The following is a 57,671-nucleotide window of genomic DNA, read 5'->3' as shown; positions in this document are numbered from 1 at the left end:
GAAATCCTGACGCGGTTATTGATCTATACGAAAGACCACCGCTAAGTAGCTGGTGGTTACTATCATTACAGCATTTATTCTCAATGTTTGGAGCTACAGTCCTAGTACCATTACTAATTGGATTGGATCCTGGTATTGCACTGTTCAGTTCCGGTATTGGTACTATTCTTCATATTTTGATCACCAAAGGTAGAATTCCTGCCTACATGAGTTCAAGTTTTTCTTTCATCGTTCCAAGTATTGCCCTAATGAAAACAGCTGGATATGCCGGTGTCGCTCAAGGTACTATCGCAGTTGGTTTGGTATATCTAGTAGTTGCACTACTGATTGCCTTCATCGGTTCTGACTGGATCGATAAAGCTCTACCACCTATCGTTGTTGGACCTATTATCATCGTTATTGGATTGTCTGTCGCAAGTAATGCTGCCGACAACGCTATGATGAACAATGGCCACTACGACTTGAAATACTTCATTATTTCAATGATCACATTATTCTTAACTGTCTTATTCAATATGTACTTCAAGGGATTCTGGAGCAACATTGCCATCTTGCTTGGTATCGTTTGTGGATACGGAATCTCTGTTGCCTTTGGTATTGTTGACTTCACACAAGTTGCCAACACACCTTGGTTCAAGTTACCTAACTTCGAATTTCCATTCATTAGCTACACGCCTAAGAAAATCTATTGGGATGCCATCTTGAGTTTTGCCCCGATAGCCTTCGTTACAATGGCTGAACATCTAGGCCACATCATGGTTCTTGATGAATTAACACACAGAAACTTCTTCAAGAATCCCGGACTACACAGAACACTTGCCGGTGATGGTACAGCCTCAATCTTTGCCGGATTGATCGGTGGTCCTCCTATTACATCATACGGTGAAAACATTGGTGTTATGGCCGTTAATAAGATCTTCTCAGTTTACGTTATTGTTGGTGCCGCCGTCTTCGCCGCCTTGTTCGGATTCGTTGGTAAATTAAGTGCCCTAATTCAAACAATCCCCGGACCAGTTATCGGTGGTATCAGTTTCGTGCTATTCGGTGTTATCGCATCAAGCGGTTTAAAACTACTAGTCGATAACAAAGTCGATTTCAATAAGAAACACAATTTGATGATTGCTTCAGTTATTCTAGTTATCGGTATTGGAAATGCCTACTTAAAGATAGGAACATTCCAATTTACAGGTATCGGTGTTGCTACAATTGTCGGTATCGTATTGAACCTTATTTTGCCTAAGAAAGCATTATCAGAATAGAGAGTGGAGAAAGGCGGGAGATTCCGAGCATTGCCTAGATTAGTGAAGGTATCACGCAGTGATGCATTTACTAATCGTAGCAAACGCAGGAAGCTGACTTTCGCAACTCGTTTAGAGAGTGGAAGAAATCCGGGAAATGTTGAGCATGACCTAGATAAATGATTGATGTGCTTTATGCATCCATTATTTATCGTAGTCAAGCGGAGACATTTGGTTTCTGCAACTCGTTTAGAGAGTGGAGAAAGGCGGGAGATTCTGAGCATTGCCTAGATTAGTGAAGGTATCACGCAGTGATGCATTTACTGATCGTAGCAAGCACAGGAAGCTGACTTTCGCAACTCGTTTAGAGAGTGGAAGAAACCTGGGAAATGTTGAACATGACTCGGCTTCTGTATCTCATTTACAAACCTAATTCAATCTAGCAGATAGCTCAGCTATCTGCTTTTTTATTTGTCTACCAATATCAGTGTCACCCACCGTTTGACGTTTAACAGACTGTTCAATAACACGCTTAGTCGAAACAACGTCGGTCATATCTTTGATTGCCTTTTGACGAGTAGTAAATGGTTCATGGGTTACTAGTTGTAATCCGTAAGAATTATAGAGCAACGTGTAGCCCCCAATACCAGTAGTCTTGTGATACGGTTTAGACATCCCACCATCAATAACGAATATCTTGCCATTAGCCATAATAGGTGAATGCCCCAGTTTAACTGGTGTATGACCATTAATAATGTGGCCGGTTTTAACGTCCAATCCAAACTCCTGCAATAACTTGTCCGCAAACCATTCTTCTTTTCGCAACGAATAATAGGGATTTTTCTTCTCATGTTGTAATGACTTATCATTAATAAAATAGCGCTCAAAGGTCGTCATATCACCCTTACCAAATAATGGCGAGAGTTTGCCAGTCCAAAGATACCAGAGAATGTCTGAATTATAACAATCTTTAGTTTGAGGATTACTAAACGCTGCTCTCAAAACTTTATCGAAGAAGTCAAATAGTGACTTGCCAGAATACTTTTTACCAGCAAGCTTCAGACTTAACATCTCACCCTGACTATCGACTGGAACACAGCCATGAAGCAATAAGTTACCGTTATAACGAAGGTACATTGACCCATTATCGACCATGTATTTCATATGCTTACATAATTTCTTAGAATTAATGAATTGTTCAATTAAATCATCGATGATTATTGATTCTTCCTTAGTTAATTTATAAGGATCATTTGAATCTACGAGTTGGAAACATCCGTCAACGATATCGTATTTTTTGCCGCCAATATTGATATGTTTTTTACTGTTGGTAAGTTTGCCTAACATCATCCGAGAGCTCATTAAAAAATCCGGGTTACGCTTAATTGCCTGACCCTCTAATTTGAACTGCATAATGGCGATTGCCTGTTGGACACAATTATTGCGTTGTTCTATCTCAGGTGTTATCTGCGTTCCAGTGTCTGACTTGGGACAAAATGACTTCAGTGGTTGATAGTTCTTCAATGCAAATTTCTCTAGTTTATCAAAGTTGATTCCATACGATTCACTAAGAATATCCAAGTTATCATAGCGTGCACTGATCCTGACAAGATTGGCCATGCAGAGCTTTGATCCTGAGACACTGCCGATCCAAAGGATATCATGATTGCCCCACTGAAAATCAAGACTGCCACAATTATTCATCAAGTGATCAATTATCAAGTCAGGATGTGGTCCACGATCATAGACATCCCCAATGATGTGTAGATGATCTACGACCAGCTTTTGAATTGTATGGCAAGTTGAAATAATAAATGAGTCTGCCATTTTAAGTCGAATGATGCTGTCCATGATTTCCGAATAATATAGATGCTTAGTCCCATCACTAGGATCAGCATACAAAAGCTCTTCTGTTATATAAACAAACTCACTATCCATAGCCTTTCTGACTTTTGAACGTGTATATTTGTTGGCAGTATACTGCAACATCTCAATCAAATTGTTGAAAGTCGTCATATACCACTGATTCAAATCATCATTACTTTCAAATTTGTTCTTAGTTTGGCGCAATATTTCTGACGGATAGTAAATTAGAAAAGCCAATTTTTTCTGGCTCTCATCAGTCAAACGACCAGTGAATAATTCACTGACCTTTTGCTTAGTATTTCCTGAACCATTTCGTAATATATGAGCAAATTCATCATATTCGCCATGAATATCGCTGACAAATGTCTCGGTTCCTTTGGGCAAATTCAAGATAGCGGAAAGATTAATAATTTCTGATTTAATTTCATTATCACTTGTGAATGTATTTTTCATAAATTTAACTATACCTTTCGTATATGAACTGGTTATTATAACTGTTACATATAAACAATCCGAACTATACCAAATAGACAGACGATTTACAAGAATCACAAAATGCTTTGCGTTAAAATGTTTATATGGAGGTATTAATATGACTTTAAATTTGGAATCCACAGTTACATTGAACAATGGTGTTCAAATGCCACAAGTAGGATTAGGTGTTTGGAAAGTGAATAATGCCGGTGCATCTCAATCCGTCCAATGGGCGATCAAGCATGGCTACAAGGCTATCGACACAGCCAAACAATACGGCAACGAAGCTGGTGTTGGTGAAGGACTCAAGAAGGCCCTCGCCGACAATAATATGAAACGTGAAGATATCTTCTTAACAACTAAGATCTTCAATGGTGATCAAGGTTACGACTCAACTCTAGAACAATTTGAAGGACAACTGAAACGTCTTCAAACTAGTTATGTTGACTTACTTTTGATTCACTGGCCAGTTGATGGCACATATCTTGAAACATGGCGTGCACTAGAAAAGATTTATCACGATGGCAAAGCTCGTGCAATTGGTATTTCTAACTTCAATATTGCCAAAATGAAGGACATTCTCTTGAACGCATCAGTTAAACCTGCTGTGAACCAAATGGAATTCCATCCACTCTGCCAAGAAGCTGACATCAAAGACTTCTGTGACAAGCACAACATCCATCTAGAAGCTTGGTCACCACTTGGCGGTGGAGCCGTTCTTAGTGATACACGCTTGAAAGCTATCGCTGACAAGTATAACAAGTCAGTAGCCCAAGTTATTTTACGTTGGGATCTACAACGTGGAATCATCACTATTCCTAAGTCAGTCCACGAAGCACGTATTATTCAAAATGCTGATATTTATGACTTTGAATTAAGTGACGCCGATGTTGCCGAAATCAATGGATTCGATATTGACAAACGTAGCCTTTGGTACGGAGACTTCTTATGGCATGGTAATCCAGATGGTTATGATGATTCAGTCGAGGTTTGGGACGACTAGATTCGTTCTCGCCTACGTCTGAAAACAAAAAATACTGTAAGCAGTGTAAAAACATACACCCGCCTACAATATTTTTTTCGATTATTTAACTCTAACTTTTTCTGCATGATTGTTACGATTCAAAATTCCTTCTGCAAAGATAATTGATTCTTCATTATCGATCAACATACCACTAAGGTACGAATTTTCAATCAAATGAGTGAACTTGTGGGTTCCTGCGGCCAATCCGATATTCGCCAAAATATTAGTATCCACAAGATTATCCCCAACAATTGAGATTTCTTGAATAGCATCTAACTTATCCTTTTCAAGGTATTTGGCACGACTGTTACATCTGGCCGTTGAAATCGCACCATATCTCAAATTGTAAGTTTTAAGTGATGTCCCAAGTTTCCATTCAAAATCGGTCGATGGCCTGACCGCAAACTTGGTATCACCACCACCCTTTAATGAAATACCAACAATATCATCATATTCAAAGAGTGGAACTAGAAACTTGTCGAATGATTGTTCAATCGTCCAACTCTTAACCAGTCTGGTCGGATCGCCATTAAAATACACATCAAATGAACCATTAGCGAGTTCTCCAACAATAACAGTTTTTGAATAAACTGATTCAAAGACTTCTGAGTTCAACAGTGGTGCTCTATCCCCACGTTGGAATCTCGAAACTAGGGAATCTTCACGAAATGGTGAAAACTTCAAATCCATTTGTTCTAAGAATCGGTTCATTTCTTCATAAGTATCAATCATAATATTTTCAGCTTCATCATTACTTTGCTTGAGTGCAAGGCGAATGGTAAATGGGATATTCATGCTATTAATTGTTTTGTTCATAAATTCGGTCATAGGCAACTACTCCTTTATTTTGAGTTGTTTATAAGTTTTAATTTTAAGTTTTAGTGGTGAAGTGTACTTCAGCTTCACAACTTTATTGTAAAAGGATTTTATGAACAAAATATGATGGAACTTCGAAAATTAATAAACATTTGTATTACTGAACTATTACTAGCTATAGTTTAACTACGTTCATTTCTATTTTAGAAATATTTTTTTGTTACTAAACGATCCATCTCGGAAATTAATTACACCTAATTTTCCATCAACTAGCATCCCAGTCAAACAATCGGAATTAATTAATTCTGGAAACTTTTCGGTTCCTGCCGAAATACCGGCATTAGCCCACACAACGGAATCAGTCATATCATCACTTAGTATCGTGACTTGTTCCATTCGACCAACTTGACTACGTGGTACTCGTTCAAAATTCAAATTATTCACGGTTGATACCGAGCAATTTTGAATATAGTAAGTGGTCAATATTTTATTTTTATCATCCGGATTTGCAATATTCACACTCCATCGATGATCAGATCCACGTCGAGTAGCCACTTTTACATCATCTCTGCTTCTTAAAGAGACACCTTCAATGTCCAATCGATTCAATAGTGGTTTCAAATAAGCATCAAAAGCTTCTTCCATCGCCCAACCTTTAACTAATCCAGTTGGATCATACTTGCCATTAAAATATGCACTGAAATAGTGATGCGTCATTTGTTCTGCGCCTATTGTTTTGTCATATACCAGCTGAAAAATTTCTGACTTTATCAAAGGTCCTTGGTCGCCATTTTGAAATTTTGAAACTAGTAAATCCTTCTTTTCAATTGAAAAATCGTCATCGATTTGATGCAGATTTATTTCTATATGACGCTTGGCATCATCTAAGCTTTGTTGGATAGAATCATCCGGCTCAGTTGTAGCAATCACAATATTAAACGTTGTATTCATTTGTTTAATAGCCGATGTTAGAAAGTAATATTTAATTTCATCATCCATATTTATTATTCTCCTTAAAGAGTATTTATATCCGATTCGATATATTGTTTTCTTATGATGAGAAGAATTATAAAGTCTGAATGTGAACAATTTGTGATGTGAATTTGTCTATAATACGAAAAATTTGAGACAAAAAATAGGGACCGTAATCCAAAGTCGGATTACAGTCCCTATTAGTTTAATTCTCGAAAGTTGAACATACTTTGTTCCACTCTCTGAAGATATTTATTATTTATTTTGTAGTATCAACAATATTCTTAGGTGTTTCACCATCGATCAAGGCTTTGTTTGAATCAAAAGCAACAGTAATCATATTGTGAACCGCTGTTTCTGTATAGAAAGCATTGTGTGGTGTGATGATAACATTAATACGTTCTGCCAAGTTCTTGATCTTAGGATTTGGAAGATTATCAATACTGCCCCACTTCTTACCGAAGACAGAGTTTTCATTATCCAAAACATCTAAGCCGGCAGCACCAATCTTGCCATCATCCAAACCAGCAATCAAGGCATCTGTATCGATCAATTCACCACGAGCACAGTTGACGATGAAGACGCCATCTTTCATTTGTGCAATGGCATCTTTGTTGATCATGTACTTATTACTATCAAATAATGGCACGTGCAATGTGATGATATCTGATTGTTTGTACAACTCTTCTAGACTATCAACATATAATCCCTGCTTTTCAATGTCATCGTTGTGATAAACATCATACGCAACGACTTTTGCACCGAATCCTTGCAAGATTTGAATAACTACACGTCCAATATGACCGGTACCGATAACACCAACAGTTTGTTCACGGAACTCTCTACCAATAGTAGGTGCCCATGTGAAGTCGCCATTGTCGAATTTAGCATCGACTTCTGGAACACGACGTAGCAATCTTCCTATCAATAGAACTGTATGTTCAGCAATAGCATTTGGTGAATATACTGGGACATTAGTTAATTTCATACCAAAATCATTTAAATCTTTGAAGTCAAAATTATCGAATCCCACGTTACGAATAGAAATAGATTTGATTCCGTAATCTTTCAATTGTTCCAAAGCAGCACGTTCATATGGAGTTGTTTGTAATGTAACAACACCGTTTGAACCTTCAGCTAATTTGGCGGTATCTGGTGTTAATGTATCGCCAGTATAACCAACCTCAATCTCAGGATTTGCGGCTTCCCACTTCTTCAATGATGACAATTCATCGTCACGAATTCCGTAAGCAAAAATTTTCATAATTTGTCATTCTCCTTTGTTATTTTAGTCTCCGTTAGTATCATATCTGTTTAAGATATAGATAGCAAAGACAACGATAACTGCACCGATAATCTCGGGAATATTGACACTATACGATAAGAAAATCACGCTCAGCACAAGGGTTGTAAACGGTTGTACAGCGTCCGTGATACTGATGGTTGCAGCAGTTGTATATTTGGTACTGAATACCATCATTAAAAAGGCAAGAACGTTACTCAAAAGAATAACCGTTATAACGCCAATTAATGACTTAGTTGATAAATGTGGTGGATTCACCCAAACCGGTGTAAAGAAGTTTGAGAAGACACCAGCAATCAGCATTCCCCAACCGGTAACCAATAATCCATTGTGCTTAGCAATCAATCTTTGGGGAATAACAACATATAAAGCAGCTGTTATACCACTTCCAATACCCCAAAGAACTGATTCAAACGGAATAGATAAGTGGGAAATATCCCCACGTGTGATCAACAACACAACTCCGATCAACGCTAATGCAAATGAAATAACATCAATTCTTAGAACTTTTTTATGTGTGAAGACGATGGCACCAACCATAATAAATAGTGGTGATAAATATTGTAGAATTGTGGCAGTTGATGAATTACCTGTTTGAATCGCATAAAAGAATGTATACATATTTGCGAATAAACCAAAGATCGAGAAGGCAACAAGTATCAAAGTATCCTTCCACGATTTAAAAATTGAAAAGAATTCTTTCTTAGGTAGTACAAATAAGGCAATCACTAAAAGGATGACACCAGCAACTAGAGTTCTAGTGCCGACAAACCACATTGCGGGAATATTTGCATCCTTTGCAACGATTTGCTGAACAGCACCTGAAACACCCCAAGTAACTGACGCAAGGAAGGCCAAAAGAAAACCTTTGTGCAAAGTCTTCTTGGTCATTTTCTTACTTTCTTCCATTAATTTTTCCTCCTGAAAATGTAAAAAGCATTAATAGAGATATTATACAGGTTAGTTATTGAAAATGCTTATTAAATACATTATAAAAATTTTCAGAAAAAAGACCTGTGATGAAATTTCATCACAGGTCGATTAATTTTATAGGTTCTTATCCATATCAAATGTAAGTTTTGATAGTGTAATTCCCTTTGTATAAAGTTGTCCAAATAATTTGTGTGTCTTATCTGACATTTCTTTAACAACTTTTTGGTTTCTGTCAGTCAAGAATTCTACAAGCTCATCACCGGAATAATTCTTAGCTAACTTATCAGTTTCAGCAACACTCATACGCAAGTCTTGGCGAACTTCTGTTAGGAAGTCGATGTCAGCTTGAATGAATTCTGAGTAATGTGATTCAACAAGAACTGACAATGCGTTATACATCCAGTAAGCATCTTTGAAATTGAATTCTAGAGATGCATCTTTGTAACTTGCATCTGTGTCATTCATATTTGTGTAGAACGGAATGTATGGTGTGTATGTTGGGAATCCGATACATAACCACATAATAGCGGCGAATTCATCAGGAACATCATTTCTGATTTGGAGAACGTGTGAATTTTGTGTTCTGTTCAAACCAATTGGACGGTAACGATACTTGTCATCATCTGAAGCATCTGTACTGAATGGATCGTAAGGTGTTTCGTTGTAATGTGAACCAAGTACATATTCAATATCATCAACAGAAATCTTGTGTTCTGTCTTCATGATAAATGGCAACTCACCATCTTCTGGATCTTGTTCGATTTCTGGATTGAAGAACTTTTGACCGAACCATACACGTGGTGTGTTGTAGTGGCGATCCTTCATATTATCTGTACCGAAGATATGTCTGAAGTTGAATCCATGTTTGTCTGTATTCAAGTGGTTTGCTTCAACAAATTCTTGGATACCCTCTGACCACATGAATTGTGATGGATCATCGAAGTCAACTTGTTGAATTGAAACACGGTTAGCACAAACTGCATAACTATCATCAGGGATTCTTTGAGCAACCCAGTGATGACCAGTAACAATTTCCATATACCAAACATCGTCTTTATCACTGAACAATACTGAATTACCAGCAGGTGAACCATACTTAGCAATCAAATCACCAGTACGTTTAACAGCAGCTTTTGCTGAATCAACATAAGGTAATACCATACGAACGATGACATCTTCGTCCATACCATCTTTTACTAGTGGATCAAATGCAAGTGCACGTTCGTTACCATATGTACTTTCAGTGGCTGACATAGCAACGTTAGCACCATTAATACCACTTTCGTCATAGTAACCGAACTTCTTGTAGTCTACGTTAGGAACAGCAGGCCATTTGTAGCCATTTTCTGGAACTTCAGCCTCGAAGCCGTTAAGCCATGACTTAACTTTGCGTCCCTTTTCACCCTTAACAGCTGGGTTTAATACAAAACTATGTGGTGCGACTGCAAAAAATGTATCGTCATTTCTGGCAATCATAGTTGAACCGTCCATGCTGGCATTCTTACCAACTAGGATAGTTGTACAAGCATCATCCAAATGATTTTTATTCATTATTGTGAAATCCTCCTAATTAATACTAGTTTATATTTTATCATAATTGAAAACGGTTATCATTCAAGTCTCTCTTCCATTTAATTCCGAATTAGTGATATACTTTTTAAAGTAAAGTTGTAAAATAAATAGCAAATAGCGAACTTTAAATAACTAATAACAAATTAAGTTCGTAAATGATAAACTATTTTTATTAATATATCGGGGAAGGTACAAAATGGACTTAAAAATGCACGATTCTGAAGATTCATTCTTCAAGAATCTACTACTAGGGTTTCAACATTTGCTGGCCATGTATTCCGGGGATATTTTAATTCCTATCTTACTTGGTGCAGCCTTGAACTTCACTGCCACACAAATGACTTACTTAATTTCAGTCGACATCTTCATGTGTGGTGTCGCAACATTGTTGCAAATCAAGCGTACACCATTGACTGGTATTGGATTACCAGTTGTGCTTGGTTCCGCTGTCGAATATGTAACGCCGTTACAAAATATCGGACAGCACTTTGGGATTGGATATATGTACGGTGGAATTATTGCTGCCGGTATTTTCATCCTATTAATATCGAAAGTATTCTCAAAACTCAAAAGGTTCTTCCCACCAATAGTCACTGGTTCATTGATCACATTGATTGGATTCACATTGATTCCTGTTGCCTTCCAGAATATTGGTGGTGGTAATGCTGCCGCAAAGAATTTCGGTGATCCAACTGACTTATTGTTAGGATTTGGTACAGCACTTCTTATTATAGTAATCAATATTTGGGGACGCGGATTTATCAAACAGATCTCGATCCTAATTGGTATCGTTGCCGGTACTATTGCGGCCATTGCCATGGGAACGATGGGATTTGCTAGTGTCCACAATGCTCACTGGTTCCAATTACCACAACCATTCTACTTTTCAACTCCTAAGTTTGAATGGTCATCTATCGTTATCATGTTATTAGCATCATTGACATGTATGATTGAATCAACCGGTGTTTATTACGCCTTGTCAGAAATAACTCATCGTGAACTAGATGAAAAGGACTTGCAACACGGATATGCATCTGAGGGTATCGCCGCTATCTTAGGTGGTATTTTCAACACATTCCCATATTCAACTTTCTCTCAAAATGTTGCCATTGTTGAATTGTCAGGAATCAAAAAGAACAAACCCGTTTACTTCTCAGCCTTTCTACTAATCCTGTTAGGATTAATACCCAAGGTCGGTGCTATCGCTACATTGATTCCAACATCCGTACTTGGAGGCGCTATGCTGATAATGTTTGGTACAGTTGGTGCTGAAGGAATCAAGATGCTTACAAAAGTTGATATGAGTGGCGATAACTTATTAATCATGGCTGTTTCGATTGGTCTTGGATTAGGTGTTACCGTTCAACCTACCCTATTACATTTCTTACCTTCAACGTTACAAACAATCTTGAATAACGGATTAGTTGTTGGTAGTTTCACTGCAATTATTATGAATATCGTTTTGAATCCACGTAGTAAAAATTAAAACAAAAATAACATCCTAGTCAGATGACTAAGATGTTATTTTTTTACCCTTGTTATTTAAATATCACTAATTTGAATAACTAATTAATTGTACTTTGGTAATTATATTGTTTACACATTTTAGTAACGTTATACTTTTATAACACTATGGGAAAGAATGAATCTAAGATTCAGGTTGAGATACTTATGATTAAAAAATTTTTCTATCTAAAAAAGTTACCATCGAATGATTATAACCATTACTTATACATAAGCAATTCAACTAAAATACAAAGTGATCATTTATATAACGATATACTTTCTCGTGCTCTTAAAGAAATTTATTTTATGAATATAGATAAAAATCAGGAAATTGTTGAATTATCACAGAAAGGCTATCTACAAGTGTTTGTCAAAGATAGACTTGGTCAAAATCACTCATTCAAAATACTCAAAAAACTTAGAAAATTTACCCATCATTACGAAATACGGATAGATGACAATTTTAATCACATCCGAGTGACCTTTTTCACCATGAAGTTACAATATTTTGTTAATATGGATAAGGGTATCTGTCTAGCAATTTACCTCAATAAATCAGCATACAAAGGCAATTCTGAATCCTTTTTAAATACATTGATTCAAGAATCTGATATAGTAAGGCAGAATCTAAGTCGAAAGAATATTTCAAATTGGATAAAAGGAGAATAAACTTATGGATTTAAAAGGTATTTTAAAAAGCTCAATTGCAAAGAATGATAAGTACTTACAAAATAAGATGAATTCTCCACAATTTGATTTATCTATGAAAATTATTGAATTAGAAAACAATACTCCATTTGATCAAGAAAACATTGCCAAAAAGCTAGATATTCCCTTTGATTACTTACTTGATTTAGAAGCTGGCAATACTGATATATCTATAAACGATTACAACATAATTATTGAAAAGTTAAAACTCCTAATTACAGAAAATAACGATATTAAAGAGTTAAAACAAAAATAACATCCTAGTCAAACGACTAAGATGTTATTTTTTTACCCTTTTTTGAATACATACTTCATTATCAATGCCCACACAGCTGGAATTATATACAGAGGACTAACGAATCCTGCTAGAAGTAATACAACTGCCCAAGCACCATTACCATCATTTAAGTTATGAATCGAGAATCCAATGATTGCCTGAATCAACATATATCCTACAAACAGAACTAGGCCAATAATTCCCCATATAAGCGTTCGTGGTAAGAAATACACTAATGAATAGTTATTAAAAGTTCGTATAACGTATAAAATAACGGCACTATTGACGACAATCATTATCTGCCATGCCAACAATTGCGGTAAGGTACTTTTATTTTCCATCACATCCACCTCAAGTTCAATTACAGAATATCATACATATCATTTGACTATTTGTATTGAAATTTACCCTTTTATTTTTAAAAATTTGCGTTACACTTATTAACACAGTTTATTAGAGAATAATTAATTTTCTAATCTGATTCAAAGAAAGAGGGACTATTGTTATGAAAATTTACGTATTTGGCGTTCGTGGAGATGAAGAAGCACCACTGAAAAAATGGGCTTCAGAGAATCCAGACGTAGACATAGATTATACAACTGACATCCTTACTCCTGAAACTGCAGATAATGCTAAGGGCTTCGACGGTGTATGTACCGTTCAGCGCACACCATACGCTCGTGAAGCTCTAAAGAAACTGCATGATTTCGGTATTAGTAAGTTATCAGTTAGAAATGTTGGTACAGATGGCTTTGATTATAAGGACCTCAATGATTTTGGCTTTACGCTGACTAATGTTCCTGTCTATTCACCTAACGCTATCGCTGAACACGCATCTTTTCTAGTTGGACGTTTGCTCCGTCGTGTACCAGAATTCGACAAAAAGTTTGAGCATGGAAACTTCCAATGGGCACCCACTATCGGTACTGAGATCAGTGGCAAAGCCGTTGGTGTTATTGGAACTGGACACATTGGTAGCGTCTTTGCCCGTATTATGCAATTTGGATATGGTGCCAAAGTCATTGCTTATGATATTGATCCCAACCCTGCCCTAGAAAATCTTGGTATTTATGTTGATTCATTAGACGAGTTACTCGAACAATCTGACATTATTTCATTGCATACTCCACTTGAACCACAGGACTACCATATGATTGACGCTGATGCTATCAGTAAAATGAAGCAAGGTTCATACATCATCAATTGCGCCCGTGGTGGTCTAGTTGACACTGATGCTTTAATTGACGGACTAGACTCTGGCAAAATTGCTTGTGCCGGACTAGATGTTCTTGATCATGAAAATGGTATTTTCCAAAAGGACTTCGGCAGTATTGATGCAGTACCTAACGAAAAATTCAAGAATCTAGCTAAACGTGACAATGTTATCATCACACCACACACAGCCTTCTATACTAAAAAGGCTGTTCACAATATGATTTATGAAGCCATGGATACACAAGTTGCACTGTTGAGTGGCAAATTAACTAAGAATATCGTGCACACAAAAAAAGTTGCCGAAACTGTTTGACAAAGTTTTGGACTAGGTGTAATTTATTCACCAATTAATAATTAAAACTTGTTTAATTCTATTAGACGTTGAAGAGAAGAGTAAGTTAACGAGTAGTTTGAAGAGTGACCGCTAGATGGTGAAAAGGCGGAACGAAAGTTTAACTGAAGATGAACTTGGAGTCTTACCTAGGTGAAAGCCAAAGGTACGCAAGGATGCGATATCATCCCGGACATGTTAGTGTCGTTGAGGTATTTTGAGTGATCAAAATATGAATTAGGGTGGTACCACGGTAGTCGTCCCTACATCGCAGAGTAATTCTGTGCATGTAGGGACGATTTTTTTTTGGAATTAAATAAGTAAATATACGGAGGAAAATATTATGACAAAAACACAAACTAAAATTGGATTTCAACATGTAGGAAGTTTCTTAAGACCAGATGTACTAAAACAAGCACGTAAAGACTTCGCAGCTGGAAATATTGACCAAGCGGCACTCACAACTATTGAAGATGAAGCTATCAAAGACCTTGTAAACAAAGAAATCAATGCCGGACTAGACTATGTTACTGATGGTGAGTTCCGTCGCTCATACTGGCACCTAGACTTCTTCTGGGGCTTTGAGGGTATCGATCACATTCATTACGGTGAGGGCTATAACTTTGCTCATGAAGAGACACGTGACGACACAGCTATTCTTTCAGGAAAAATCAAGTTTAACAAGGACACTCACCCATTCATTCAACATTTCAAATTCTTAAAATCATTGACTGACGGAACTGATGTTGAAGCTAAACAAACGATTCCCGCTCCTGCTCAACTATATATCGAATTATTCCGTGGAAAGAATGCCGACAAAATCAAGGAATTCTATGATTCAGATGAAGAACTCTACGTTGATATCGAACAAGCCTATCATGATGCAATTCTAGCCTTCTACGACGAAGGAGCACGTACAATCCAACTTGATGACTGTTCATGGGGACTATTTTTAGATGACAAATTTCTAGCAACTCCAGATGGTCAAGCGTACGCCAATTCAGGTATTCAAGATATACTACTAGAATTAAATAACGGTGCTATTAAAGACTTACCCGAGGATTTGACTATCAACACACATATCTGCCGTGGCAATTATCATTCCGACTTTGCCTTCGCCGGTGGTTACGGTCCTGTCGCTGACAAAGTATTTGCCAAAGAAAACGTAAGTACATACTTTCTCGAATACGATTCAACACGTGCTGGTAATTTTGAACCATTAGCTAAAGTTTCTGGAGACAAGCGTGTTGTTCTAGGATTGATCACTTCCAAAAAAGGTGAATTAGAAGATCGTCAAGTAATTATCGATCGTATCAAAGAAGCCAGCCAATATCTTCCATTAGACAGACTATGGCTCTCAACCCAATGTGGATTTGCTTCTACAGAAGAAGGAAATGTTCTAACTGAACAACAAGAATGGGACAAGCTCGCATTAGTTAAATCAATTCAAGAAGAAGTCTGGGGTTAAACCAAATATGTGTTGGCGTTTCCAAAAAAGCGGTATAATGAACTTGTAAAGAAATTCATTTAATATATGTTGGAGGTGTTGATCATGCTAAATATTATTGCTGATATCTTCAATAAAATCGTAGACTATACGATCAACTTCGATTGGTGGGGACTTAAATAACCGACTTTACTCAGCCGATCAGTAACTTACGATTTTGTAAGAAGAATGTAAGTGAAACAGATGTAGAATTTATCAAAAAAACTTTAGTATATTTCTCAGGAGGTAAGGATAAATGAGAAGTCTACTAAAGTTTTTGTTATTATCAGCTACAATTATAGGATTGGCATATGTGGGTGCTTGTGCGTACACTAAAGACCGCACAGACCAGTTTTCACAGGCACTGGGCCAATACAATTTCCTAGTTAAAAAAGAAGCACGCTACGTAAAAATAGACAATGCCAAGGGTAAAGATGAAGATGGCTACGGTAATTATGATTACAACTTAACTAGTTATGATAAGGAAGGTAACGAGCATCCTATTCAATTCACAGGTATGGGTAAATTGAAACAAGATCATTACCTTGAAGTAACTACTAAGGGTGCTTATGTTTATACTTACAAAGAAGTATTCAAAAAAGATATGCCTAGTGATGTTTACAATAAGTTACAGGCTGAATAATGGTCATGACATTTGTCATGGCTTTTTTGCTCTTCTTTTGCCGCTTACAGTCGAAAACAATAAGCAGGCTTTGGGACCATCTTCAGCCACAGTGCGGCCTGAAGATTCGATTTTGAACTCTGCATAACCCCGCAGATTTCAAAAGTCGTCCTGTGCTGTAAGGCCGGTAAAGTTCTACCGCCCTAACACCACTTTCACAGCCTGCTTATTGTTTTCGACTTCCGGCTACTTTAATGGCTAATAATTGAATTCGTTAATAGCCCCCCATCGCTAGTTAACCATGGCCATGTTATCCCACACTACTTAACAATCGTTAGAGAAAAACACCTATTCTTATACAGAATCAAATTAGCTGGAGGTTACGAAATATTTTACCAGCCGTGAGTGTGGCGTCCCGCCACAGGACGAGCTTGGAGATTTGCAAAGCAAAGCTTCAAGTCGAGGATAGAGACCGACTTTTGGCTCAATCCGGTCCCCACGGCAGGTAAAATGTTTCGTAATCGGAAGCGGCAATCAAAAAAAAGTGCATAAAAAAAGAGCCAACAGACAAATGTCCATCGACTCAAACTGCATAATTACTTAGCAGCTTTTTCATCACGACTCTTAAGGAATTCTTTAACGGCTTGAGCTTTTGCCATGCGTTCTTCACCGTTTTTTGAGTTAACGGGACGGCGGTGGCCTGTATAGCCTTTATGTGTATTTTGTGACATCTAAATCCCTCCTCCCTTTACTAGTATTGTCTTATTATTCAACCCTATTATTGTAAAGGAATTGGTCAAATTATTCAACAACTAATTTCCATTATACTAGGATTAATTGTGTTTCTCTACTATCTTTTTTTAAACAAGTTATGATAGCCGAAAAATTACATCTTATTTGATAAAAAAAGGCCAATCGATATATGCTCGATCAGCCACTGAAAACCGTATCAATTGTTTTCATATAATATATAATTCTAACCTAAACTGTTTTCAGTTTCTAGCTTAGTTGTTTTGCTCGCATTCGATTCTTCTTTAGCAACCTTTTCAGCTTCGTATCCTTTTGAATGAACACGGAATGCTAATAGGAATCCTAGGATGGCCAATACTAATGTAAAGGCAAATCCGTAATGTGCACCATTTGTAAATGCTAGAGCAGTTGAATGTCCACCATTAGCAAAGTAACTGCTTTGACCAGCGCTCAACAACAACGTTGCGATACCAGTTGCGACGGCACCGATAACTTGTTGGAAAGTATTGATAATAGCTGAACCATCAGCTGATTGATATTCATTCAATGAATTCAAACCATATGTTTGTGATGGTGACATTGCTAGTGGGACACCAATCATAAGAACGATATGTGCAGCAATGATATAACCTAATGAACTGTTTTGATTACTGAATAGGAACATAACGGCACCAATAGCTGAAACTAAGAAACCCAGGCGTGCCATCCACTTAGCACCAATACTGTCGTATGCACGACCAGCACCAAATGATACAAGTGCGTTAACAACACCACCTGGTAACATAACGGCACCTGTCAAAGCAACCGCTACACCAAGACCATTTTGTAAGTACATTGGTAAGATATACATAGCGGATAAAGTAATACCGAAGTTAAGCATAACAAGTACTGACCCAGTAACGAATTCTGGTCTGCGCAACACGGCAAAGTCCAATGTAGGAATCTTTGCATGCAACTGTTGTCTGATGTAAACAACAAGTATAACTAATCCAGCAATCAGTGCAATAACTGCAACTGGAACATTACTGCTCAAATAGCTGACACCAAAGACGATCAAACCAAAACTAATTGTTGAAAGTCCAATAGCTAACCAATCAACATCTGGTTTAGTAACTTCGAAGACATTTGTTAGATTTTTTTCCATGAATCCTAATCCTATTAATAGGAAGATAATGAATGAAACAAAAATCCATCTCCATGATAATGCACCCAAGATAATACCGGAGATTGTTGGTCCGATAGCTGGGGCAAACATAATAACAAGAGCTGCAGCACCAAGCGCTGCACCTAACTTATTAGGTGGGAAAATTCTCATAGCGATTGAGAACATCAATGGCAAAATAAGGCCTGTAGCGATACCTTGGATCATACGGCCGAATAGCAAGATTGCAAAATTAGGTGCAATTGCGGCAATTATTGATCCAACGATGAAGTCAAGTAGTCCGAAACGAACTAATCCCCTAGTTGAAAAATGTTTCGTTAATAAACTTGAAAGTGGTAGAACAATGGCAATAACAAGCATGTACCCTGTAACAAGCCATTGTGCTGTACCAGTTTCGACAGAAAAAGCTTTCATAATGGATGGAAGAGCAATGTTAAGTGAAGTTTCACTGAACATTCCTACGAATCCACCGATCAAAACACCCATTAAAGCCAAATATGGATGCTCTGGTTTTGTGTTAATTTGAGATTTACTCATAAGTACCTCCGTTTTTGTTGCAACAGTGGATTAATATACCAGAAAAAAAAAGTTTTCGTAAGTTTTTTCTGAAAATAATTTTATTTGTTTACAAAAATGGTTGTATTTTGGAGATAAAAATAGGAAATAACATCATCAAAATTCACAGAGAAAATCTCCAAACAAGACTTTACCTCCATTATGATGTACAATATTAAGTACAATAATAGGTACAGGAGGTACTAATATGACATTTGCAGTCACTCAAAGTGATTTTAGAGAACACTTAAAAGAATATTTGGACAGTGTAAACGACGATAACGAAATTGTTTATATTGCAAGATCCAAGAGTCGTACTGCCGCCGTTATTTCACAAGAAAAATTAAATTGGTACGAAAGTATCGTCAATGCAAAAGAGGATTCTCTGGAATATGCCATTGCTAGAGATCAATTGATCCGTCATAACGCTATCCCTGATGATCAAATAGTAGAATCTGATGATAAGTATTGGGGACAATTCACTCAATGAAAAAACTAAAATTCAAACCACGTGACACTTTTAACCGTGATTTAAAACGATTAGCTAGTTTGGACAAAAGTATTATTCCCGAAATAAGATCAGCTATAGAATTCCTGCTGGAAAATCATGAATTGCCAGAGGAATTCAAAGACCACAAATTAGAGCGAAGAATGGCTGGCTATTATGAATTTCATCTCAGAGACACTCCGTCCGGTAAACAACCTACTGACATTAATAACGTTTTAGTAATATATACTATTGATGAAGATGAATTAATTCTAATTGCAATTAGGGCTGGATCTCATTCGAAACTTTTTCCAGGTCAAAATAGTTCTGTTAGTTATCACAAATAAATCTTGATAAACAAAAATACCGGTTCAGAAGTTTTTACACCTCTGAATCGGTATTTATTTTGTTAAATTTTATCTGTTGATAGAACGAGCCATACGTTGAATGGCATGACGTTCGCCACGAATTGCCTTGCTCAATGCATAGATATTTTCAAATGGTGATTGAATTCCCCATGCAGCATCACCGATGTGTTGAATATCAACACCATCAATTTTGTTTCTGATAGCAATGTTTTCAATGTAACTTGCGCCAGAGCCTTCTTGACTAGTACCAATTGTGCTCATTACCAAAGCGCCCTTGCTGTGAGCTAGTTTGACGATTTCTTTGAGTTCTGCATCGTCTAATTCTGGAACTGTACCAACTGCAGGAACTAAGATTACATCTGCGCCTGCTTCTAGGAAGCTTTCAACAGATTCTTTACTTACAACTGGTTCGTTAACACCGGCACCATGCATCTTACCAGCAATAACCAAACCATTGAAGTTAGCCTTAGCAACTTTAATATTGGCAGCAATTTGAGCATTTGTAACACCTGTACCAGGATTACCAGTTAAGACAACGAAGTTAAATCCAAGCTTGGCAACTTCTTTGAGTGTCTTCTCACTAGCCATACGACCTTCAGGGATAATCAATCTATCCTCTGACATATCAGCATTTGGATCTACAGGTTCAAGGTTGACACCGATAGGTCTGCCGACTAATTTTTGCAATCTCTTGATGCTTTGTCCGTCATGGTGAGCCTTGGCAGTTGCCAAAGTTTCTTCACCTTCATACAAGCCAAGAATTACTGGATTCAAGACATCTAGTCCGTTAAGTAAAATCAAATCAGCACCGAATGCAGCAGCAATTTCTGATGTTGTAAGTCCGTCAGTTGCTTCATGTCCAGTAACGTTTTCACTTAGAACGACACGTCCTTCACTAGCCTTGATACTTTGTTTTAGTTCTTGACCGTCCATGGCCAAAACTTCACTTGTGTTTGCACTAATTAATCTTTTTACCATACTGGTTCTCCTAACCTTTTTTGTTTTTTGAAACGAGTTGCGAGAGCCAGATTTCTGTGCTTGCTACGAATAACAAATGCATCACTCCGTGATACATTCGTTATCCTAGGCAATGCTCAAAATCTCCCGGCTCTCTCCACTCTCTAGTTTAAAACGAGTTGCGCAAATCAGATTCCTGCGCTTACTACGATTAATAATCGCACCAACTTCGTTGGCACCATCATTATCCTAGGTAATGCTCAAAAGTTAACCGCTTTGTTGCACTCTCTAGTTAAAACGAGTTTATGAAAGACAACTTCCTGCGCTTACTACGATTAATAATCGCACCAACTTCGTTGGCACCATCATTAATCTAGGTAATGCTCAGAAGTTCCCGTCTTTCAACACTCTCTATAGTACTCTCTATAGTTGTCCTGCTTCTTCCAACTTCTGTTGTTTGTTCAAAGTATACATGAATGGGAAGTAAATCAAGACGTCAAGTACGACGTTAATTAATTGTAATACTGATCCTGTCCAACTATTTGTTGCTAAGAATCCTGAAATTACTGGAGGCATTGTCCAAGGAACAACGGCACCGGTACATAGAGGAACGATACCTGTCTTCATTGCGAAGTATGTTGTAATTGCGTTAACGATAGGTGCAAGAATGAAGGCAATGATAAGTGTTGTATTCAAAACAACTGGTAAACCGAACATTGTAGGTTCGTTAATATTGAACAAACCTGGTGTGATTGTTAATGGTGCCAAAACTTTAGATTGTTCACTGGCTTGGTGTGTAATTACCAAGATACCAATACATAGAACTAATCCGATTGTGGCACCGCCACCACCCATATAAACAAAGTTATCAATGAATGGTTGTGAGATGATGTGACCACCATGTGCAAGGTCCAAATTGCCGGCCTTGAACAATAGACGGTTAGCATCAGTGTTCATTAACCAAATAGGTGAAATGATAGGGTTGATGATGTTACCACCATGGATACCAACGAACCAGAACAAACTGTTAAGCAAGATAGCAACAATTGTTCCGCCAAGTGTATCACCTAACAAGCCTAATGGTTTAGATAAGATATGCAATAGAAGATCATGGGCATTACCAATACCTGTCCACTCAAGGATTGCGTAAATTAAACCGAATAGCGTAATAATAACAGCACCTGGAATTAAGGCACTAAATGATTTAGAAACTGCAGGTGGAACTGTTTCTGGCATCTTAATTTGAATATTGTGATTAATAAACCATTGGAAAACATAACCTGTAACTAAACCAATAATAAGAGCAATAAATAATCCTTTTGAACCTAAGTAACCATAAGGCATACCTTCTAGAGGAACCTTGTCGCCACTCATAATGCTTGGTGTAAGTACGAAGAATGATGATACAGCGATAACACCGGCTGATTTACCATCTGTCTTGTACTGTTCAGCATAACTAGATGCAATACCAAACGCACCGATCACACCCAATAGTCCGAATGAACCGTTGGTGATCTTGCCAAATACTGCTGCAACTGATACCCCATGGAAAGTAGTAGCAGCTAACCAATCGGTCCAAGGTGTAATTGGCAAACTTCCTAAAATAAGAAATACAGAACCAATAATGATCAATGGCATAGATAGTGCAATACCATCACGAATCGCAATCAATGGTTTGAAACCACCAATTTTAACAGCTACAGGCATTAGTTTTTCTTCAACGAATTTACTAAGGCCTGAATCTTTATCCTTTGACATAAATCTCACTCCCTCAAAAGTAACTTTGTAACCGGTTACAAGACACAGTGTAGCATTGTGGTATAGTCCATTCAAGCAAAAAATATAATTATCTTCATAGATTGGCATAATAGATGTATTAGAATGCCGTCAGACCAACTTAGAATAGATATAAATTATTTTTTAAATTTATTTACTGAACATATAACTTTATCGATATTTAGACTGGCCATTTAATAAAAATTGATAAATATTAAGCTTATGGAAAATTTCAAAACATTGTTCCATTTTGTATATTATTAGAAGTATGCTTCACTTTTTTAATATTTAATTGTATTATTAGAATATTCTTAATAATGAAATTACATTCAAGGAGAAACTATATGGAATATCTTAAATTAATCGGTGTCGTCATTATTATTCTAGGATTTGCTTTCCATCTAGATACTTTGGCAGTTGTTATTGCGGCTGCCTTGGCAACTGGATTAGCTTCTGGTATGTCGATCACACACCTACTATCATTAATTGGACAAGGATTCATGGATAATCGCATGGTTTCCCTATTCTTGATCACACTACCAATGATCGGAGTTGTCGAGCGTCATGGATTGAAACAAGCCGCGGTTAGTGGCATATCTCGACTCAAGAATCTTTCACCAGGTAAAATATTGAATCTATATTTGGCTATCAGAGAGATAACTTGTGCCTTTGGTATCTCATTATCTGGTCAAGTTCAATTTATCAGACCATTGATCAATCCGATGGCTCAAGCATCTGCCAGTGTTAAAAATACCCTTTCACCCAAAGAAGTCGATTTGATCAAAGGACGTTCGGCTGCAATCGATAATATTGGTAACTTCTATTCACAAAACCTCTTCATCGCATCAAGTGGTGTCTTATTGATGTCTAGTACCATGAAGTCATTAGGGCATCCCGTTGCACCGACTGAGATTGCCTTATACTCGATTCCCGTTGCCATAATCGCCTTTGCATTAACGTTCTATTACAATACAAGATTCGACAAACAGCTACAAAAATAATCATGAAAGGAACCATTTATAATGAACGCAAATAATATATTAGAGTTTTTTTATGTTTTGATGGGCCTGATCATGCTGTTCGCTAGTATCGAATCATTCCGTGATAAAGAAAATCCCGCTAGAATCGGAACTGGATTATTCTGGTTGATATTGGCCGTTATCTTCGCAGCTGGAAAACTATTACCAAGCTTTGTAATTGGTATCTTAGTCGTATTAATGGGACTGCTTTCCCTATTCAAACAGATCAAGGTCGGTCGTATTAAGGAAGTTGACGTCAAAGTTGCCGAGAAATCAGCTAAACGATTAGGTGGCTGGCTCTTCTTCCCAAGTATTATCTTGGCTATATTATCAGTACTAATTGGACAATTCACCTCACTTGGTGGACAAGTTGGTATCGGTATTGCTTCTGTTGTTTCATTGATTATTGCAATGATAATGACCAAGTCGAGCGCAAAAACCACTTATCATGACAGTGAAAGAATGGTTAGATCCGTTGGTACTGCTGGTGTTTTACCGCAATTATTAGCCACTTTAGGAGTTGTCTTCACAGCTTCAGGAATTGGTAACCTAATTTCCAAGTCAATTTCAGGAGTATTCCCAGTTGGTAATCACCTCTTGGGAGTTATCCTATATTGCGTTTCCATGGCAATCTTTACTATGATCATGGGAAATGCCTTTGCAGCCTTCGCCGTTATAACGGCAGGAATCGGGATTCCATTCGTTGTTATGCAAGGTGGTTCTCCGATAGTTGTCGCCGCACTTGGTATGACTTGTGGATACTGTGGAACCCTATTGACACCAATGGCAGCCAACTTCAATTCACTGCCAGTCGCATTAATGGAGATGAAAGATAATCTGGGGGTTATCAAACAACAGGTTCCAATTGCACTATCGTTGTTGGTTATTCAAATAGCCATCATGTATGTATTAGCATTCTAGAAAATAAACTTTGAGGAGAAAATTATGAAAATTTTAGTTACAGGTTTCGATCCATTCGGTTCAGACAAAATCAATCCCGCTATCGAGGCAGTCAAAAAGTTACCTGATGAAATAGCTGGAGCAGAAATCATCAAGTTAGAGATCCCAACTATTTTTAACAAATGTGCTGAAGTTGTCCATGCAAAAATTGAAGAAGTTAAACCAGACTATGTCCTAGATATCGGACAAGCTGGCGGACGTTTTGCTTTAACGCCAGAACGTGTTGCCATTAACTTTGACGACGGACGCATTAAAGATAATGCCGGTTATCAACCACGCAACACTCCGATTCATGAAGATGGTCAGAATGCTTACTTTACACAATTGCCAGTTAAAGCAATGGCAACAGCCATTCAAAACGCTGGATTACCAAGCTATGTTTCAACAACCGCTGGAACATACGTCTGCAACCACATCATGTATCAAGTTCAATACTTCATTGATAAGGACTTCCCAGATTTGAAAGCTGGATTCATGCACATCCCATTCTTACCTGATCAAGTTGTTAACCGTCCTGAAACAGCTTGCTTGTCATTAGATGATGACGTTCGCGGTATTACTGCTGCGATTGAAGCTATTGTCGAACGTGACGGCAAAGGTGATTTGGATGTTATTGGCGGTAATATTGCCTAGGTTTTTATTTTGGGTAAATTAAAAGACTAGATGTTTGGCTGTTGTGCCGGGTATCTAGTCTTTTCGTTTAAAGGTTTGAATAATACTTTTTTATTTTATCTGAAATTAAATGTCGTCTTTGTTCGAGGAATTTATTGTAATCATGAAAATCATAATTAATTAAACTCTTCGGTATCGCATTCTGTTCAAAAGAGTTATCATTCATGAATTCAGTGACCCTACTATCATGAAGATATTTATTCGGCGCTTTATCACTAATTAATAAATTGCGTGGCTGTGTTAACCAAGTATAATTTGCAACTTGATTATATTGCTGCTGTGCAAAACCATTGTTTTTTAAATATGCCTTTGGAAAAATATGATGTACATTTCCCTGATTCTCCAATAAGCTGGACACTCGGTGATCTTTCTCCAGCCAAGCAATATCATTTCCGTGTACTTGTGACATTTGAAAAACCCTCCAAACATTAGCAGCGGTTGAAGAAGTTTCAAGCTTAGTTGGTAAAGTTACATTCCAAAAATCGTCAGATAGCACCTGTTTAGTAACTCTATCTATTATTTCTTTAGGATTTCCATTTATGAACAATTTTATGTCCATTTCACTCTTGGATTCTGATGATCCACTATAACGATTAGTTAATGCGGACATAACAATCCATCTTTTAACAATCGATTCTATTTCACTCTCTGAAAAATCATTATTATTTTTCAGAAGCAAAAATAATGAATATCCAAAGTTAATAACCCCCATACCATTTAACACTAGAACCCCGTTATCACACATACCTAAACTTTTTAATATCATAATGTAACGTTCAAAATTAGATTCATTAACAATTTGTTCTACACCATGTCTCAACTTTGTATACGCATCAGACATGGCATCTTCTGTATATGTTCTACTCTTGAACTCACGTCCAGAAATCAAGCTAACCAAGTCTGAATGCTTGCCACGTCCGAACTCAAATCCTAGAACAACATGAAATAAATCCCCAAATCTTGGATTATATAAATTTGAATTTTCATTTTTGGCCCATTTAATCAATGAAAAGTATTTAGTGTCTAAAAATGCTTTATCATTATTAGTTATGGAATTAATAGATAATGGATCAGCCAATAATCTAGAGAAATATTCAACACACTTACGGATATTATTCCCATCATGATCTGTATCGGAAGAAAGCTTTGACATTATAAAATCAGCCGTAGATAGTTCTGTTCCTTTAGAATTAATTCTATTAAATATTTCTGTGACAGATTCTATTGGCAAACTAGCATCAAGTTCAATATTCCCAATATCATTATTTACCAGATTTAAAATTTTTTTGATTGCTTCGGCAATAACATTTGGGTCCGTTTCACTTTTTTTAGCGAATGACGGTATAAAATCCCATTCATGAAATTCACTGCTAAATAAAACTGAAATATCTGAAATCCATTGTGGATCCTTTGCTATTGCACCATTGAATGTTTGAAACTTTTCTTCAATTGGATTAAATGAAATTCGTATGCGCTTATATTCAAACTTAGAATTCATTACTTCTTCGCCAGCAATTGCCGCACGTAATGCAGTCACACGTTGCTGCCCATCAATCATAATTTTCTTGCCAGTAGCGATACTACCATCTTTCAAATGAACACTTGGATTATTCCAAGTAATAATATATCCAACCGGAAATCCATTATATAGAGAATCAATAAAATCACGAACTTTTACAGAACTCCAAACAAATGGTCTTTGTAATTCTGGTAATCCAATTTCTCCACTACTTATCCAATTTAACAATGTTCCAACTGACGTATTTTGAACCCTATATTTGCCCGGCTGTATATTATTCATTTAAATTCCCCCAAAATATAAATATCACTCCTTAATTCTATAACAAATCACAAAAAAATACCGTTGCAGCTACGCAACGGCACAAGTATAGTCATTATAAAAATAATTAAATCAATTTTTATCTACAATTAGACTTTCTATAGATTCTATATTTGAGAAGACTAGATCCTTTGCAATTTTATTAGTATACCCACCCTTAGATTGATATAAATATGATTTATATCCCAGCGGAGGGAAAACTTTCTTTATTTAAATTACCCTCTAGATTCAAATATCATCCTCTATTCTTCTGATGAATGATAACTTGGATATTTTTTTATATTTTTAGTCAAAAAAACCTCCATTATTCAGGACGTACCTGACACAAAAGTGGAAATGGAGGGATTGGCTTCTATACAGAATAGAATCATGTAGCCTGCGTTGAATCAAATTTATTTAACCCCACATACCACTTATTCTAAACATAATTATATAGTATGGCCTACTGCAATCCAAATGCCTTAAAAGCTGCATCCTCAACTGTGTCATAAAAAATCAACGTAAATGCACCCATAAGTTTTGCAGGAACACTTGATAGATCTGCGGCTGAAGTATTAGGTAATAATACCTTTTTCGCACCACTATCTAATGAAACTTGCAACGTATCTGCTAAATTATCAGGTTTCTTAATGGATCCGCCTATTGTATGCTCACCCAATACTACAAGGCTATCTACAGTTGCTCTACCAATGGAAATAGAAACTAATGCAATATATGTTGACAAAGATAATCGATCAGTCATCTCGGCATTATTTAAATTAACTGCATTAACAACATAATCATGTGTATTCAAACTGATTTTGGAACTAATTGAATGTGAATTAGCTTTTAAATATTTATATGCTGTATCCATCGATTCTCCAGCTTGACGATTTCCCGAAATACCAGTTTTCTCAAACTTCCCATTACCTGAAATTATCTGCGATTCAATTTCGAATAAGCTCAATCGTTCATTTTTATCATACGTAACTGTATAAATCTGACCTGGTTTCTCAGTACCTTCAGGTATAAGACTCTGAGATCCCTTTTCTGGTACTGAAACAAAATGCTCCTCGAATGTATCATTATCGATATAGGAAAAATTAACATCGAAAAATTCCATACCACCAATTTTCTTCAACTGTTCTTTAACACGCCTACGCAATTCCATTGCAAATTGAAGAACTTGTTCTACATCCTTCTTCTCATATTGTTCATTAGGATAAATTAGCTTTAGCATACCTGAAACTGTCTTACGAACAGCAATTGTGTCACGCTGGTTCAACTGACCACCTAATTTAAAATATTTATCGATGGCATCCCCAAATGACTGTTTTCGAAGTTCTCGCATAACTTCCGCAAAATAATCAGTAATTAATCCATATCCATTAGTAAAGAAAGATGGTTTGTACTTAGGAATTTCCCATCCAGGAATATAGGCATGTATACGATCTAAAAAAGCAGAATCGTTTGCCATAACAGTGGGAAATGGTTCGAATAAATGCGAAGTTCTCATCACTACATCAATACTCTGATTAATATTACCTTCAAAAACCATCGAAGCACTAGCTTGAATCTCATCCTTACCACGAGAGAAGGATCCTGAAGCCATATAGTCTTTCATAATTTGTACACCATCGTTATCTTTGAAGTTAATTCCAGCAACTTCATCAAAAGCAACAATATCCCACATGCCAACAAGTCCAACCTGATGTCGACTCATATTGTAAAACAGATTAGCAACTGTTGTTTGACCACCAGAAACCAAAATAGAGTTCGGTGAAAGCTCTTTATACACGTGTGACTTACCCGTACCACGTGGACCAAGCTCAACTAGGTTGAAGTTGTTCTCCACAAACGGAATCAATCTGGCTAAAAACAACCATTTTTCACGTTCCGAGAAAAGTGTCGGCTCCATACCGATTGTACGAAGAATAAGATCAACCCATTCTTCAGTCGTAAAATGTTCTCTGGCATTATATATTTCCTTCATATCCAAGCCAGCAACCTGTATTGGCGTTAACGTATCAATTGTAAAAGGAGACTTATCATGTGAATTTTCATCATATTCATAATTCAATCTAACAATTGACCAGATTCCACCACCAAGAAGTCTTTCGAAGTCTTCAGGATAACGACTATCGACAACAACGTGATCAATCCCCAAGTTACTAAAAACTGCCTCATAACGATCCGCTCTTTCATTTAACTTAACTGTTAATTTATCAATAACTGTGTAAGATCCTAACTCACGAATCCTAGACTTTACTTTTTCAGACTCATCGGGCCGCACATAATTATTTGCTAATGTCTTTTTAACATTTTCAACGCCACGCTCAATCTGCTCTTCATCGGTACTATTGGCGTACAAGCCTAGCAAGTATTCCAGAACATAGGTCGGTACATTAGCCCCCTCTTTGATTCGATTGGTCAAATCCTTACGAACAAATCGACCTGGAAGAAATTCTAATAGCTTATCCAATAAATCATCATTTTGATTGGTCTTATCAACATTCAAATCAGTCATGTGTTCTCCATCCGATCAGATATCGAATCCAAAACCACCTTGGATTGCAATATCCATAATGTATTCAATCTTATTTCTAGTATTATTATTCGTATTTTCAATGACTAGGTAATATTTCTTTGACTTATCATATTTTTGATCTGCTAAAGTAACACGGATTTTTATAAACCTATCCTTAACATCTTTCGAACTAATATTGGCATTAACTGAAACTGGACCAGAGATAGCTTGTCCATCTTCATCTTCAAAGTAAATTCGATATTCTACAGGATTAATTGTCGAACTTATCGCTTCAACCTGATTGAGATTAATTGGAACCTCGAGAGATGTGATCCTGTTGGTTGTATTGGTTAACCGCAGCTCCACATCATGTGCAGCCGATCTACTTGTGGTGGTTTTAACATCTAGCACAGGCACAATCATTTCTTGCATAGAAGATCCCCCGTGAACATAATTGAACGATCCCGAGGATTTAAAAATATTTTCTGCTTTAGGATAATAAATATAACGACTATCATCATTATTCAAAACATCAGACATTTTCTGCCTACCAACACCAAGTTCATCTATTTCACGATCAGTTATCAAATATCTTTGGGACTTAATTTCATCGGCTGATGTCGGAATTTCAATTTTATCTCCCGAAACCACCTTATCATCACGATAAATATATCCGTGATCAGCGGTAACGATAATGTGAGCAACATTGCTAGTACGTAATCTAGTTATCAATCTTCGTATCTCATTAATTGCATCACTAGTAGCCTTAAAGGTATCATCCTCAGTTTTTTTATTATCCGAAATGGCATCAATCTGATTATGATAAATATAAATGACTTCTTTACCTGCAATTTTTTCTTTAATTTCCTTAGTCGACGCACCCTTTAAATCATCAAACTGATAAGCTGCACTCTTTTCATTCCTATTACGTAAAATTTGATCACGCATATTTAAATTTACAGCTTCATTGCCATCGACCAATAATTTTTTGTCTTCAAAATCTAGCTTATCATTTGGTAATAGCGATGGCATCCCCATATAAGTGACTGAAGGTAATCCAGTAATCATATAATCCATGGTCTGACTAATAATTTGATCATCACGACTCAATTGCTTTTGTAAATCTTTAGCAGCTTCAAATCTGAACGCATCCGAAATAATTACAACAACACGATTTGTTTCTGGTTCAATATGGTTCTTATAGAAATTACGTTGTAATTGATGAGAATTAACTTCAGAATAATCAAATTTATCATTCCAAGCATTAATATACTTATTCAAATAGTCATTGATATAAATATTCTCAACCAAATTCTTTGTATCATTAAAGTTCTCGGGCATATTTGCCATTTGATAAGAATAAATGAATTTACGATAATCCGTATCCTCTTTATACCCATCGTTATTAACATAATCATTAATCATACCGTCCAATGAAGTGGAAGGCATATTTTTGTCACGTTGTACCAAGTACCAGGCCTTGCGCATCATATGATATAGCAACATATATTTATGTCCATAATGCATATTGCTGCGTTGTTTAGATACTTTCCCGATATCCAAACCATTTATTTCTGCATTTAAATCTTCTAACTTCAATCTATCTTGGATCCATAACAAGATTTTCTGATCAAACTGTTCAAAGACATCAGACTTCTCTAAGTCATCAATCTTAATACGATCAAATACAGAATCACCATTAATCAGAGTCCAAACGTTTGCAGCTATCTTAGCAAATTCATCGTTATCTTCATCATGATACAAATCACTAAATTGTTGCATAAATGTCTGAACATTGGCCCACCTTAAGCTCAAATCGTACTCTTTATATTTGGTTGGTACGGCCAATTCCATTTGTTGAAAAGACATGGTCAAATATAATCCTGCAGCAAGCTTAATTATTTGTGGACTATCATCACTGTATCCAAACTGTTCTGAAACATTACTCCAAAAATCTTCTAATACACCGTATTTTTCAAATTCTGGGAGATATTTGTTTTCATTTAACGAATTGATTAGTACTTCCTGAAGAATATCAAAGAATGAAATAATTGTTTTTTTAGACCTTACGATCGAGGCCATAATTGCTAATTCAGGTTTAGTTTGATAACTATCTAAGTCATACTTTAGAAATTGTTTTTGTCGTTCCTTACTCCCGAAAAATGATTTGTGATCTCTTAAGAAACCACGCAAATTGTTCGGCAAGTTAAGATCCTTACGTAGAATTTCGATGGCATCAGCTTTGAACGACTCAGAATACGAAATCATATCCTTGAGGTGATTTTGCTCCAAATCTGGTTGTGGATATGGAGCATAAACTAAGACCTTCTGTCTATTATCTAAATCTAATAGATCGAGTTTTGTTTTAACCTGTTGACCCGGCTCCATAACTCTTACCTGAGCAATCCCATCCAAGGCAGAACTTATGTCGTCAATGCTATCAGAAAACTCACCGTCATCATCAAACCAGAAAATAAATTGATTGTTTCCGGAAAACTTATCCTTTAGCGTCACTACAACTTGATTAATATCCACATCAGCCATACTTGTGCCCCTTTTCAATAAAATAGCTATTTATATTATAACCGAAACAAACCTTTTTATACCTGTATCTTATTCCTCTAACCAAGCGAACTTTAGTAAAATTCCGGGAATGCCAATTGCTTATTGGGCTAGCGCAAATTTGCTTCACGATTTTGTAGAAGGTATGAAAATGGATTCTATAGTAAGTCCTAAAGTAGGTTTACAAACGGGAGATAACAATAAATTTCTACGTCAATGGTTTGAAGTAAATAATTCAAAGATAAGTTATCATTCGAAATCCATAGCTGATTCGCTCTTATCGGGCAAAAAATGGTTTCCTTTAAATAAAGGTGGATCATACAGAAAATGGTATGGTAATTACGATTATGTGGTTAATTGGGAAAATGATGGATACGAAATGAAGCACTTTTGCTGGCCAAACGGTAAACAAAGATCAGTTATTCGAAATCCTAATTATTACTTTCGTGAAGCGATAACTTGGTCAGATATTACAAGTGGTGATTTTAGTATAAGATACAGAAAAAATGGTAGTATACATGAAACTTCAGGAATGTCAGCATTCGACATTCCTGAGCAAAGTAATTTAATATATATTCTGGGACTGATGAATTCAAAAGTTTCAAATTATGTTCTTAAAATAATTAATCCAACAATACATTTAAAAACAGGAAACTTTGCACAATTCCCAGTACTTAAATCTGATTTATTGAACATTGATAGTACTGTCAAAAGGGCAATTGAAATTGCCAAAATTGATTGGGACTCACAAGAGATATCATGGAATTTTTGTGAAAACGACTTGATAAGAAACAAATTAAGTACAATAGAATCTTCAGTTATCGCTGAAAACAATATATTATTTTTCACATTTAGAGGCCCTCCATATATAATTTGTAACAAATATGTGCCAAATTATTCAAACGGAAGGATTTAAATAATGGTTAGCTATCGAAAAAGAGGAAGTTCATGGCAATATGAAATTTCATACAAAGATATTGATGGGAAATACAAGAAATTAAGGCAATCAGGTTTCAATCTTAAATCTGAAGCAATAACTGCGGCAAATAAGATCCAAATAGACCACCCACTATTACATACCGTAAGATCTAGCAGTGAAACACTCGACGCATATTTTGCCCGTTGGATAACAGTTTATAAAAAGGGTGTTGTAAGCAAAATAACCTATGATAAATATTTGAATACATCAAATCACATACATGAAATATTCGGGAATTTGAAATTAAAGGATATATCTAGGCGAACATACCAAGAAAGAATGAATCTATTTGCTCTGAAACATGCTAAAAGAACTGTTTCATGTTTCCATAAACAAATCAGGGCAAGCATTCTCGATGCATTGGACGAACAAATAATAGTTCTAGATTTTACAAGAAAAGTAGTAATAAAAGGAAACGACCACTTAAAAAAATCTAAGATTTCATTGAATTACGATCAATGGAAAATGCTTATCAAAAATCTAGATCCACATTGTTCTAGCGATGTAATTATTTATATAGCTGCAGTAACTGGTATGCGCTATGGTGAGGTTTTGGGACTTACTATAAAAGACATAGACTTAAGTAATAATGAAATAAATGTTAATAAAACATGGGACTATAAGTACGGAACTGGTTTTAAAAAAACCAAAACAAAAACATCAATGAGAGTAATTCCCATTGATGCTCACAGTAGTCGATTTCTAAAAATATACATAGATGGTTTCACAAATGAATCCAACACTACTTTATTCATGAATGATTCAGGAAGGACTTATGTAAGTGCTGAAATAAATAAATACTTAACAAAAAAGCTTAATTACTTGAATTTACCACGAATAACTTTCCACGGATTGAGACATACTCATGCTTCAATACTGTTATATCAAGGGGTAACAGTATTATCCGTTTCCAAGAGATTGGGACACAGTAATATAACAACAACACAATCAACTTACCTACATATAATCAAAGAACTAGAAGAAAAGGACGAAGATATCATCAAAAAAGTTATAGATAAAGCATTAGAATAGTTGGCACATTTTTTGGCACCTCAATCTCATTTCTGTAAAATGAAATGAGATTTTTTAGTTATTTTATCTTAGAAAATACACTTTCAATTGACTGAATTTTATCAAAATTAGCTAATACACCATCATCTAAGTCTAATGATATTTTCTGATTAGCCACATGTTGCATTACGATGTCATATTTCTTGATTTCATCCAGTTGTTTACTTAGATGCTTAATAGATTTATCAAGTTGTTTTTTAGTTTTGATGGACTCTTCTACATCTATTAATTTTTGAAGTTGATTAAGTCGTAATTCATAAACTCCTTGTAATGGATGTATATAATCTGTTCTAACCATTGCAAACTCATCTTCGTCATATCTATGGAGATAGATTAATGCTTTAAATCCATCATTTTTACCACTCGACAATTCCCAGTAAATGGGACGTTTCTTATACATTTGTTTGTGATCCTTAAAAAATTCCTCTACGAAATATTTTCTAATGGAATCTTCAGGAGTATCTGCTTTCTTTCCCACTATCGAAGCAATATATTCCATATTTTCTTTTACCGTATTCTCATCAAAAGCAACAGACAAGAATTCTTTAAGTCTATTTATTATATCTCGATCATCATCAAAATATTTATCATCATTCAGTAAAATAATATTATCCTTATTTGGTTTGAAACTTACATAATTGGAATCATGCCAGTTATCACCTGAATAAATTAGCCCATCCTTATCCAATGAATATCTACCAAACACAAGACCAACAAAGTATGACAAAAGTCCCTTAATATCACGAGTAATATCGATATTCACAAGGGTAACCTCATCAGGATCAACGTGATAATCTAATTCATCATCTAATTTATATAAATTTATGAATTCCTTATTCAGCCCTGTTTCAATTGACGCCATCTCTTCACGTGCTTCAGTAATTCGTTTGTTTTCAGCGATAACTGAAGATTCTATTGCTTTTATATTATTATTAATCAAGTTATTTTTACAGAAATTCCATGATACTTCTTGTGCGTCCCAATCCAATTTTGAAATACTAATTAAATGTTTTACTTTTGTAGGAATATCCTTTGTCTTAAATGGAGATTCAATAACTGGAAAGTTTTTAAAGTCACCTATTTCTAAATGAATAGTTGGATTTAATAATTTAAAAAGATCATTACCAATAGGAGTATTCATAAGCCCTAATATAATTAATAGGTTTTCATGGGTTGAAAATGCAGACATTCCAACATTATTGTGAATACTTCCGAATTCTCGATATCTCATACTGAATCCACCACTTGTAATATCCGACCAAGTTATTGCTTCACGAAAGTAATAATTTGTATTTTGTGGTCTTGATCGTACCTTTCCGCTGCTATCTTTAAAATTCTTGATCTCCATTCCATCATTTTCCCAATTAACCACATAATCGTAATTACCATACCATTTTCTGTATGATCCACCTTTATTTAAAGGAAACCATTTTTTGCCCGATAAGAGCGAATCAGCTATGGATTTCGAATGATAACTTATCTTTGAATTATTTACTTCAAACCATTGACGCAGAAATCTATTATTGTCAGCAGTGGCAAGTCCCTGCCTAGGATCTACAATTTTATCCATACGAGTACCGATTTCAAAATCGTGAAGCAAATTTGCGCTAGCCCAATAAGCAATTGGCATTCCCGGAATTTTACTAAAGTTCGCTTGGTTAGTTCGATAAAGGTAGTTGACATCAGTATTATAAATAGCCTCTAACACTTTATCTTTTTGTACTTCCATGCCGCCTTTAAAATCAGAAAGCTTGATATATGTACCCTTTTCTTCGTTCTTAAAGTTCTTCAAAACAAATGTATTAATTGGCACAGTAGCTTCCTCAAAAGCTGAATACTCCATTTGAATCAAACTAGATATCTCTTTGTGATTTACAATATAATTTCTTAGTTCTTCATAGCGTTTAATAAACATCCAAACGAACGGTGTCATATAAGCGGAATATCCGCCTTCTTTAACAAGATTGATATTATTGTAAATAAAAATTGAAAACATATCTCCCGAATAATTTGGATAGTGTTTCTTAACATATTTTTTTAATTCTTTATCAAATTTATTCATATACGGTGGATTAGTCACTGCAATATCATATTTGGCACACATGACTTCTACAATATCTAAAATCCGTAGTAATTTATTACGAGCATCAGTTGTTCCAAAGACATCTAAGGCGTCCATTTGTAAACTATTTAGTAATTCTCGAATTGCTTTAAAATCGTAGTCTTTATTTGGCAGATCAATGATTGATCCCAATTCACGAGCATTACTATATAAATCAATAATTTCTTTTAATTCTGAGCCAGTCTCTCCAGTTAATTGGTCAATCAACTCATCAGGCATATCATCAGTATCTTCAAATACATATACGTTTGGAGTCAATCCTTCAGTCCTTAATGCTCGACGATTGTACTGTCTTACTTTCATCATTAGAGCAAAGTATGAGAGTTGATAAGCACGTGTATCAATTTCCAAACCATATAAGTTTTTGGTTAAAATCAAAACAGCAGCATCCCTGGCAGAATAACCTTCTTCCAGATAGATATCCATTAGAACATCGAAGGCATAGACAAGAATATGTCCTGATCCCATAGCATTATCGATAACTTTAATATCTTCAATATTTTCATTATCGTTAATTAATTTTATATCACCTGGTAATAGGTATTTTAATTTATCAGATAAACCACTATCTTGATGACGTTCCAACCAATACTTCCCTAATGAGTTGTCAACCATATAACGGACAACCCAATCAGTTGTAAATAATTGAGTAGCTGCTGGAATGTCACTTTTTTTAACGGCACCTCCAGAAATATTTACGACTTCATCATGTGGTTCTGTATTGTAATACTGATAAAGCCAACCAATAATCTCAACTTGTCCACCTTTTGAAACGTCAAAATCATCAACATTTACATCATCGATTAAGTGCTTAATCACGCCATTATGATAGTTTGGAGTGAACAATAATTCCGCATAATTATTAGTTTTTTCGAATAGATATGGCAGATTCTTGTTCAGAGCATTCGCTTGTTTGATAAATAACATATGATACAAATCATCCATGTCATTAGGATTCAATGTGTCGCTAGCTTTTTCAATCAATGCTTTTTCCGATTCGCTAAACCCACCTAAATCACTTTCAATACTCAGTGGATCGATCATAATATCAGGCTCATTACGATTCTGTGTACTTGATAATACATTAGTCCTACTTGGTAGATAGTCATTAACTTCCATGAATCTAATCGCAATAATTCGATTGAACCAAGTATAAGCAACTTCTTCTACTAAATCTTTAAAAGCAGTTGGAAAGTCATTTTTCTTGGTCCTTCTACTCAATTCTTTAACTAATTGCTGTCTTTTACTAATATCAGAACCAGTAATAGGATGTGTATCGTCGATATAATACTCAACCTCTGGTGTCGAAATATCCAATTTATTACTAACACCATCAGCAGTGATACCTAATATTTCGGCTTTTAATTTAATTTCATTAATTAGTTTTTTGCGAGACTCAATCGCAAATTTCTTTATGGCTGTTTTATCCATCGTCTTACCTTTCTCACAAAAAAGTCATCCAATTACGGATGACTCTTTTATTTTACAATTCGATATCCACACTATCGTTATTTTGTAACTGTTTTAATAATTCCTTTTTCAATAACTCCAGTTTAACATCAATATCCTCTTCATTCTGAATTCTCCATGAACGAGAAATTGATAGATCGTTAATATTAATATGTTTAACTTGCTTCGGAGTCACAGTTGGAACTGGATCTTTGACAGTGACCTTTGTGGTATCAACCGAGCTACTAGTTCCTTTTTCTTCACTAACGTCCTTGTTGTCTACCTTTACTTCCAGCCGTTGGATATTATCAGCTTCGCGTTTTGCAACAAATGCATCAATTTGATCCAGCATAACGGATTTACGAGTACCAGCTGCCGCTGGAAAAATAGCCACTACATCATTCAGCGTATTGGAATCTTCAGCATTCTTAATCAACTGATCAAAAATACCATTAATCTTATCATCAAAATCATCACTTGCATCATTCTTTGCGGCATATTCTAAAGCATCATTTCGGTTGGCATTAATAATTCCCTTAGTGTCATGTAAACTTGCCTCAAATTCTACCATGAATGCATTGTTGAAGTCGGTGACCAAAGTATTCAATTCCTGAACCTTACCTTGTGGTCTATTAGAATTGATAATATTACTTATTTTATCAACAATTTGTTTTACTTCATTGTGCTTAAAGAATTCTTTTGAATTATCATATATATTCAACTTACCTTGAGCATTTTTCCAAATTGCCTTTTGATTGGTACTCTTGTAAAATTCACGAATTCCATATTCATCCATATCATCAGACCAATCAAGAAGCTGATCCTTCTTGTCACTGATATATTTGAAATATGCATCAGAATCTAATCCACCTTGTCTAGATCTATTCAATGGTTGAATTAAATCTCGACCGGTTTGTAAAATATCTTGACCTGGATAATAGGAATCCTCTCTCAAATAGGAATCAACTGTATCTAATTCATTTTTAACATTATCTTTTAAATCATCTACTAGAGCATCATCATCTTCATTAATGAATGTTCTCTTATTGAAAACCTCATCTGCGACTTCAAGAAAATCTTTTTTGACCTTAGGATCTATGGCATTTCTAGGTTCCATCTGGACTTTATCTATATAGGATTTTTTTGTAAAGTAATCGGCAAGTTTAACTGGTTCGACAGCTGTGCTCAAACTTAGGACTGTTCCTTGAACATACACCTTGATCTTCGCATCAATGAATAACTTTGCAACCAACCATTTAATATCAATATCACGATAACCAAATGGTATACCAGTAAATTTATCCAAAATAGACTTGAGAGAAACTCTATTATGTCCAGAAACCATTCGTGTGATTTGATCATCAACCGCTTGTAATGCCTGTCCATTCTCGCCTGTATCTAATTTCATTCCATCCGTTTTTTTAAACAAGTTAATAATGGATCTATCATCTTCTGGAACATCAATATAACTGAGATTACGATAAACTTCATCGACCAATAAGGTCTGAGCATCTTCTAGGCGTTTATTAAAATCTTTTCCTGAAACTTCATATTTCTCACCTTGGACATAGATATCAGTATCCTTTAGAGCATCACGAATCTCATCACGGGCTTTATCATTAAGTGTATTACGTTCAATACTCTTCAAATCAATAATACGTTTTGATCGTTCATCCGTTGGCTGATTATTAATATCCATTAGATATTTTTGGATTTTTAAAGCTTGTCTAAGATCATCAACATACTGTCCTTCTGCAGGGAAATCAACAATTACCTGAGGTTGATCTGGTGATGATGAAATTCTTCTCAACTGAATCTCATCCCTATTGAAGTCACCCTCCATGGTATTCAACTTAATGCTCAATGCACTATTAACTTGTCCGATAGGTTGCTCATCGACGAAACGATCGAAATTAAATGTATAGTTTTTATTGAGCTTAGGATATACAAAATTCCTACTAATGTCTTTGGTCAAATACTCACCAATTGCTTTGGAAATTTCACTGTAGTCAACATTCTTACGACTAATTTGTTTACTAATATCTTGCTCTGCATCAGTTAAGAACTCATATCCATGCGTTGTCTTTTCAACTAATTCTTGATTCATTAATACACGTAAGGCATCTTTGACCTTGCTTTCTAATTCCGTTCTATCAGTATTAATGGAATCAATCATTAGAGTAACGACGTTATTCAATGTAGCATCAAAATTTGAAACATACTTGACCATAAATAATGTTTCTAGAACTTGAACAGCAAATGGATTATCTTCGTGGTTAGGATTAATAACATCATTATCAATTGCGTGTTTAATAACAATTAAGTGAGTATGATCAAGGAACTGATCCAAACCATTAAAGAAAATACTGAATGGAACAATCGTATCTAATTCACGGTTTTCTAACAATTGTGCTGATTCTTGGAAAACAGCTAGCATTGAACGTTCTCCATTAGCTAAATGTTTACCATCTGACCCATTCTCACGAATGGCAGTCAAAGTATCTTGTAAAAGATTGAATTGATAAGGTACAAATGGGTAAACATCAGCAAAGGTCTCTGGGCTATCATAACGTTTACGTTCTACATCCCCATCAAACGTCAAAATATTATTGATACTGTGTTGATCTTTAACATAAACTTGTTCCAATTCTGTCTTACTATCTTCAGTCTTAGCCAATAAACGTTTTTTAATAACTTCATCTACATTGGCTGAAGACATAGCGATACGTGTGTTAAAGCGTCCTTGAATCTTAGAGAAGTCTTGTCCCTTCAAATTATCAGTAACTTCATCAATGGCTTGTTGACTGGTAACAACAACCCAGGCCTTACCGTGTGTATAAGTACCAAGATCTTCAACAATGCTTTGCAAATTCAACATTCTATTAGGGCTGTCACCAACATATTGACCAACTTCATCAACTAAAAATACCATATGATAATCATCGGCCTGCTTCTCTATATGCTTATTAATCATCTTGGCAAAACTCTCGACACTGATAGGATATACAGTTTTAACTTGATCAATTAATCCTGAGGCATCTTCTTCATTCATATAGCCAATTTCAATAAGTGTCTTTTTAATTGCACCAAGATTAAAGGCAAAACTATTTCTAGCTTCAATCCAGTCTGTCCCCTTTATTTCCTTGAACTTACTCTTGAATGCCTCATATTCTTCAGGGCTATCTTCAAGTAACTTACGTTCCATATCCGCAATCCAAAAGTTAGTTCCAGTAAATCCTTGTTGCTCATTAAACACTTGTAAAAATACATTTAAAATTGCTTCTTTTTCGGATTTATTTCTATCCTTAGCTTTTGAATCAATATTAAATAGCATGACGTCATTAGGAACTGTCGTAGCTAATTCCATATCATTAATCGTCATTTGATCTTTAATCTTGCTATCATCCAAGAAATAATCAATCGCACGTTTACCATCAACTTCTCGATTCTCTAGTAGATAAGACAGAATCTTCAAGAAGTGAGACTTACCAGATCCAAAGAAACCTGAAATCCAAACTCCCATATTAGTAGTGTCATTATTGATACTCTTGGAATATGCACCAAAAAACTTTCTAAAATGTGTTTCCAATTCTCTGGTAACAACATATTCTTCAAGTTCCTGTTTGATGTTAGCATCTTGATCATCACCAATTGTAATAACACCTTTGATATTACGATTAATCGGTTTCGAAAATACGTCTTTAATTTGCATTGCTAATTCCTCTATATTTAGTTAATTTGAAATGCACGATAATAATTATCTTCTTTTGCTTCGCCAAACATGCTTAAGCTGAGGCCGTCGTACTTACCCGGATAAAATAGTACCACCGGAATATCACTTATAATCTGATGCATAGTATTCAAAATTTTATGTGCTCTAATCAATGGATAGATTTGGCCAATTCCTGTTACAAAAACTACGACATCGGTTTTACCATTTAATTTAGCTTCCATATATTTTACAAATTTGTTGTCAGAATTAGTCATTTCAAAAGCATTATTCAATTGCTCAGCCAAATAATCAATTCCATCTTCAGATTCCATATCAATGACTGCATCATGAATTCCCATATCATCAATAAGTTCCCACATGATCTTATAAACATTGAATTCAATAATATCAACGCCCACCGTTTCTTTGTTTAATTGATCCTTCATATTAATTATATCTTCAGAAACAGTTGGTTCATCTTTAGGATCATATGCCAATATATAATAAGAAACTTCATTAGATAATCCTCTACTATGTTGGAAGTCACTATTTTTAATCTTATCTCTTAAATGTTCTAATTTTGTATTAGTATCAGTCATCTTATCTCCCCAATAATGATGCTAGAGCTACATTTGCATTTTGATCTCTCATAACATCCTGTAATCTAATATCTATTAAAGGCCGTATCACATCGTCGTACTCACCCTTGTCTTCAAGAAGCCCAGCCTCTCTTAAAAAGGATAAATATGATCCTGCAAGCCTTAATACTGTTTCATCTGTCCAACCAGCAACTTGATCACTTTCTGCCTGCTTGCGATCAAAGAATGATTGAACTTCATAATCATAAAGTTTAGAGTCTCCTAATAGTAATTCATCTCTGAACGATTCATACATAAACTCACTGAATAGCTTGTCCATGTTCATTATTGAAACTAAATTAACTATCTTTTGATTCGACATATTTAAAGATGGAAATAATTCAAGATAACTCTTATCTAAAGTATCTATCCTCATTTTAATAGTTTGATACATACGTATAGATCTGTCCTTAGAGCTTTGTTTAAAATAATTATCCTCTACAGACATAGCTTTAATATCATCAAAACTTTTACCACTATTTATCAAATCAATATATTGAGAAAATTCATTATACCAAAAGGATCTTGAGACTAATCCTGCACTATATTTTGCCATTAAATTGTCACCTCTAAAGTCATTTTCTGTCATCTATAATTATATCAATCCATTGAGTCGAAATTTTAAATTTTTTAAGGTATTTAATTTAATCTAGCCAAATAAGTATAACAATTGTAAATAGTATTTTGTTTAAACATTTTAAAAAAGAGTATTATTTTAAATGGGCTTACAAAATAAAAAAACTCGTAATTTACGATACAGAGAAATAATACAAAAATAAAAGCAGTTGTCGAAAAAAATTCCGACAACTGCTTTTATTAACTTACAATATTAATCAAATGTTATATCTTCACTTAAACTATTATATAGCTTGATTTGCGTATCAATTTGAATTTGATTAACCAACCAACCTCTCAATTGAGCTTGATTTATAAAATCATCAATTCTATTGACGCCATTTAGTTCCTTTAGAGTAACCACAACCCCAAATCTTACTCCTTGACCATCTCTTTTTTTCAAACGCTCTATCGTTTTGACACTCATCCCCCACTGTGGATTTGATTTATTCACAATGGGTTTGGATCTTTTTCTTGGTGTAAACGTCTCTGCAATATGTTTAACGTTATCCCATTTTCTATATATCGCACGAGCAGAATTTTCCCTTATGTAACCGGGAGCATCATCATCATTTTGCTTGTCCTTGTTTATTGGTTCAATCCCGTCCTCTTTTAATCTACCAAATGTTAAATTTAGTTCAGTATTAGTATAGTCGACTCCCTGATTCCTAGAACATTTGGGAAAATAGCACATTGTGGCTTTTGCAACATATGGAAATTCATTTTTAAATATCGGTACAGGGAAATCATAGTTATATGAATCATATTTTTCGGATATATCTGTCACAATAAATTTTATTTCGTCATCCTTGGTTGATAAAATATCATTAATTTTTATTGGAACAATACCGTTACCCAGTAATGTTTGTTCCTCAAAACTTTTTTTATCATTCCAACCAATAGCTGAATCAATTATTAAAGCCTTCGCAGCCTCTTTACTTAAACCCATAATATAAATTAAATAAGCTAGTTTTCTACTAATAAAGGGTGCAGCAAAACTTGTTCCGGCTACCTGTTCAGCTCCCAAAGGCTTACAAACATTAATAAAATCGCCATTACCTCCTCCATAATATGAGACATCTGGTTTTATGAAAAACGATAAGACGATTCCTTTTCTTGAAAAATCTACCGGATTATTATTAAAATCAACAGAGTTAACTATTATTGAATTCAACGAATCTGCTGGAGCTCCAATTTTCTTCCTGTGATTATTTACCATCTTAAAATTAGTACCAGCTATAACAAATATTACATCATATTCAAACTGAATATCATCTAGAACTGCAGCTTCTGCTGAAATAAAGTTTGATCTAACCTCATCGGAAGAACCCAACGATAAATTCCATACTTTAATATCAGTATTCTGAGATACAATTTCTTGAATTTGTTTAATAATTGAAAATGAATTGAATCCTGAATGTAAAGAAACTCCAAAATGGCGTACTCTAAATCTCCCACATCCATCATCCAAATTCTTATTTAAATTGGGGCCATCAACAATCAAGGATGTGACTGCCGTCCCATGTTCGTAATCGCTAGATTCTTTGGGAATATTCTCAGATATCATATCGTGATAATCCACCCATTCTCCAAAGTACACATTTTGTTCAAAAAGTGTATCAATAACACCAACAATTGGCTCATTGGTAGGAGATGGTATAGCAGTATTTATATCTTCTATAGATTTTTCAAAATCATCATGTGATAGTTTTGAAAAATCCTCAACCGCCATAGAAATCAAATATGGAGCTCTACCCAAAAGCAAGTTTACATTCCTGTCATCCAGTAATACAGTCGTACTATTTAAGATACTTTCCGTAGTAATATTGATACCAATTTTACTCAACAGTTTGCTTACATCCACACCAATATCATAAAAAGTAATAATGGAATTTTGAATATTCTTAATATCAATTTTTTCTATTCCAAAGTTATCAACAAAACAAGCATCCCGAATATATTGTTTAAATGTAGTTTTAGAAATGTCGTATTTTTCATATGGAATAGAGTCAAAAGTAGCAGTAGTATCAAACAATTCTTTATTTATTACTACATCTGAAAAAAATAACTTGAATACTTTTAAAACATTTTCAGAATTCTTTATTGTATTTTCTAAGGTATTTTTGGCTACGTAATGTGTAATTATATGTTGATTTTTATCTTTATTGAACTTTGCCCCTACAATTGAATCATTTGATGTATTTTTACTATCGATTTTCAAATATCCATTAATTCTATTACTCTTCGCTACTATTCTATTGTAGTAAGCACTAATTAATACACCATCGATAAGATTATTGTCGTTCCAAAAATTCTGAACCTTCAATAATGAATTATGTATATTAACTAACTTTGAATAATTAACTTTCGCATCCCTAGGCACTGACATTGACATACGATTCGCAGTTCTGTTTCGCTGCATGAATCTTTTCCCATTTAGTGTTAGTACATTATTCATGATTTACCCTCACTCAATTCTCTGGAAACACTGCTTTTTGAAATTCCCGTTAAAACCTCTATTTCTCTAACCGTAAATCCCAACTTATATAATTCTTCAATGTTTAGTGATTTTCCGCTATGAATCCCCTTCAATAAACGTTTTAAATAGTCATTGGGATCATCAGGATCACTAAAGGCCAATGAAGTTCTTATTAGATTTTTTAAATCTCCTGGAAGTAATTTACTAGTATTACTCTTCATTATTTTTTTAAATAACCTCGTATCTCTAGTCACACCTTTAAACTGTTTCAAATAATCATTTAAAATACTTTCAGAGACCTCTAACAGATCTTGATCAGTATATCTATCAAAATTTATAGTTGCATCAAATCGACGAACTAATGCTTTATCCAACTCATCAAATAAATTAGTAGTTGCAATCATTACTACCTCAGGATTAAGGGTGTCTAATGATTTCAAAAAAGTAGAAGTAACTCGTCCCATTTCTCTAATATCATTTTGATTTATCCTATCTAATGCTATTGCATCAATTTCATCAAATAAAAATACATACTGATTCAAAAAGGGCATACCATTAATTGATTTAAATAATGAATTTAAATTTTTAGACGTTTGGCCTAATTTGCTATCCACCAAATCACTAAAATTAACCATCAATAGCTTTCGACCCAATAATCTTGTTATCTGTTTTGCACTTTCTGTTTTCCCAGTTCCTGGAGATCCAGCAAACAAAAATTTATTAATACCAATATTATGATTAACTGCATTTATTATTCCCTTTAGATCATTAGATATTGTCGTAGGAAGTGGTAGTGCATCAGTATTTGTTTCAATAAGTGTAAGGTTTTCACTAATATCATTAATCTGAGGAACAAATCTATCTGATTGTGACAACAAACCCATAATATATTGTGCAAGTTGTGACTCACCTGATCTATCAAAATCTCTAGCAATAGTTATAGCTTGATCTTTAAATTCTCGATTTTTATCTTCATAGTGATATTTGATTAAATTGAGTACATCTTCTTTTTTCATACCAATTCCTCCTTACATTGGTCACATTATATCACGTTTGGGACAGTATTAGTTATAATGGGACAATAAGCTGCAATTAAAAAAAGCACATCCAAAAGGACATGCTTCAATCAAACTTCTACATCAACTAATACCAAGCAGGTTTATCCCCATCAGTACCAGGTTTATCAACACCAATTGACTCGCGGTTAAACTTGTCAGGTGCTTGTGTAATATCAACAACTAATTGAGCAACAGACTTACGTGAAACTTCTGTACCCTTGAAGGCTTCACCTTTTTGAGTAGTCTCATAATCCACTTCGTCCTTATCAGTTAACCAAGCTGGACGAATAATTGTGTATTCCAAATCTGAATCTTCAATAACTTTTGCGGCTGAAGCATAGTTTGTAATGTAGCTGCCAAGTGTCTTATTATTCCATTCACCGAACTTGCCAGGTACTTCATCATAAATACCTAATGTTGAAATCCAGATCAAGCGTTTCAATCCGGTTGCATGCATTGCTTCAACGATTGTTTCGGCTTGTTCTTTGATATTGCTACCAGCTAAGTTGGCATAAACAACATCAACGTCTTTCATTGACTCGACCAATGTATCCTCATCAGTAGTATCTCCACCAACAATTTCAACCAATCTATTATCAATATCACGTAATCTTGCGGGATTTCTCAAATACAATCTCAAGCTATTATTAGTTGAATCCAAATATATTTGTGTTGCTCGACGGGCAATCTTTCCGTTAGCACCAAGTACCAATACTCTTGTCATTCTCTGTATCCCCCTACTTTTTCTTTACGTTCTCACTATAGTTTAGAACACTATTTATTACAAAAATAGCTTCTCGTAAAAATTAAGGTAGACATAAAAGTGATAATTATATTTATGGTGTCATTTATTGGTTCTAATCCACAGATATGTTTTTTAGCCACTGCTCAATTAAAGGTTCATATTCACCAATCAGCTGTTCCTGTTCAACAAATCTTTTAAACACATAAATCGATGTCATTTCTTCTTTTAAAATCTTATTTTCAACAAGTGCTCCTTCAGTTCTATGGATATCTTCCTTACCAAACCTCATAAGCCAGTCAACAACTCGTTCTGGTGTTTGAATAGAAAACAAATCCTGATCTACTATTTTAGATACTCTGTCAGCAATGCGAATTCCCTCACTGTCTAAATCTCCCAAATAAGTCATTTTCAAATTTTTATCAGCTAAATATTTCAATAACTTATTGTATGATTCATTGAAGTCGTTCCCTGATTGGTTAATCAGTGGCCATTGAGGATGAAGTTTATGCAGCCAAATAAATACTCCATTATTTTCTACAATAATAGCTTTTTGATTCATAAAAGGAATATTCGACATAAAGTCAACTTGCCAAGGATTCAGTGTCACTGGCTGTGGAAGATTCGTTTGAAAAATATTAGCACTAATAAATGATGTTCCTATCAATTGCGAAGTTAATTCATCAATTCTTTTATCATCAAAAAAATGTTTCAAGATCCACTGATAATACTTATAAATTACTGGATTCTCTTTAGAATCGTTCAGAGTATGTGCTGTGAATCCCAGATCCACTGCTTGTTGTCCACGAGGTGGCAACTGAATACCAGCATTGATCTTGTCAAATAGAACATCTAACTTTTCAGCATTTTCAGGTAATTTATTACCTGATTCATTCTTGTACATTTCAGTATAGCGACTCATCTTATTCCTCTCGCCAGATCATGGCTTCACGAACAGTATTGTTATGGAACTTACCATCATTTCTATTCTTTGGAGCAATTACATCATATGCAATGTTTTCAACTCCGTCTGCCAAAATTTTATTTTGTGCGCCACTTGGCATTGTTGCAATAAAGCTAAATCCAAAGTTATCAATTGTTCTAGCAAATGATTTAGCTGTATCAGGATCCAATTTATCAGCGAATTCGTCAAACATCACCATGTGTGGTGAATCAACTTTCTTTGATCTCTGTAAAAACATCTTAGGAACCAACAATAATGGCAAAACCATAGCTTGTGCCTTCTCTGCTCCAGATCCACCAGATTGAACAAAGTTATCATCAACTAATTCAAATTCACCATCTGCGGCTTGTTTACGATGTATCCACACTTGGAATTATGACCACTGACGGATATCTAACAACTGGTGTGCCGCTTCCATAAACTGATCATCATCTTCAGCAATATTGATATCATTTGCCAATCTCTCCAAACGCTTCTGAACCTCTTTCAATAATGCTGGTCTTTTAGTCAAGTCGCTGTTCCGTGCTTCCTCAATAACCTGTTCATCAACATTCACTGGATGCAAAGATACCTTTAATTGAATACCCTGCGATTGACGAACTCCATGAGCCAAAATTTGATTGTATTCGTCGACCAAATCATATTGTTCTGAAATCTGATGCGTTGCGGCTCCCATATAAGTTAACTGTGCTGCCTCATTACCGGTATTAAGTTGTTCCAATGATTTGGAAACAGCTTCTTTGTCCTCTGATATTAATTTCTGAGCTTCGTTTATATCAAATGACACAACTCTTAAATCGTTTTTATCGATTGAGCGTTGTTGCCTCATTGAACTGGCGATCATGGCATGTCCACGCTCCTCAAAAATTGCATCTAACGCATAACGATCAGGCTTGCCGTCTACATCACTATGACGAATATTGTAGCCAATCTTATCAGATAAATCACCAAAGCTATGATTTTTGATTTGATTACGATTTTGATCCACGAATTTCAATGTTTCAGTAATCTTATCAAGCTCATAACCTTTGATCATATATGGAGCTAAGGTTTTAAGATTGCTTTCCGTCCGTGTAGCTAACTCTTCTAAGGTCAAATGCAGTTCTGCAATCTTTTGATTCAAATTATTGATATCAGTTTGTGTTTCTATTTTATCCTTATTAAATTCATCTTCAGAGCGTTGGTACTGCGCTTGTTTATTATTGGCCTCAGTTATTTTCTTTTCTAGTTCATTATCAATTACTAACTCGTTGATTTGTTTTTGCAATTCATTAATTTTCTTCTTCTGATCAGCTACTTCAAAGTCTTGATAATCATCTTGCAGTTTGCGTCCTGACTCATCTTTAGCATTCTTAGCAAATTGAAATTTATCAGTTACTCGAACTGTTTTAGATTGAATATCATTCATGATCCCTTGCAATTGTCTTAATTTATCCAACGTATCTGACAAATCTGCCAATAAATCTTTTCTATCCAGGAAACTCTGAAGATCCGAATGTGTTGCTAACAAATTCAATCTCTTCTGTTCTAATTCCGTATAATGAATGTTCATCTTTGCCGCACCAGCATTATGGACGTCCATATTGTCTTGATGCAAGCCTGCTCTGACTTTACCAGACATCAAACTAGTTACACGTAAATCAATCTTTCCATCCATGTTTTCACGGATTTCAGAGACTATCTCGATATCAGCAGTCAATCGGCTTTGACTTTTTTCGATATTTTTATATTTTGTAATCAGCGTTTTTGTTTTTCGTAAATAGTCTTCCATAGATGAAATCAATTCTGATGTTTCTTTGTCTTTAATAAGTTCCTTTAAACTACTCAAATCAGCTGCAGCTGCACTAACACTATCTTTTAACGGAATAATTTGTCGATTAACGTTTTCAGCATTCTTATTTAATTGATCAAGTTCCTGTTGAACATTTTGCAACTCCACTTGTTGCTGTTTATATTCCGCCTCTAAGTTTTCATAATTAGCTAGTTGTTTCGTTAGGAAAGCCACCATATCCTGCTTAATATTGCGCTGATCCTCAATATTTCGCTGTCTAGCCATCTTTTCCTGAAGATTTTGAACATCCATTTTTGCCTGTTCTAACAATGGATGAATTTTTTCAAGCTGCTCAATTTGTTCAGATAATTTACGCTGATTATTATCTCTAAGACTCTCTTGAGAACTTAATTCGCGATTCTTTTTTGAATATGGTTCAAGAGTTATATCATTCAAATGATTCAAGTTTCTCCAAAATATTTCTGTCTTAATTCTATTTAATCGTTCTTCTGCTCGAGACAAGCGCTCAAAAGTCAAATTTTTCTTGTTAACCTCTCGTTGTGAGAAGGCAACTGAATCGATCATCTGGTTATCAATACCTTCTTGAGCGTTCTTCATTGCCTCAAGAATTGGCGTGATACTTGCATTACCAGCAGTTAGTATTGGTGATGCCAGAAGTCTATAGGTGATTGCCAACTGATTCAAATTTTTCGTATCAACGAATCCATAAACTTTTTCAGATACACAGTTTTGAAACTCACTTACGTTTGAAAAAACTTCAAAATCAGCATTGATGTTCTCATTTGCTTCAATGAATTCGTCCTTTTCGAGACTTATTCCCGACTTATCGGTTGTTTTTATATTTAACTTATCTTTCGTATTCTTGCTAATTGCCACAAACCACCATGTTGGCTTCTTATTTTCACCAGCAGCTCGATGTGCACCTATTCCTACAATGACTTGCCTAGATGGTGAGCTCATCAACATGTAGCTATAACCAGTTCTAACTTTCATAGAACCACTGCCCCAACCAAGCAACATCCCTTCAAACGTACGAGAATCATTAGAACTGTTACGAGTAGTGGATTTACCCAACCCTTTTGTTCCTTTAGCCGGATTAAACGATGGCGTAGCAATGGATCCATCTATCAACATTGGGAAGAAGCAATTGGCTAATGTCGTCTTACCGGCTGTATTCTCACCGATTAACGTCAAATTACCATTTGTTGACGCCGGCATATCCAAGCTTTGATAATTATTAAAATTTCTTAAATGAAAACTAACTGGTGTTAATATATCTCTATCCATACTTAATGCTCCTCAACTGACTGTTTTTTGGATACAAACCGTGCAATTATTGGTGTCGGAAAAACAAAACCATTCCTGATATTAATTAACCCAAAATCATTTAATGCGTCTTTAACAAGACTCAAACCAATATTACTATTCGGAAAGAACTCTTTTGAAATTACTTTGATTTCCTGATTCAATTCTGATTCTGAAATACCTGAATGAATTCTATGAGCCACTTCAATTGCCACTACCGCAGGCTTTGATTTGACCTGCTGTCTCTTCTTATCTAGCAACAAAGCATAACCATCACCACATTCCAAATAAAATCGATCTAAATTATCCCATTGCTCAGCAATCTTATCCTTTTTATTCAACAAGATATCCCACAAATATGGCGATCTTTTGGCGCTGATATATCTATGTATTAGTAGAGCACGATTAACTCTTTGTGTGTCGTTCAGGACAATATTGTTCTTGCTAGTCAACTGGTCGACAATTCCTTGTGCAATCAAATTAAAATTAGGATCAACATTCCAGTATTCTGAAATTTCTTGATTATGTTCACTATCAATGAATTCTGGGTGATCTACGGTAAACAATTTGAATCTATCTACAAATAATGTAGTGATCAATCTATGAATTTCCCTTTCATCCAAATCTGTAACCTCACTATGAACCTGTCTAACGATTGTCTGGGTCAAAACATCCCGATCAGTTCTTTCATCTTGCAATTCTGGCAGGTTGATCACAGCCTTCAAAGTTGCCAACAATACATGAACCGTTTCGGGAGATTCAAACTCTGAACCAATCAGCAATAACAAATTCTCTTGGATACTCTCCGGATAGATTCCTATTAGACCATGTAGATAATTATTAACTTTTTGTTGGACAACGGTCTTTTTTAAAGATTCAGTTGCCTCAGCCATTTCTTTTGAGATACTTTTCATACTATTTGCGAATATACCTGTATCAATTAATTGATTAATAATTAAACGTTCGCTATTAAATAACTTCGTTGCCATTTTTGACCTCATTTCTTAAATACAAAATTGAATCCACTTGGTAAACGAACACTATATTCTTCCGTTTGACAGTGTAACCAAATTGGCCCCGTAGTAGGAATTGCTGTTACTTCTTGAATTGGTCTACCAAAGGGGGCAAAACTCTTGTAATTATTATATCCAGTAGCACTATACAAACGCATGATTTCATCACGTGCAATAATTGAAGTCAATTTCAGATCATGGTCAACACGACCGGTACTTGAATTAACCATTGTTAATTGCTTAAATTCCTTCAATGCATCACGTCCATTCTCCTTAACAACATCGTTATCAGCAATAATTGGATTATCCGCCGAAGTGGCAACACGTCTATTCACAGCATCAGCTTGATAGACTGCTGGTCCCAATTTATCAGCCTCTAATAAATCCGCGGGATTAGCCACCAATCGATCCTGAGCTAAATGTCTTGGAATCTGTTTGGGTACCGAGATATCTTGATAATGTGTCAACAGTTGATCAATCTGTGTTGTTAACTCCTTAATATCTACAGTTTGCCGATTTATGTGATCATATTCAGTGCTCAATAACTGAATGGCACTCATCACTGTGGTATAAATAAGAAAAATTGAATCATAACTACTATCGATTGCCGTAGTGGTTGGATCAAAACTAGCTGCTAATATTTGTAACTGATTATAAACATACTTTTTATCTCTTTGCGTATTCAGCGCTAGCTTCATCTGATTATTAACAGCCTGATCTACTTCTAGACTATCAGAACCATACCTACTTCTTGCAACTTGATCCGGAAGGCTTTTGCTCTTACTTAGTTTTTGAATAAGAGACATTTGAGATAATAATTGCTTATACGCTGGCATTGCTCTTTGTTGAAGCATCTCATTAAGGTGCTCTGCCAATTCTCCACCGTGATTAAACGCTAAGTCATTAGCAACTTCATCCAGATCCTGACTGAGTTTATGCATACCCTTCATCACATCAGAGTACGCCGAAACCATATTATTGAAATCATTGAACAATTGAGTATTAGATGTGTCAGGATATGGCTGATTCAGCTTTGAAATCAATTCTTGGAATTCCTTGATTCGAGCCGTATTGGCGGTCACGGTACTTTCAGCGTCTAGTATTTTGGGAATCATGGCTAAGTATTCAATCCCTCTACTGGTAATTCGATATACTGAAGCCTGTTGCATATGGTAATTTCCACTAGCCATACGAACACGTACCTTACGAGGTAAAACTTCGATAAACTTGGCCTCTTCGACCAATATACCTAAAACATTTTTCAAAACTGCATCAGTTATCTGATTCTCCTCTATTTTGTTATCTAAATAATCGGCATTATATCTTTCAACAATGAAGCCAAGTGTTTGAGGGATATTTATGCTATCCCGATTACTGTACAAAATATTCAAGATATTCCACCCAGCAAATGGATGATCTCGACTTCGACCTAAATTAGCTGCTAACAATAGACCTCTTAAATCATCATTAATATTTAAAACCAATTGACCGACCTCCCCAGAACTACCTATTAGTAAATTACGCATCAAAAAAGAACTACCTCTCTATTCTAATAAACAAACAAAGAAGTAGCTCTCTTTTTCAAAACAAATCTAATACTCAATCCCCTTACGCATAGCACCTTCCAAACTAGTACCGTATCCTTCACCAAACAAATTCAAATGTGCCAACAAATAATAAGTCTGGTACCAAGGTATCCGTTTCTCCCAACCAAGTTCAAGTGGATACTCCTTAGCGTATTCTTCATAGAATTCACGACCAAAGCCACCAAATAACAATGTCATGGCAATATCCATTTCACGATTACCATAGAACACATCTGGGTCGAACAGAATTGGTGATCCATCTGCTTCATAACCAACATTTCCGTTCCACAAATCACCGTGCAATAGGCTTGGCTCAACTTTGTGTTGTGAATAGAAATCCAAAATTTTCTCTTCCAATTGCACCATCAAATCTTCGCGGTACTGATTCCAATAGCGCTTATGTTTAACTTCATTGACCAACACTTCTAGACGTTGCTTGACGAAGAATACTCCCCAATCGTCTTGCCACGTGTTGATTTTGGGATTCTTAGCATTCAAAATATTATGATCTAACCCGAACTTATCATTATGTTTCTTATGCATCTTGGCGACCATCTTACCAAGATCACCATCATATCCTTCACCAAATTCAAGATAATTAGTTAGCAAATAACCATTTCCATCAACGGTTCCGGATTTAACTGGCTTAGGAGTATTAACGACGGATCCGATAAGCTCCAGTCCTTCAACTTCGTGATTGAAGAAGCTGCCGTCATTATCTGGTTGTACTTTCAAAAAATACTTGGAATCTTCAGTCGTGAGTTCAAAACTCTGATTGATATCTCCTCCGGAAACACTCTTCCAATCTACGACATTCCCTATGTCTAGTTGCTTGAACCATTCATCATTTAATTCCATCTTTGTCCGTCCTTTCCACAATTCATCATTTCCACATGCTATAATTTGAATGTAATACATTGTCTCAAGGGAGGCTTATCATGACAAGTAATGTGGCCCATCTGATCAAGGTCGCTTCAAATGAAATATCACGCAGTATCAATGATTTCGCGTCTAAATATAATCTAACTGGTACGCAAGTGCAAATAATAGACTTTTTGACTAGTTTGCCAGAAAAAAAAGATATTTTTCAAAAGGACGTTGAGGCTGAATTCAACATTCGCCGTTCGACCGCAACTAATATTCTCAAGAATATGGAAAAGAAAGATCTCATTAAACGTGTACAAGTTTCTAGTGATTCACGACTAAAGAAAATCATTCTCCTTCCCAAATCAACGGAATTAAAAGGTGCTATTGATCAATTTATGAAAGAAAATGACCAAAAGATCCTTTCAAGTTTAGGGGCATTCGAACGATTAGGATTCACTCGTGCCCTACAGAAACTACCTGAAAAACTCAAAACAGACAAAAAGTGAGGTACTTATTTAATGACTAAAGTAATTATGGATTGTGATCCTGGAATCGATGACGCAATTGCTTTGACAGTTCTATTGGCACATCCTGAAAAGGCTGATTTGATTGGTGTAACAACTGTTGGTGGTAATGTTCGACTCGAAAAAGTTACCGCTAATGCTAAAAAACTACTAACATTTCTAGATGCCAACACCGAATTAGCATCTGGACAAGCTGAACCATTAGTTAAAGAAATCGAAACTGCCGGTGAAATTCACGGTAAAACCGGTATGGACGGTTACGACTTCCCTGAAGAGAGTTCTGAATATCCTTTGGCAAGCCATAACGCCGTTACATTCATGTACAACAAGATTTCTAATTGTGACGAAAAAGTGAACATTGTCGCAACTGCCCCATTAACTAATATTGCATTGTTACTGAAGACTTTTCCTGAAGTAATGGGAAACATCGAACACATCTACATCATGGGTGGTTCAACATTGCAAGGTAACATCACAACTGCCGCAGAATTCAACGCTTACGTCGATCCTGAAGCTATGAAAATTGTTTTCGATTCTGGATTACCAATCACCTTATCTGGCTTGAATCTAACTGAGGACAAAGCTTATATGAAGATGGACGAGATCAAACATATTAAAGATCTCGGCAAAGTCGGCGTCATGGCAAGTTCAATCCTTGGATTCTATTCATCCGCTGAACTTGCTAAAGGTATGACAAAGATTCCCGTTCATGATGCATGTGCCGTTATGAGCTTGATCGCACCAGAATTATTTACTAAGAGTACTAATTATTCCATTGATGTCTCACTATCTGATGATCAATTCCGTGGCATGACTTATCCTGACCGTAGGATTTATGCGGAAGAACATAACAACATCAAAGTATTGGAAGATGTTGACCGTGAGGCATTTGTTAAGTATTTGTTTGATTCAATTGCTTCTTATGAAAAGTAGAATGAACTGTGACGTAACTATAGAATTCAGTTAACTTGCAGCGTAAACGCGTGAAAAAACACAACTTTTTCCGCTTAAATCAAATAGGGGCTGTAATCCAAAATCGGATTACAGCCCCTATTTGCCTTAATGCTCGAAAGTTAAACGTGTTTTATCACGCTCTCTTATTCCTCTTCAACCTCAAAATGATCATAACCACTTTCAGAAGTAACCTTAACCTTCGGAAAGTTCAAAAAGACAAACAACAAACTCATTATAATCATCAAGTAACAGTACCAAACCCATGGAACAACAGCTATCGGTGAAACTTTAGCCATCCCACCGGCAACCAGTAATTGTCCAGCGTAGGGAATAAGCCCTTGAACATGTGTCGCAAACATCGACAACAGTGTCGAAACTCGTGCACGAGATAATTTGAATTTACGACCTATTTCAGTTGCCAAAGGGGCAACGGTGATAATTGCAATTGTATTATTGGTCGTGGCAACACACAGCAAGGTTACTAATGCACCAATCGAGAACTCAGCGCCATGTTTGGACTTAGTTTGTTTACCCAAAGTATCCATCAACCACTGGATTCCACCGAGATACTTCATAATTTCAACCAAACCACCAACTACAATCGAAATCATAGCAATATCTTCCATGCCGGCCATCCCATCTTGAATGTACAGCATCGAACCAATCAGATCAAAGTCCTGGTGAATCACACCAATAACTACCCCCGACAAAATACCGACTAGCATAACTGGCATAACGTTCAATCCAACTAAGGATAATACAATAACCAAAATATACGGTATCAAATCAACAAAATTCCAATTGTATGAGCCGGTCAAAACAACTGTTTTAATAGGATATAACGCCAACAATATTACGTTGATTATAAGTGCTGGAATATAAGTAATGATATTTAGTCGAAATTTTTCTATCTGTTCAACCCCTTGAGTTTGAACGGAAGCAATGGCTGTCGCTGAAATAAACGACATATTATCTCCAAACATCGCACTTCCAACAACAATTCCTGCCATCAAAGCAGGATTAACGCCGGTCTTGGTCGCAACACCAACAGCAACCGGCATCAACGCTGTAATCGTCCCCATCGAGGTCCCCATCGCAAAGCTCAAGATACAACCGATAACAAAGATTCCCGGTAAAATCATATTTGATGGCAAAATACTTAATCCTAAGTTAGTAACTGAAGATACAGCATGCATCTTAGAGGCCACACCTTGAAAGGCTCCCGCTAAGATAAAAATCACGACCATCATAATCAGAGTTGGTTCACCGCCACCCTTACAAAAAGTCATGACTTTATTCGCAAATGATAGTTTCTTAGTACCTTTCGGCGGAGAAATCATGAATGAAACGATTGACGCAATAATCATTCCCACCAACAATGGCATACTATCAAATTTACCTGAAACAATTCCCGTCCAGGCATACAAGATCAAAAATACAACTAGCGGTAGCAAGCCCTTAATGCTACCTTTTTTTGTTTCCTTCATACAAAACTCCAACGTAATTTATTGTAAACACACTGTTAAAAATATTAAACCACGTCTATTAATTTAACAAGCGCAAATTGCAAGAACAAGTTAGCCACTTTTTAAAATACTGATACCAAGGGGATTTCAGTTAATGGAGTTAAGTAATTAAGCACATTCTTCATTGAATAGCTCAGCCGGTGTCTGATACCCAGTATTTTTACGAGGCATATTGTTTAGTTTATCTTCTGTTTGTGCAACCTCCGAAGGGGTTGCCAAATCGAGAGAGATTCCCTTTGGAAAATCTCTTCGTACCATGCGGTTGTGAACCTCATTGGTTCCTCGCTCACTGGATGTATATGGATGAGTGAAGTAGAC

47 protein-coding genes (1 of these 47 running past the window's edge) are annotated in these 57,671 nt (G+C 35.6%); 18 read left to right on the top strand and 29 right to left on the bottom strand.

The annotated features are described in order from the left end of the window. Together EKM66_RS06425 and EKM66_RS12540 are read left to right on the top strand one after the other, a co-directional pair. Nucleotides 1–1,259 carry the 3' portion of a solute carrier family 23 protein gene (locus EKM66_RS06425; protein ID WP_125762779.1) on the top strand. 40 nt of this gene lie to the left of the window's left edge, so only the last 1,259 of its 1,299 coding nucleotides appear in the window; the start codon falls outside the window, past its left edge; its stop codon occupies nucleotides 1,257–1,259. Between the two features lie 262 nt (nucleotides 1,260–1,521). Next, nucleotides 1,522–1,671 (top strand): hypothetical protein, encoded by a 150-nt coding sequence (locus EKM66_RS12540; protein WP_164505068.1) that lies wholly within the window; start codon nucleotides 1,522–1,524, stop codon nucleotides 1,669–1,671. On the opposite strand, the gene EKM66_RS06420 is transcribed toward EKM66_RS12540, so the two are convergent. Next, nucleotides 1,668–3,557 carry a fructose-1,6-bisphosphatase gene (locus EKM66_RS06420; RefSeq protein ID WP_125762777.1) on the bottom strand — a complete coding sequence of 630 codons (1,890 nt, stop codon included), beginning with the start codon at nucleotides 3,555–3,557 and terminating at the stop codon, nucleotides 1,668–1,670. The genes EKM66_RS12540 and EKM66_RS06420 overlap by 4 nt on opposite strands. 139 nt (nucleotides 3,558–3,696) lie before the next feature. Here EKM66_RS06420 and EKM66_RS06415 point away from each other — a divergent pair, with 139 nt between their 5' ends. Next, nucleotides 3,697–4,581 carry an aldo/keto reductase gene (locus tag EKM66_RS06415; RefSeq protein WP_125762775.1) on the top strand — a complete coding sequence of 295 codons (885 nt, stop codon included), beginning with the start codon at nucleotides 3,697–3,699 and terminating at the stop codon, nucleotides 4,579–4,581. 81 nt (nucleotides 4,582–4,662) lie between these two features. Here the strand turns inward: EKM66_RS06415 and EKM66_RS06410 are convergent, their stop codons facing one another. The 5 genes from EKM66_RS06410 to EKM66_RS06390 all read right to left on the bottom strand — a co-directional run bounded on the left by EKM66_RS06410 (nucleotide 4,663) and on the right by EKM66_RS06390 (nucleotide 10,177). After that, nucleotides 4,663–5,430, bottom strand: a complete 768-nt coding sequence (locus EKM66_RS06410) for an FAD:protein FMN transferase (RefSeq protein ID WP_125762773.1) — start codon at nucleotides 5,428–5,430, stop codon at nucleotides 4,663–4,665. A 186-nt stretch (nucleotides 5,431–5,616) separates the two neighbouring features. Next, entirely contained in the window at nucleotides 5,617–6,417 is an 801-nt protein-coding gene (locus tag EKM66_RS06405; protein WP_125762771.1) for an FAD:protein FMN transferase, read from the bottom strand. 232 nt (nucleotides 6,418–6,649) lie between these two features. Continuing rightward, nucleotides 6,650–7,654 (bottom strand): D-2-hydroxyacid dehydrogenase, encoded by a 1,005-nt coding sequence (locus EKM66_RS06400; RefSeq protein WP_125762769.1) that lies wholly within the window; start codon nucleotides 7,652–7,654, stop codon nucleotides 6,650–6,652. Between the two features lie 24 nt (nucleotides 7,655–7,678). After that, complete coding sequence (locus tag EKM66_RS06395; protein ID WP_125762767.1) at nucleotides 7,679–8,602, bottom strand: DMT family transporter; 924 nt, start codon at nucleotides 8,600–8,602, stop codon at nucleotides 7,679–7,681. A 138-nt stretch (nucleotides 8,603–8,740) separates the two neighbouring features. Next, nucleotides 8,741–10,177 carry a C69 family dipeptidase gene (locus EKM66_RS06390; RefSeq protein WP_125762765.1) on the bottom strand — a complete coding sequence of 479 codons (1,437 nt, stop codon included), beginning with the start codon at nucleotides 10,175–10,177 and terminating at the stop codon, nucleotides 8,741–8,743. A 217-nt stretch (nucleotides 10,178–10,394) separates the two neighbouring features. Between EKM66_RS06390 and EKM66_RS06385 the strand changes: the two genes are divergently transcribed. From EKM66_RS06385 to EKM66_RS06375, 3 genes are all read left to right on the top strand, one after another. Continuing rightward, nucleotides 10,395–11,684 (top strand): nucleobase:cation symporter-2 family protein, encoded by a 1,290-nt coding sequence (locus EKM66_RS06385; protein ID WP_125762763.1) that lies wholly within the window; start codon nucleotides 10,395–10,397, stop codon nucleotides 11,682–11,684. A 185-nt stretch (nucleotides 11,685–11,869) separates the two neighbouring features. Beyond that, on the top strand, nucleotides 11,870–12,373 hold the full coding sequence (locus tag EKM66_RS06380; protein ID WP_164505067.1) for a hypothetical protein: 504 nt from the start codon (nucleotides 11,870–11,872) through the stop codon (nucleotides 12,371–12,373). A gap of 4 nt (nucleotides 12,374–12,377) precedes the next feature. After that, the gene (locus EKM66_RS06375) at nucleotides 12,378–12,668 is read left to right on the top strand and encodes a hypothetical protein (RefSeq protein WP_125762759.1); all 291 of its coding nucleotides are present in this window, start codon (nucleotides 12,378–12,380) and stop codon (nucleotides 12,666–12,668) included. Nucleotides 12,669–12,700: 32 nt separating this feature from the next. Here EKM66_RS06375 and EKM66_RS06370 read toward each other — a convergent pair whose 3' ends face one another. Continuing rightward, nucleotides 12,701–13,030 (bottom strand): hypothetical protein, encoded by a 330-nt coding sequence (locus EKM66_RS06370; RefSeq protein WP_125762757.1) that lies wholly within the window; start codon nucleotides 13,028–13,030, stop codon nucleotides 12,701–12,703. Between the two features lie 164 nt (nucleotides 13,031–13,194). Between EKM66_RS06370 and EKM66_RS06365 the strand changes: the two genes are divergently transcribed. The 3 genes from EKM66_RS06365 to EKM66_RS06355 all read left to right on the top strand — a co-directional run bounded on the left by EKM66_RS06365 (nucleotide 13,195) and on the right by EKM66_RS06355 (nucleotide 16,364). Then, nucleotides 13,195–14,217, top strand: a complete 1,023-nt coding sequence (locus EKM66_RS06365) for a D-2-hydroxyacid dehydrogenase (protein ID WP_125762755.1) — start codon at nucleotides 13,195–13,197, stop codon at nucleotides 14,215–14,217. A 361-nt stretch (nucleotides 14,218–14,578) separates the two neighbouring features. Further along, entirely contained in the window at nucleotides 14,579–15,703 is a 1,125-nt protein-coding gene (locus EKM66_RS06360; RefSeq protein ID WP_125762753.1) for a 5-methyltetrahydropteroyltriglutamate--homocysteine S-methyltransferase, read from the top strand. 274 nt (nucleotides 15,704–15,977) lie between these two features. After that, the gene (locus EKM66_RS06355; protein ID WP_125762751.1) at nucleotides 15,978–16,364 is read left to right on the top strand and encodes a YxeA family protein; all 387 of its coding nucleotides are present in this window, start codon (nucleotides 15,978–15,980) and stop codon (nucleotides 16,362–16,364) included. Between the two features lie 575 nt (nucleotides 16,365–16,939). Here EKM66_RS06355 and EKM66_RS12855 read toward each other — a convergent pair. Together EKM66_RS12855 and EKM66_RS06350 are read right to left on the bottom strand one after the other, a co-directional pair. Further along, entirely contained in the window at nucleotides 16,940–17,074 is a 135-nt protein-coding gene (locus EKM66_RS12855) for a hypothetical protein (RefSeq protein ID WP_263854127.1), read from the bottom strand. A gap of 245 nt (nucleotides 17,075–17,319) precedes the next feature. Further along, the gene (locus tag EKM66_RS06350) at nucleotides 17,320–18,792 is read right to left on the bottom strand and encodes an MFS transporter (RefSeq protein WP_125762749.1); all 1,473 of its coding nucleotides are present in this window, start codon (nucleotides 18,790–18,792) and stop codon (nucleotides 17,320–17,322) included. A 226-nt stretch (nucleotides 18,793–19,018) separates the two neighbouring features. Between EKM66_RS06350 and EKM66_RS06345 the strand changes: the two genes are divergently transcribed. Beyond that, the gene (locus EKM66_RS06345) at nucleotides 19,019–19,300 is read left to right on the top strand and encodes a type II toxin-antitoxin system Phd/YefM family antitoxin (protein ID WP_125762747.1); all 282 of its coding nucleotides are present in this window, start codon (nucleotides 19,019–19,021) and stop codon (nucleotides 19,298–19,300) included. After that, nucleotides 19,297–19,644: a type II toxin-antitoxin system YafQ family toxin gene (locus EKM66_RS06340; protein ID WP_125762745.1), complete on the top strand. Its 348-nt coding sequence runs from the start codon at nucleotides 19,297–19,299 to the stop codon at nucleotides 19,642–19,644. Before EKM66_RS06345 ends, EKM66_RS06340 begins: the two co-directional genes overlap by 4 nt. 69 nt (nucleotides 19,645–19,713) lie before the next feature. On the opposite strand, the gene EKM66_RS06335 is transcribed toward EKM66_RS06340, so the two are convergent. Together EKM66_RS06335 and EKM66_RS06330 are read right to left on the bottom strand one after the other, a co-directional pair. Beyond that, complete coding sequence (locus EKM66_RS06335) at nucleotides 19,714–20,643, bottom strand: DUF7916 family protein (protein WP_125762743.1); 930 nt, start codon at nucleotides 20,641–20,643, stop codon at nucleotides 19,714–19,716. Between the two features lie 402 nt (nucleotides 20,644–21,045). Then, nucleotides 21,046–22,380: a PTS sugar transporter subunit IIC gene (locus EKM66_RS06330; RefSeq protein WP_125762741.1), complete on the bottom strand. Its 1,335-nt coding sequence runs from the start codon at nucleotides 22,378–22,380 to the stop codon at nucleotides 21,046–21,048. Nucleotides 22,381–22,742: 362 nt separating this feature from the next. On the opposite strand from EKM66_RS06330, the gene EKM66_RS06325 reads away from it, so the two are divergent. The 3 genes from EKM66_RS06325 to pcp are packed head-to-tail and all read left to right on the top strand — an operon-like array spanning nucleotide 22,743 to nucleotide 25,010. Next, complete coding sequence (locus EKM66_RS06325) at nucleotides 22,743–23,399, top strand: DUF969 domain-containing protein (protein WP_125762739.1); 657 nt, start codon at nucleotides 22,743–22,745, stop codon at nucleotides 23,397–23,399. Nucleotides 23,400–23,420: 21 nt separating this feature from the next. Next, nucleotides 23,421–24,338 (top strand): DUF979 domain-containing protein, encoded by a 918-nt coding sequence (locus tag EKM66_RS06320; RefSeq protein WP_125762737.1) that lies wholly within the window; start codon nucleotides 23,421–23,423, stop codon nucleotides 24,336–24,338. A 24-nt stretch (nucleotides 24,339–24,362) separates the two neighbouring features. Next, on the top strand, nucleotides 24,363–25,010 hold the full coding sequence (pcp, locus tag EKM66_RS06315) for a pyroglutamyl-peptidase I (protein ID WP_125762735.1): 648 nt from the start codon (nucleotides 24,363–24,365) through the stop codon (nucleotides 25,008–25,010). Between the two features lie 67 nt (nucleotides 25,011–25,077). On the opposite strand, the gene EKM66_RS06310 is transcribed toward pcp, so the two are convergent. From EKM66_RS06310 to pglZ, 3 genes are all read right to left on the bottom strand, one after another. Further along, nucleotides 25,078–26,850 carry a GmrSD restriction endonuclease domain-containing protein gene (locus tag EKM66_RS06310; protein ID WP_225426568.1) on the bottom strand — a complete coding sequence of 591 codons (1,773 nt, stop codon included), beginning with the start codon at nucleotides 26,848–26,850 and terminating at the stop codon, nucleotides 25,078–25,080. 481 nt (nucleotides 26,851–27,331) lie between these two features. Continuing rightward, nucleotides 27,332–29,395, bottom strand: a complete 2,064-nt coding sequence (gene brxL, locus EKM66_RS06305; RefSeq protein WP_125762733.1) for a protease Lon-related BREX system protein BrxL — start codon at nucleotides 29,393–29,395, stop codon at nucleotides 27,332–27,334. A gap of 15 nt (nucleotides 29,396–29,410) precedes the next feature. Then, entirely contained in the window at nucleotides 29,411–31,939 is a 2,529-nt protein-coding gene (gene pglZ / locus EKM66_RS06300) for a BREX-1 system phosphatase PglZ type A (protein WP_125762731.1), read from the bottom strand. Nucleotides 31,940–32,108: 169 nt separating this feature from the next. Between pglZ and EKM66_RS06295 the strand changes: the two genes are divergently transcribed. Continuing rightward, entirely contained in the window at nucleotides 32,109–32,873 is a 765-nt protein-coding gene (locus tag EKM66_RS06295) for a hypothetical protein (protein WP_125762729.1), read from the top strand. Between the two features lie 3 nt (nucleotides 32,874–32,876). After that, complete coding sequence (locus EKM66_RS06290) at nucleotides 32,877–33,968, top strand: site-specific integrase (protein WP_125762727.1); 1,092 nt, start codon at nucleotides 32,877–32,879, stop codon at nucleotides 33,966–33,968. Between the two features lie 58 nt (nucleotides 33,969–34,026). Here EKM66_RS06290 and pglX read toward each other — a convergent pair whose 3' ends face one another. From pglX to EKM66_RS06225, 13 genes are all read right to left on the bottom strand, one after another. Beyond that, nucleotides 34,027–37,560 (bottom strand): BREX-1 system adenine-specific DNA-methyltransferase PglX, encoded by a 3,534-nt coding sequence (pglX, locus tag EKM66_RS06285; protein ID WP_125762725.1) that lies wholly within the window; start codon nucleotides 37,558–37,560, stop codon nucleotides 34,027–34,029. 52 nt (nucleotides 37,561–37,612) lie between these two features. Further along, complete coding sequence (brxC, locus tag EKM66_RS06280) at nucleotides 37,613–41,290, bottom strand: BREX system P-loop protein BrxC (protein ID WP_125762723.1); 3,678 nt, start codon at nucleotides 41,288–41,290, stop codon at nucleotides 37,613–37,615. A 17-nt stretch (nucleotides 41,291–41,307) separates the two neighbouring features. Further along, entirely contained in the window at nucleotides 41,308–41,889 is a 582-nt protein-coding gene (locus EKM66_RS06275) for a DUF1788 domain-containing protein (protein ID WP_125762721.1), read from the bottom strand. Between the two features lies 1 nt (nucleotide 41,890). Continuing rightward, entirely contained in the window at nucleotides 41,891–42,484 is a 594-nt protein-coding gene (locus EKM66_RS06270) for a DUF1819 family protein (protein ID WP_164505066.1), read from the bottom strand. A 273-nt stretch (nucleotides 42,485–42,757) separates the two neighbouring features. Beyond that, nucleotides 42,758–45,001 (bottom strand): S8 family peptidase, encoded by a 2,244-nt coding sequence (locus EKM66_RS06265; protein WP_125762717.1) that lies wholly within the window; start codon nucleotides 44,999–45,001, stop codon nucleotides 42,758–42,760. Then, the gene (locus EKM66_RS06260; RefSeq protein ID WP_125762715.1) at nucleotides 44,998–46,038 is read right to left on the bottom strand and encodes an ATP-binding protein; all 1,041 of its coding nucleotides are present in this window, start codon (nucleotides 46,036–46,038) and stop codon (nucleotides 44,998–45,000) included. The genes EKM66_RS06265 and EKM66_RS06260 overlap by 4 nt, the downstream gene beginning before the upstream one ends. Nucleotides 46,039–46,165: 127 nt before the next feature. Next, a complete protein-coding gene (locus EKM66_RS06255) occupies nucleotides 46,166–46,804 on the bottom strand; it encodes an SDR family oxidoreductase (protein ID WP_125762712.1) in 639 nt (212 codons plus the stop codon). Between the two features lie 133 nt (nucleotides 46,805–46,937). Continuing rightward, nucleotides 46,938–47,744: a DUF2399 domain-containing protein gene (locus tag EKM66_RS06250; RefSeq protein WP_125762710.1), complete on the bottom strand. Its 807-nt coding sequence runs from the start codon at nucleotides 47,742–47,744 to the stop codon at nucleotides 46,938–46,940. 1 nt (nucleotide 47,745) lies between these two features. Beyond that, nucleotides 47,746–48,153, bottom strand: coding sequence for a hypothetical protein (locus tag EKM66_RS06245; protein ID WP_125762708.1), 408 nt, complete (start codon nucleotides 48,151–48,153; stop codon nucleotides 47,746–47,748). Between the two features lie 6 nt (nucleotides 48,154–48,159). Then, the gene (locus EKM66_RS06240) at nucleotides 48,160–50,865 is read right to left on the bottom strand and encodes an ATP-binding protein (protein ID WP_125762706.1); all 2,706 of its coding nucleotides are present in this window, start codon (nucleotides 50,863–50,865) and stop codon (nucleotides 48,160–48,162) included. Between the two features lie 2 nt (nucleotides 50,866–50,867). Then, nucleotides 50,868–51,872, bottom strand: a complete 1,005-nt coding sequence (locus EKM66_RS06235) for a hypothetical protein (RefSeq protein WP_125762704.1) — start codon at nucleotides 51,870–51,872, stop codon at nucleotides 50,868–50,870. A gap of 8 nt (nucleotides 51,873–51,880) precedes the next feature. Next, a complete protein-coding gene (locus EKM66_RS06230) occupies nucleotides 51,881–53,380 on the bottom strand; it encodes a hypothetical protein (protein ID WP_125762703.1) in 1,500 nt (499 codons plus the stop codon). A 108-nt stretch (nucleotides 53,381–53,488) separates the two neighbouring features. Further along, the gene (locus tag EKM66_RS06225; RefSeq protein WP_125762700.1) at nucleotides 53,489–54,340 is read right to left on the bottom strand and encodes a fructosamine kinase family protein; all 852 of its coding nucleotides are present in this window, start codon (nucleotides 54,338–54,340) and stop codon (nucleotides 53,489–53,491) included. An 80-nt stretch (nucleotides 54,341–54,420) separates the two neighbouring features. Between EKM66_RS06225 and EKM66_RS06220 the strand changes: the two genes are divergently transcribed. Together EKM66_RS06220 and EKM66_RS06215 are read left to right on the top strand one after the other, a co-directional pair. After that, nucleotides 54,421–54,855: a MarR family winged helix-turn-helix transcriptional regulator gene (locus tag EKM66_RS06220; protein WP_125762698.1), complete on the top strand. Its 435-nt coding sequence runs from the start codon at nucleotides 54,421–54,423 to the stop codon at nucleotides 54,853–54,855. Between the two features lie 12 nt (nucleotides 54,856–54,867). Then, nucleotides 54,868–55,806, top strand: coding sequence for a nucleoside hydrolase (locus EKM66_RS06215; RefSeq protein ID WP_125762696.1), 939 nt, complete (start codon nucleotides 54,868–54,870; stop codon nucleotides 55,804–55,806). Between the two features lie 164 nt (nucleotides 55,807–55,970). Here EKM66_RS06215 and EKM66_RS06210 read toward each other — a convergent pair whose 3' ends face one another. Further along, nucleotides 55,971–57,314, bottom strand: a complete 1,344-nt coding sequence (locus EKM66_RS06210; protein WP_125762694.1) for a Na+/H+ antiporter NhaC family protein — start codon at nucleotides 57,312–57,314, stop codon at nucleotides 55,971–55,973. Between the two features lie 147 nt (nucleotides 57,315–57,461). After that, nucleotides 57,462–57,671: transposase (locus EKM66_RS12535; RefSeq protein WP_404811460.1), on the bottom strand; the 210-nt coding region annotated here is incomplete at its 5' end.

The organism is Companilactobacillus hulinensis (assembly GCF_003946555.1).
Taxonomy (GTDB): Bacteria; Bacillota; Bacilli; order Lactobacillales; family Lactobacillaceae; genus Companilactobacillus; species Companilactobacillus hulinensis.
Note: the sequence above shows the minus strand (reverse complement) of the source record. Positions and strands in the feature narration are given on the sequence as shown.

Bases quoted from the DNA above. Each gene is read 5' to 3' on its own strand.
- EKM66_RS06420 (WP_125762777.1), bottom strand. From the start codon at position 3,557: ATGAAAAATACATTCACAAGTGATAATGAAATTAAATCAGAAATTATT.
- EKM66_RS06415 (WP_125762775.1), top strand. From the start codon at position 3,697: ATGACTTTAAATTTGGAATCCACAGTTACATTGAACAATGGTGTTCAA.
- EKM66_RS06410 (WP_125762773.1), bottom strand. From the start codon at position 5,430: ATGACCGAATTTATGAACAAAACAATTAATAGCATGAATATCCCATTT.
- EKM66_RS06405 (WP_125762771.1), bottom strand. From the start codon at position 6,417: ATGGATGATGAAATTAAATATTACTTTCTAACATCGGCTATTAAACAA.
- EKM66_RS06400 (WP_125762769.1), bottom strand. From the start codon at position 7,654: ATGAAAATTTTTGCTTACGGAATTCGTGACGATGAATTGTCATCATTG.
- EKM66_RS06395 (WP_125762767.1), bottom strand. From the start codon at position 8,602: ATGGAAGAAAGTAAGAAAATGACCAAGAAGACTTTGCACAAAGGTTTT.
- EKM66_RS06390 (WP_125762765.1), bottom strand. From the start codon at position 10,177: ATGAATAAAAATCATTTGGATGATGCTTGTACAACTATCCTAGTTGGT.
- EKM66_RS06385 (WP_125762763.1), top strand. From the start codon at position 10,395: ATGGACTTAAAAATGCACGATTCTGAAGATTCATTCTTCAAGAATCTA.
- EKM66_RS06380 (WP_164505067.1), top strand. From the start codon at position 11,870: ATGATTAAAAAATTTTTCTATCTAAAAAAGTTACCATCGAATGATTAT.
- EKM66_RS06375 (WP_125762759.1), top strand. From the start codon at position 12,378: ATGGATTTAAAAGGTATTTTAAAAAGCTCAATTGCAAAGAATGATAAG.
- EKM66_RS06370 (WP_125762757.1), bottom strand. From the start codon at position 13,030: ATGGAAAATAAAAGTACCTTACCGCAATTGTTGGCATGGCAGATAATG.
- EKM66_RS06365 (WP_125762755.1), top strand. From the start codon at position 13,195: ATGAAAATTTACGTATTTGGCGTTCGTGGAGATGAAGAAGCACCACTG.
- EKM66_RS06360 (WP_125762753.1), top strand. From the start codon at position 14,579: ATGACAAAAACACAAACTAAAATTGGATTTCAACATGTAGGAAGTTTC.
- EKM66_RS06355 (WP_125762751.1), top strand. From the start codon at position 15,978: ATGAGAAGTCTACTAAAGTTTTTGTTATTATCAGCTACAATTATAGGA.
- EKM66_RS12855 (WP_263854127.1), bottom strand. From the start codon at position 17,074: ATGTCACAAAATACACATAAAGGCTATACAGGCCACCGCCGTCCCGTT.
- EKM66_RS06350 (WP_125762749.1), bottom strand. From the start codon at position 18,792: ATGAGTAAATCTCAAATTAACACAAAACCAGAGCATCCATATTTGGCT.
- EKM66_RS06345 (WP_125762747.1), top strand. From the start codon at position 19,019: ATGACATTTGCAGTCACTCAAAGTGATTTTAGAGAACACTTAAAAGAA.
- EKM66_RS06340 (WP_125762745.1), top strand. From the start codon at position 19,297: ATGAAAAAACTAAAATTCAAACCACGTGACACTTTTAACCGTGATTTA.
- EKM66_RS06335 (WP_125762743.1), bottom strand. From the start codon at position 20,643: ATGGTAAAAAGATTAATTAGTGCAAACACAAGTGAAGTTTTGGCCATG.
- EKM66_RS06330 (WP_125762741.1), bottom strand. From the start codon at position 22,380: ATGTCAAAGGATAAAGATTCAGGCCTTAGTAAATTCGTTGAAGAAAAA.
- EKM66_RS06325 (WP_125762739.1), top strand. From the start codon at position 22,743: ATGGAATATCTTAAATTAATCGGTGTCGTCATTATTATTCTAGGATTT.
- EKM66_RS06320 (WP_125762737.1), top strand. From the start codon at position 23,421: ATGAACGCAAATAATATATTAGAGTTTTTTTATGTTTTGATGGGCCTG.
- pcp (WP_125762735.1), top strand. From the start codon at position 24,363: ATGAAAATTTTAGTTACAGGTTTCGATCCATTCGGTTCAGACAAAATC.
- EKM66_RS06310 (WP_225426568.1), bottom strand. From the start codon at position 26,850: ATGAATAATATACAGCCGGGCAAATATAGGGTTCAAAATACGTCAGTT.
- brxL (WP_125762733.1), bottom strand. From the start codon at position 29,395: ATGACTGATTTGAATGTTGATAAGACCAATCAAAATGATGATTTATTG.
- pglZ (WP_125762731.1), bottom strand. From the start codon at position 31,939: ATGGCTGATGTGGATATTAATCAAGTTGTAGTGACGCTAAAGGATAAG.
- EKM66_RS06295 (WP_125762729.1), top strand. From the start codon at position 32,109: ATGGATTCTATAGTAAGTCCTAAAGTAGGTTTACAAACGGGAGATAAC.
- EKM66_RS06290 (WP_125762727.1), top strand. From the start codon at position 32,877: ATGGTTAGCTATCGAAAAAGAGGAAGTTCATGGCAATATGAAATTTCA.
- pglX (WP_125762725.1), bottom strand. From the start codon at position 37,560: ATGGATAAAACAGCCATAAAGAAATTTGCGATTGAGTCTCGCAAAAAA.
- brxC (WP_125762723.1), bottom strand. From the start codon at position 41,290: ATGCAAATTAAAGACGTATTTTCGAAACCGATTAATCGTAATATCAAA.
- EKM66_RS06275 (WP_125762721.1), bottom strand. From the start codon at position 41,889: ATGACTGATACTAATACAAAATTAGAACATTTAAGAGATAAGATTAAA.
- EKM66_RS06270 (WP_164505066.1), bottom strand. From the start codon at position 42,484: ATGGCAAAATATAGTGCAGGATTAGTCTCAAGATCCTTTTGGTATAAT.
- EKM66_RS06265 (WP_125762717.1), bottom strand. From the start codon at position 45,001: ATGAATAATGTACTAACACTAAATGGGAAAAGATTCATGCAGCGAAAC.
- EKM66_RS06260 (WP_125762715.1), bottom strand. From the start codon at position 46,038: ATGAAAAAAGAAGATGTACTCAATTTAATCAAATATCACTATGAAGAT.
- EKM66_RS06255 (WP_125762712.1), bottom strand. From the start codon at position 46,804: ATGACAAGAGTATTGGTACTTGGTGCTAACGGAAAGATTGCCCGTCGA.
- EKM66_RS06250 (WP_125762710.1), bottom strand. From the start codon at position 47,744: ATGAGTCGCTATACTGAAATGTACAAGAATGAATCAGGTAATAAATTA.
- EKM66_RS06240 (WP_125762706.1), bottom strand. From the start codon at position 50,865: ATGGATAGAGATATATTAACACCAGTTAGTTTTCATTTAAGAAATTTT.
- EKM66_RS06235 (WP_125762704.1), bottom strand. From the start codon at position 51,872: ATGGCAACGAAGTTATTTAATAGCGAACGTTTAATTATTAATCAATTA.
- EKM66_RS06225 (WP_125762700.1), bottom strand. From the start codon at position 54,340: ATGGAATTAAATGATGAATGGTTCAAGCAACTAGACATAGGGAATGTC.
- EKM66_RS06220 (WP_125762698.1), top strand. From the start codon at position 54,421: ATGACAAGTAATGTGGCCCATCTGATCAAGGTCGCTTCAAATGAAATA.
- EKM66_RS06215 (WP_125762696.1), top strand. From the start codon at position 54,868: ATGACTAAAGTAATTATGGATTGTGATCCTGGAATCGATGACGCAATT.
- EKM66_RS06210 (WP_125762694.1), bottom strand. From the start codon at position 57,314: ATGAAGGAAACAAAAAAAGGTAGCATTAAGGGCTTGCTACCGCTAGTT.